This window comes from Streptomyces sp. NPDC057307, assembly GCF_042667665.1.
Classification (GTDB): Bacteria; Actinomycetota; Actinomycetes; order Streptomycetales; family Streptomycetaceae; genus Streptomyces.
Genome location: NZ_JBHUZM010000045.1, coordinates 1 through 50,793, shown reverse-complemented (window position 1 = coordinate 50,793; position 50,793 = coordinate 1). Strand labels below are relative to the sequence as shown.

The window sequence follows — 50,793 nt, the reverse complement described above, 5'->3', positions numbered from 1 at the left end:
GCCCGGCGTCGGCCGGTCAGCCTCGCGCGACCGCGATCGAACCCTGGAGGCGTTCACCCGCCTCGTAGACCATGTACGGCACTCCCTGGTCGGTCCCGAAGCTCGGCGCGGCGCTGCGGCCGTTGTCCGGCGCGCTGTTGGCCGAGTCGTAGAAGAGACCGAGGTGGTTGCGGCGGCTGAAGTCGTTGCCGACCTCGGTGATCAGCAGATTGCCGCCGTGCTCCTTGTCGGTGTTGTAGACGACGTACGTGCTGCCGTTCCGGCTCAGCAGGTGCGGACCGCCGACGTTGTTCGCGCCGACGTCGGAGTGGCGGACGAGCGGCGTCTGGTCGAAGGTCCAGTTGCGGCCGTCGCTCGACCAACCCCACGCGATGGCGCGGTGGTTGGACTGGTTGTTGAGCATGAAGAGCATCACGTAGTGCGCGCCGCGCGAGGGCAGTTCGTGCGGGAAGACACGGGCGTACGAGGTCTCGTTGCTGCCCGCGGGCATCATCGCGGTGGTGAGCACCACCTTGTCGTACGTGAAGGTGATGCCGTCCTTGGAGCGGGCGAGGCGGGTGGTGCCGTTCTCGCCGTGGAAGTAGAGCCACAGCTCCTTGAGGTCCGCGCGCCAGATGACGTGCGGCGAGGCGACGTGGCTGACCTTGTAGTGGGGCTGCCAGTTGTTGGAGACGATCGGGTTGGCGGTGTACTCGGTGAACGGCCCTTCCAGCGAGTCGCCGTAGGCCAGGCAGATACCGCCGGGCGCGTCGTGCGGGCCGTAGTAGAGGTAGTAGCGGCCCAGCGGATTGGCCAGCTTGTCGTAGACGCCCCGGATGCACGGGAAGATGATCTCGCCGGTGGGGTTGTACTTGAGCTGAGAGGGCGTCAGGAGCGTCTTGAGGTACCGGTAGTCGGGGAATCCTCCGGGCGCCGCGGCGACGGCGGGGGTCGCGGCGGTCGCGGCGGTGGGAGCTGCGGCGGCGCCGGTCGCCGCCGCGCCGGTGGTTATCACACCGGAGGTCACCGCGGCGGTCGCGGCCGCGGCGCGCAGGAATATCCGACGGCCGGGGTTCCGCGGCCCGTCGTGGGTGCCGTGCGTGTCTTGCTGTGTCATGTCGTTCTCCGTCCCGGGAGTTGAGAGATCACAGAAGTGCGGGATCACAGATAGGTGGCGGCGGTGACGCAGAAGCCGCCGAGGGCGACCGCCCAGACGTACGGCAGGGTCCGCAGCATCACCTGCTGCGGTGTGACCCCCGCGTACTGGGCGCTCCACACGGTCTGGGTGCTGGTCGGGTCCGACACACCGAAGACCTGGTTGTACGAGGTGGCGAGACCCAGCACCGCGACGGCCGGGTAGATGCCGGCGGCGATGAGGACACCGGCGATGCCCGCGCCGAGGCCGAAGACGTTCAGCGGTCCCCGGTAGAGGCAGAGCGGTACGAGCAGGGTGAAGACCACGACGAACAGCACCGGGTTCTGCGGGCTGACGGCCTTCACCAGCGGCTCCAGCGCCTCCACGGCGCCGGGCAGCTTCACCGCGGCGAGCAGGATGCCGATCGCGATGAACAGTACGATCGGCGCCGCCGCGACCTCGAAGCCGCCGTACAGGGTGCGCAGCAGCCGCTTGCTCATCTCGGCCGGCCGCGTGGTGGTGACCAGCGCGTACAGGACACCGGCCAGCATCGACGGCAGGATCGCGATGTCGAGGCCGAGGGCGAGGATCAGCGGTACGAGCGGGGTGAGCAGCGCGTACCACGGGGCGTCGCCGAGCTGCTTGCGACGCGAAGTGGGCTTCGCCGAGGCGGACTTGAGCGACCAGGCGTGCTCGACGCCGCGTCGTCGCGTCTCGATGAGGACGAAGAGGACGGCGGCGGCCAGCGCGAACGGGAACAGCTTGATCATGAAGCCGCGCACGGTGTCGACGGGCAGCTCCAGCGCGGTGGAGAAGAACTGCCAGATGGGCAGCTCGAACGGCATACCGGCCGCGATGCCCATCAGGATCGTGCCGGCGGCGGTGACCTTCGGGATACCGACGGCGATCATGGCGGGGATGCCAATGATGCCGGCGAGCATCGCGGCGGGCGCCGAGCCCGTGACCGTACCGACGACGGTCGAGACGGCGAGGACACCGAGCGCGACCACGACCGGGCGGTCGCCGCCGAATTCGACGATCTTGCGGACGAGGGTGCCCGCGATACCGGTCTCGTCGAGCAGCTTGCCGAGCCAGGAGCCGAACAGGATCGCGATCATCGTGGCGGCGAGGGCGGGTGCGCCCTCCTGGACGACCGTGTCCAGGACGCTGTTCTCGCCGGTCAGCGGGGCGCCCGCGAGGAAGGCGATGACGACGCCCAGGATGACGAGGGCGAAGGCGGTGGGGAGCTTGCGGGTGAGCATCGCGGCGACACCGGCCGCCATGACAAGAAGGATGACGACGCCCATGGCGTTACTTCTTTCTTCCGTGCGGGGACCCCTGCGGGGATCCGTGCTTCGGTTCCGCCGCGGTGGCCAGGGCGGCCGTCAGCAGGAGCGGGCTGCGGCCGAGACCGCGGACGGTGCGGGCGTAGGCGTGGGCGGCGATCTCGTCGGCGCCCGCGACATGGCCGTACAGACGGTGGCGTCCCGCGCGCAGCACGACATGGTTCAGGGACCGCTTCAGGGCCGTCTTCTCCGGTCCGTGGTGGAGCTGTTCGTGCACGGCCTCGTGGGCGATCGCCGCCGCCCGTACGGATCCGGCCGGATACCAGTGGCGCCAGCCGAGCCGGTCGATCAGTTCCTCGGCGAGGGCCAGGGTGTCGGTGAACAGCTCGACGGTCGGCACCGGCCGGGAGGTGTAGCGGGCCAGGAGACCCCTCTCCAGGCCGTCGCCGCTCTCCACGACACGGGCCGTGCACGCGACGGGCGCGAGCGCGGCGCCGAACTCGTCGGCGGCGGCCGCCCATTGACGCAGGAGGGCCGGGTCGCGGTTCTCGTGCGTGGGGGTGTTGGCGAGCAGCCGTACGCCGAACTCGATGTCGTCGGTCGCCTCAAGTGCTTCGATCGCCGCGAGCGCGGCACGGTCGAGCAGGGCGGCGGCGCTCATGAGCGCACCTCCAGGACGGCGACGACCGGTTCGTCGGCGGCGCGTGCGCGCAGTTCGCTGCGGGCGAGCGCCAGCAGCGGCCCCGGATCGAGTACGCCGGAGAGGTCGGCGATCCGGGAGCCGATGAGGAGCCGCAGGGCGGGGGCGCGGACGCCGCCGTCGCCGTACGACGTGGCCTCCTTCACCAGCCCGGCGAGGACCTCGGGCGCGCGGCCGACGGTGGTGGACTCGACGCGGGCGTCCGGCGCGTGGAGCCGTACGACGCCGTCGGCGTCCACGACGCGCACCGGGTGGCGGTCGGCCCGGAACCGGCGGCGGACGTCGGTGCCGTACACGGTGTGCGCGGGGGTGCCCGCGAGGACGCGCACCGCCGCCGGGTCGGTCTTGAGGCTGTCGGCGGCGGCGCGCAGCCGGTCGGCCTCGTCGGCCCGGTGGGCGCGGTCCTGGGTACGCAGCTCGGTGGCGCCGGTCGCGACGGCCCGCACGGTGCTGGTCTGCGGGTCGACGGTGACCTCCACCTCGACGCCGTCGGCGGCCGCCCCCTGGGCGACGACGGCGGCCTCGGCCTCGGCCCTTACGGCGAGGATCTGTTCCTGGCCGGCGCCGGGGATGATGCGTTCGACCTGCTCGCGGATGAGGGCGAGGGCGACGCCGATGGGGCTGATGACCTCGTTGTGGCGGGCGATCCGGCCCTCCTGGCCCGAGACGGCCGCGAGGTGCGGGGTGACGGAGGCCGCGCCTCCGCCGCCGCCGACGAGCACGGCGGTGTCCTTGTCGAGCCGGTAGTCGCGGATCATCGCGTCGACCACGGTCTTCACCTGGTCGGTGCCGGCGTCGAGCACGCGGGCCGCCGCGGTGGGAACGTCCGTGCCGAGCGTGGCGGCCAGGGGCGCGATGGCGGCCTTGGCCACGGCCGGGTCGCAGTGCGCGAAGTCCCCTTCGGGGACCCGGCCCAGCGCGTTGGCCGCGCAGGTCATGGTGATCGCGAAGCGTCCGCCGGCGGCGTCGAGCACCGCGTAGTCGGCGGGGTCGTCGTCCATCGGCCGTATCGTGGTGATCTTCGCGTCCCGCAGGTCGTCCAGGGTCGCGAAGCAGGCGTAGGGCAGACCCGCGATGTGCGCGCTGCGCGGTCCGGCGCCGGTGACCTTGCCGCCGCCGACGCGGACCATCGAGCCGCCGCCGACACCGACGGTCCTGACGTCGAGCGCCGACAGGTACGAGGTCTTGCCGAGGATGGTGGCGTGCCGGACGGCGACCTTGCCGCGCCGTACGACGCTGATGTCGGTCGACGTACCGCCGGTCTCCAGGAACAGGCCCTCGCTGACGCGCTCCTGCATGAGGGCGCCGGCGACGCCCGCCGCCGGTCCGGACAGCACGGTGAGCAGCGGTCTGCGGCGCATCTCGTCCAGGGACATCACGCCGCCGTCGCAGCGCATCACCATGAGGGGCGCGGTGACGCCGGCCTTGGTGATGGAGGCGTCGACGAGGTCGGCGGTGGCGAGCATGCGCGGCAGGATCGCGGCGTTCACGACGGCGGTCCGGGTGCGCTTGTGGAGCCCGTACAGCGAGGTGATCTCGTGCGCGGCGGTCGTCGGCAGACCGCGTTCCCCGGCCACCGCGACGACCGTGTCCTCGCCCTCGGGGCGGTCGACGCTGAACGGCTGGCTGGCGACGACGACTTGGGCGCCCTCCTGGACGACCGCGTCGACGGCGGCGCGGACGGCGGGCCCGTCGTCCGGGTCGGTGACATGGGCGTAGGCGAGCGGGAGCCGCTTGCCGGGGGTGAGTTCGAGCTTCCGGAAGGCGGCGAGCCTGCGGGTGAATCCGGCGCTCGGACCGGCGCCGACGCCGATCAGGCCGACGGTGGCGACGTCGCCCTCCAGCAGGGCATTGGTAGCCTGAGTGGTGCCGTGGGCCAGGAAGGCCACGTCCTTCGGGGCGTGTCCGGTCTGCTCCAGCAGACGGTCGAGAGCTTCGACGATGCCGTGGGCGACGCCGTCCTTGTGATGGTGGCTGGTGGGGACCTTCACCTGCCCCAGGAGTCGCAGGGTCGTGGCGTCTACGGCCACGGCGTCGGTGAAGGTTCCGCCCACGTCGATGCCGACGCGAATGCGGTGGGTGTTCATGGTAGGGGCACCTCCTTGTGCAGGGTTGGCAGTTACGTGGGCGGTGGGCCGGGCGGGGCAGGTGGAGCTGCTCCCGCCCGGCTGTTCACCGCCTCGGTGGTGCTGGGTGATCGCGGTGCTGGGTGATCGCGGTGCTGGGTGATCGCGGTGCTTGGTGTTCGCGGTGCTTGGTTTCCTGAGTGCCGGGTGTCCTCAGTAGCCGCGTACGTCGGGCCAGTGGCGCTGAACTCCTTCGCGGTCGAGCAGCCGGGCGAATTGGTCGAACCGCTTGTCCTCGGCCTGGACCTGGCGCGGTTCGACGCCCTCGGCGACGCAGTGCGCGGCCAGTGCGCCCGCGACCTCGCCGATGTTCCATTCCACCGGGTGGAGCCGGTAGCAGCCGTTGGTGATGTGGGTGGTGCCGATGTTCTTTCCGGCGGGCAGCAGATTGCGGACGCGGCGCGGTACGAGCGCGCCGAGCGGGATCTCGAAGGGCACCGAGCCGATGTCGATGTAGTTGTCGCCGCCGGTGGAGGGGTGCAGGTCGATGCGGTAGTTGCCGACGCCGACGGAGTCCCGGTAGCGGGTACCGCCGTGCGGGCCGACGATGTCGATCGCGACGTCGTGCTCGGTGACGGTGGTGACGGCCTTGATACGGCGCGACTCGCGTACGTACGGCGCCTTCGCGAGCCCGTCGGCCGTGCCGGTGACGTCCGGACGCAGCCGCAGGCCGGGGAATCCCTTGCCGCCGTCGGCGCGCGGCGCCTCGGTCTGGAGCCAGTACAGGACCGAGAGCGACAACTGCCGGGCCTCGGCGAGCGCGGCGGCCGACGTCTCCTCGCCGGCGCCGATCAAGGGCTTCAGCCAGTAGTCGTTGAGCGGCCAGTTGACGAGGGTGATGTCGGAGTCGAACGCGCCGGGCCGGTGCAGCTTGCGCGCCAGGATCCGGCGGAAGCCGAACAGCTCCTTGTCGCCCGCGTCGGCGGACTGGTCGGCGGTGACGTCGAGCGGGTCGAGTTCCGGGTTGGGGACGAAGGTGCGTGGTACGGCCTCCAGCGTGCGGGGGTCGGGCGCGAGGAAGCCGAGGAGCGGTCCGGGCCAGAAGTCCGGCCGGTAGGCGCGCCAGAAATCGTAGTCGGCCGGCCGGTCGATGGTGTGGTCCTCGCCCTCGTGGTGGGAGAGCGCGAAACAGACCGTGATGCCCTGCTGGTTGAGGGGCTGTGCCTCGTCGGGGGCGTGCGGCTCGTCGAACTCGCTCCGCGCCTCGGCGCCGATCGCGTGCTCGACCCCGGCGAGTTCGAGGAGTTCGCCGGTCTCGGTCGCGTCGATGACGTAACGGGCGCTGATCGTACGGCGGTTGCCGTCACGGTCGGTGAGCGTGACGGACCGCACGGTGTCGTCGTCGCCCGTCTCGGCGGCGACGGGGCGGTGTTCGGTCAGGAGCGTGAGCCGGCCCGAGGAGCGGTGCGGCGCGAGCATCGCCTCCAGGACGGCGAGGGCGACGCGCGGCTCGTGGCAGAGCTTGCTGACGCGGCCCGCGCCCGGGTTGAGATCGGTGAGGGCCAGGGCCTCGGAGCGCAGCGGGTACCACCGGCGGTAGTGGTCCCGGATGGACTCGCGCAGGGTGCGGTACGAGGCGGTGGTGCCGAACTGCTCGACCCACGGGTGCTCGTCCGGCGGGACGGCCTGGGAGGTGAGCTGGCCGCCGATCCAGTCCGTCTCCTCGGTGAGGACGACGGTGCGTCCGGCCCGGCAGGCGGCGAGGGCGGCGGCGACGCCGCCGAGCCCGGAGCCCACGATGAGGATGTCGGGTGCGGATGTCACGGGTCTCCTTGAAGTGCTGTGTGTGCGTCGGCGCTGAAGTGCTGTGTATGAGTCGGCGCCTGGTACGTCGGGGCTTGATGTGTGTGCGTCGGTGCTTGGTGCGACGGGGCTTGTTGTGTGCGTCGGCGCTTGGTGCGACGGTCGGTGCGGTCAGTGGTGGACGGGTGGTGCTCCCGCCGTGGTGCCGGGCCGGAAGGCGCAGGCCACCAGCGGTTCGGTGGCCCGCTCCCCCGCCACGAGCGCGGCGAGCATCCGCACGGCGGCGGCGCCCAACTGCGGCCGGGGGATGTCGAATCCGGTGGGCGTCGGTCCGTCGGACAGGTCCGGCGGCGGGCTGCCGAGCAACGCGAGGGAGGCGTCGCGCGGGCAGTCGATGCCGACGAAGTGCGCGGCGCCGTGCAGCGCGCGCCAGGCGTCGCCGGTGTCGGTCTCCTCGGCGACGAACGCGGTGACGCCGTCGTCGAGCCAGCCGCGCAGCCGCTCGGCGGTGAGGTCGTGCTCCGGGTCGGCGGAGCGGAAGACGGCCGCCGGACCGCCGGGCAGTCCGGCCTCTTCCAGGCCCTTTAGGAAGCCGTGCTCACGGTCGGTGGACGCGGGGGCCTCGTCGTCCTCCCGTACGAGCACGATCCGCCGGTGGCCGAGGCCGGCGAGGTGGCTGACGACCTCCTTGCTGGCGCTGACGTAGTCGGCGCCGACCCAGGCCAGCCCCTCCAGCTCGTCCCGGCGGCCGAGGTGGACCACGGGGAAGCCGTCGGCGACCAGGCGGAGCAGTTCGTCGGCGGGCGCGTGGCGGCCGAGGAAGAGGCAGCCGTCGGCGAGCCGTACCCGGTTCAGCGCGTGCGGTCCGGCGGCCCCCGCGCCGCCCGTGCTGGAGCCGGTGAACAGCACCAGGTCGTAGCCGCGCGCCGCCGCTTCCTGCTCGACGCCGACGAGGAACGGGTAGTACGAGTGCTGCACGTCGGTCGGGAAGGTGGAGGTGAAGCTGAAGACGCCGAGCAGATTGTTGCGCGCGGCGGCGAGCCGGCTGGCCGCCGGATCGGGGACATAGCCGAGGCTGCGTACCGCGTCGAGCACCTTGCGCCGGGTCTCCTCGGAGATCGTGGCGCCCTGCTTCCGCGCCCCGAGCACCAGCGAGACCGTGGCCTGTGAGACCCCGGCGAGCCTGGCGACCTCGGCCTGGCGTGGCCGCGACGTACGGCCCGTGGGTGCGGGGGTCCGGCCCGGCCGGGCCCGCTTCCTGGGTTCCTCCACCGTGTTCCTCCGGATCGTTAATGCGTATTAGTAATGCGCATTAACGAGTACTGTGGACCTCCGGAACGCAGGGGTCAAGACATCGGTCAAGAGTTCTTCCGGCCTCTTCTTCGTCGGCGGCCGGGACCGTACGGTGTGATCGTCTGCCCGCTGAACACGAGGTGATCCCGCACATGGCCCTGTTCGATCTCCCCCTCGACGAGCTTCGGAACTACCGCAGCCGGTCCGTGGAACCGGCCGATTTCGACGCCTTCTGGGCGACGACGCTCGCCGAGACCCGCACCCACGAGCTGGCCGCCCGCTTCGAGCCCGTCGCGACGGCGCTGTCGACCGTGGAGGTGTACGACGTGACCTTCGCGGGCTTCGGCGGCCACCCGGTCAAGGGCTGGTTCGTCCTGCCGGCGGGGACCCGTGAACCGCTGCCCGTGGTGGTGGAGTTCGTCGGTTACGGGGGCGGGCGCGGGCTGCCCCACTCCCGGCTGCTCTGGCCGTCGGCCGGCTTCGCGTACTTCGTGATGGACACCCGGGGGCAGGGCGCCGGGTGGGGCGGCAGTGACACTCCGGACCCGGTGGGCAGCGCGTCCTCGTTCCCCGGCTTTCTGACCCGGGGCATCGAGGACCCGCGGGAGTTCTACTACCGCCGGGTCTTCACCGACGCGGTCCGCGCGGTGGAGGCGGCCCGCTCCCATCCGCTGGCCGACGCGTCCCGTACGGCCGCGATCGGGCGCAGCCAGGGCGGCGGGATCACGCTGGCCGTGGCCGGACTGGTGCCGGACCTGGTGGCGATCGCACCCGACGTGCCGTTCCTCTGCGACTTCCCGCGGGCGACGACGCTCACCGACCGGCATCCGTACCGGGAGGTGGGCAGCTATCTCCACACCTACCGCCGCCGGGGCGAGCAGGTCCGGCGGACGCTCAGCTACTTCGACGGGGTTCACTTCGCGGCGCGCGGCCGGGCCCCCGCGATGTTCTCGGCGGCTCTGGAGGACCAGACCTGCCCGCCGTCGACGGTGTTCGCGGCGTTCAACGCCTATCCGCACGAGGACCGGACGATCGAGGTGTACGAGTTCAACGGCCATGAGGGCGGCGAGGCTTACCAGGAGGAGGCCCAACTGGGCTGGCTGCCGAGCCGCCTGACGGTCTGACGGTCTGACGGTCTGACGGTCTGACGGAGGATGGGTGATCAGCAGCCACCACGGCCCGACAGGCGACGGTTGATCACCCGCCGGGGATCAGCCTCTTGCTCTTGAGGTAGTTCTCGGCGACGTCCTCGGGCAGCCGCCGCCAGCTGTCCACCTGTTCGTTCATCGACGCCAGATCCTTGGTCGTCAGCACGGTGTTGAGCCGGTTGAGGGCATTCCGTACGCCCTTGGCGCCCGCCCTGGACCGGTTGACGACGGGCACGATGTAGTCGGCGTTCTGGAGGTGCTTGTCGTCGGCGAGGATGACGAGACCGAACTCGGCGAGCGTCCCGTCGGTGGTCGTGGTGACGACCATCTGGTCCTGCCCGTTCTGCACGGCCCGCTTGGACGGGGTGGTGCCCAGGCCCTTGGGGTCGATGCCGGTGATCCGGATGCCGTACGTCTTCTTCAACCCCGGTGCGCAGTAGGCGCGTTGTACGCACTCGTCGCCTGCCGCCAGCCGTACGGGCAGCTTGGCGCGTCCGAGGTCGGAGAGCGTCTTCAGCCGGTGCTTCCTCGCGTACGCGGCGCTGACGGCGTACGCGTTCTGGTCGACGGCGCGGCCCGGGTTCAGCACGTCGAGCCCGCGCTTCGCGGCCAGTTCGCGCAGCGCCTTCATGGTGGCGTCCAGGTCCGGTGAGCCGACAGTCCCGGCGTCGGCGCCGTTCGCCTTGGCGTTCAGCCAGTCGGCGAAGGTGGCGGCGTACTCCGGCACGACGTCGATCTGGCCGCTCTCCAGGGCGGGTTCGTACAGCTCGCGGTTGGTGACGGAGAGGATCTTGGTGCGGTAACCGGCCCGGCCGAGGAGGAGCGCGTACATCTGGGCCAGCAGGTCGCTCTCGGTGAAGCCGGCCGAGCCGATGGTCAGGTCCTTGCTGTCGCCGGGCGAGGCGGTGACCGTGCCCTGGTTCTCCAGGGAGGGCCCCGTGTCGCAGGCCACGGTGGTCAGCGTGAGGAGTACGGCGGCGGCGAGAGACGTGCGGACCGTACGGCGCGGGCTCATCCGGTGCCGCCTCTCACCCACCGCGGGGCGAGCCGCTGCGCCACCTCGAAGACCGCTTCGACCAGGAGCGCGAACACCGCCACGAGCACGGCGCCCGCGACGACCATCGGCGTGGACGCCAGGTTGAACCCCGCGGTGATGATCCTGCCGAGCCCGCCGCCTCCCACCAGCGCGGCGATCGTCGCCGTGGCCACGAGCTGGACGGCGGCGATCCGTACGCCGGTGAGGATCAGCGGTGCCGCCAGGGGCAGTTCGACCCGGACCAGCAGCTGACGGCCGGTCATACCCATGCCCCGGGCGGCCCGTACGACATCGGCGTCCACGCCCCGCATCCCGACGTAGGCGTTGGTGAGCAGCGGCGGGATCGCGAAGAGGACGAGCGCGATGATCGTCGGCCAGTCGCCGTACTGTCCGATCGGGGTGAGGAGCAGCAGGACCAGGACGGCGAACGTGGGGACGGCCCGGCCGACGTTGGAGATGTTGACGGCCAGCGCGCCGCCCTTGCCGAGGTGGCCGAGGACGAGTGCGACGGGCAGCGCGACGGCGCAGCTGATGAGCAGACAGACGACGGTGAGGAAGAGGTGTTCGCCGAGCCGGTTCCAGATGCCGTCGGAGCCGGACCAGTGGGAGCCGCTGGTGAGCCAGGACCAGGCGTCGGAGAGGGTGTTCACGCGCTCCGCCTCCTCGGCTTCCTCGCCCAGGGAGTGAGTGCCCGCTGGACCGCGAGGAGCAGCAGGTCGGCGAGGATCGCGATGATCACGCAGAGGACGGACGCGGTGAGGACCTGCGCCTTGAAGAAGGTGTTCATCCCGGCGTAGATGAGATTGCCGAGCCCGCCGTACCCGACGATCGCGCCGATGGTGACGAGGGAGACCGCCGAGACGGTGGCGATGCGCAGGCCCGCCATCGAGGCGGGCAGCGCCAGCGGCAGCTCGACGGTCAGGAGCAGTCTGACCGGCCCGTACCCCATGCCGCGCGCAGCTTGCCGGGTCTCCTCGGGGACGGCGCGCAGCCCGGCCAGGATGTTCCGTACGAGCAGGGTGAGCGAGTAGAGGACGAGGCCGGCGACGACGAGCGAGGCGGACAGCCCGTACACCGGCAGCAGCAGCGAGAACATCGCGAGCGACGGGATCGTGTAGAGCACGGTGGTGATGCCGAGCACCGGTCCCGATGCCCAGCGCCACCGCCGGGCCGCGAGGGCGAGCGGTACGGCGAGGGCGAGCCCGATGAGGACGGAGACCACGGTGAGCTGGAGATGCTGGAGGACCGCGTCCCAGAGGATGTGCCGGCGGCTGGTGAGGTAGGCGCCGCAGATCCAGTCGTTGTGCGCGAGGCAGTCGTCGGGAGGTGCGGTCACCCGCCCATTCCAGCCGTGTTCCGGGCGGGTCGCCCGTGGGGTTGGCCCGTACGGGATCGGTGCCGAGCCCGCGGTCATTCCGGCGCGGCGTCCTCCGGTGTGCCGCGCGCCAGGGTGGCGAGGAGGTCCAGGGCGTCGGAGAGCGTGCGGTGGGAGGGGGTGCCCAGGGCGAGGCGGACGGCGTTGGGCGCGCGGCCGGTGCCGACGGTGAACGCGGCGCCGGGCGCGATGGCGATGCCGAGGCGGGCGGCCGCGGCGACGAACGTCTCGGCCCGCCAGTGGTCGGGCAGCTCCCACCAGCAGTGGTAGCCGCGGGGGTCGGCGTGCACGGTGAAGCCGGCCAGGCTCTCGGCCCTGACGCGCTGGCGCTCCGCCGCGTCGGCGCGCTTGGCCCGGCCGATCGCGTCGGCGGTGCCGTCGGTCGTCCATCCGGTCGCGGCGTCGAGGGCGAACCGGGATGTCGCCCAGGCTCCCGAGCGCAGGGCCGAGGCCAGGCGCTGCTCGAAGCCGGGCGGCGCCACGGCGTACCCCAGGGTCAGGCCGGGCGCGAGCCGCTTGGACATGCTGTCCAGGACGATCGTGCGTTCGGGGGCGAGGGTCGCGAGCGGTGGCACGTCGTCGCGGAGGAATCCGTAGATGGCGTCCTCGATGAGGTACAGGTCCAACGCCCTTGCTGTTTCGACGAGTTGGGCCCGGCGGGCCGGCGGGATCGTCATGCCCAGCGGGTTGTGGAGCGTCGGCTGCAGATAGACGGCCCGCAGTGGCGGGGCGTCGGCCAGGGCTTCCGGCAGCAGTCCGTGCTCGTCCATGGCGAGCGGGACGAGGGTGATCCCGAGGTGGGCGGCGATGCCTTTGACGACGGGGTAGGTGAACTCCTCGACACCGAGCCGTTCCCCGGCCGGGACACAGGCCGCGAGAGCCGCCGCGATCGCCTGGCGGCCGTTGCCCGCGAAGAGGATCCGCTCCGGTTCCGGGGTCCAGCCGGCGCGGGCGAGGAGGGACGCGGCGGCCTCGCGGGCGGCGGGCGACCCGGATCCGCCGAGGGGTTGAAGGCTCTCCGCCAGTACATCGGGGCGTTGCAGCCGCGCCATACCGGCGGCGAGCAGCTCGGCCTGTTCCGGCAGGACGGGGAAGTTGACCTCCAGGTCGACCCTGGCCTCGCTGGGCTCGGTGAGTGTCGGCTGCGGTCCGGGCGGCGCGGCGCGTACGAAGGTCCCCCGGCCCACCTCGCCGACGGCCAGCCCGCGCCGGATCAGTTCGCCGTAGACCCTGGCGGCTGTGGAGTTGGCGATGTTACGGCTCCGGGCGAACGGCCGCTGCGGTGGCAGCCGCTCCCCCGGGCTCAGGCGCCCGGCCCGGATGTCGGCCGCGAGCTGGTCGGCGATCAGGCGGTAGTCCTCCATGGCACTCCCTCCCGCGCCGCTCCCGGCGGCGCATTGCTTACCATCAACACCATAATTGCACCGAGGGCAATTTCAGCATTGCATCGAGATATTGCACCACATAGCATCGAGAAGGCAAGCGGGACGGCATGGATTCAAGCACCGACGAGGGACGAGGGACGCGGGCATGAGCACCACGACGCTGTACGACATCACCCTGGCCTACGACGACGCGGGCGGGGGCGAGGCCGGGGGCGACGAGGCCAGGGGCGACGGTGACGTTCTGGTTCTCGTCCACGGCCACCCGTTCGACCGCTCCATGTGGGGGCCCCAGATCGAGACGTTCGCCGGCCCCGGGCGGCGGGTGATCGCCGCCGATCTGCGCGGCTACGGCGGGAGCACCGTCGTCCCCGGCAGGACGACACTCACCACCTTCGCCTGGGACCTCGCGGCGCTGCTCGACCGGCTGGGCGTCGACCGCGTCGTGCTGGCCGGGCTCTCCATGGGTGGTCAGATCGTCCTGGAGTTCTACCGGCTCTTCCCCGAACGGGTCCGGGCTCTGGTGCTGGCCGACACCTTCGCCGCCGCCGAGACGGAGCCCGGCAAGCTGGCACGCAACGCGATGGCCGACCGGCTGCTGCGGGAAGGCATGGGGCCGTACGCGGACGAGGTGCTGACGAAGATGGTGGCGCCGCACAACGTCGAGGCCCTGCCGGCGGTGGCCGGGCACGTACGGGACATGATGCGCGGCGCGCCGCCCGAGGGCGCGGCGGCGGCGCTGCGGGGCCGGGCCGAACGGCCCGACTACGTCGGCATGTTGGGGCGGGTGGCGGTGCCGGCGCTCGTCGTGGTCGGCAGCGAGGACGTCTACACGCCGGTCGCCGACGCGCGGGTGATGAGCGAGGGGATACCCGGCGCGACGCTCGCGGTGATCGAGGGTGCCGGGCATCTGCCCAACCTGGAGCGGCGGGCGGAGTTCGACGCGGTGCTCGGCGCGTTCCTCGACTCCCTGCCGGATCTTCTGCCGGGTCCTGCGCCGGACTCCCCGCCGCCCATTACCTGACGGGTAATCGACCAGGACGGCGTCTTCGAGAACCATCAGGGGAGTCAAGCCGCTTCCCCGAGGAGGAACCCATGAGTTCGTCGGATTCGTTCGGTGCCCGCGCCCCGTCGCTGACGGCCCCGTCCACCGATTCCACCGTCGTACGCGGCGATACCGGTCTGTTGCGCCTGGCGCTGCGGCTCGACGCCGTCGCCACCGGCGCCGTGGGGGCCGCCGCGCTGATCGGCTGCGCCGCGCTGGACTCGGTGCTGGGGCTGCCGGTCGCGTTCCTCGCCGGGATCGGTGCGTTCCTGGTCCTCTACGCGGTCTTCGTGGCCTGGATCGGCTCCGCGCGGGCGCCGCGCCGTACGGCGGTGTGGACGGTGATCGGCAGCAACCTGGCGTGGTTCGCGCTCAGCGTGGTGACGGCCGCCGCCGGGTGGCTCGACCCGACCGGGCTGGGCACGGCGCTGATCGTGGTCCAGGCGGTGGCGGTGCTGGGATTCGCCGATCTCCAGCTCTACGCGCTCCGCAAGGCGCGCAAGTCCCTGTCCTGAACGGTCCGTTCGTGAGTCTCCGCGTCCGCCCCGGTGAACCACCACCGTGAGCAGCCATGTCGCGGAGACGGGCCGTACCCCTCCTGTCGTGCCTCTCCTATGCTGTGGCCGCGTGCTACCAGGCCGCAGTCCGGGAATGGAGATGCACATGCTCAGCAAGCACGAAGCCGCCGAGGCCGTCCGCCGGGCCAAGGTGACGACCGGGATCACCTGGGCCCAACTCGCCGACGCGGTGGGCAAACCGCTCGCCTGGACCACGGCCGCGCTCCTCGGCCAGCACCCGATGGGGAAGGACGAGGCGGCCACCGCGGCGGCGCTCCTCGAACTCGGGGACGATGCCGCTCTCGCCTTCCAACTCCAGCCTTCGCGCGGGGCGTTGGACGCCGCCGTGCCGGTCGACCCGACGATCTACCGACTGTACGAGGTCGTCCAGGTCTACGGTCCGACCATCAAGGAACTGATCCACGAGCAGTGCGGCGACGGCATCATGAGCGCCATCAACTTCCGCCTCGACGTCCAGCGCGTACCGGACCCGGCCGGTGACCGCGTGGTCATCACGATGGACGGGAAGTACCTTCCGTACCAGTGGTGACGGGGCGTCCTAGGCGGGTGTCCGGGCGCGCAGGGCTCGGTCGAACCAGTCGAGGACCGGCGTCAGGCTCTCCGGAGCCTGCCATCCGTTGATGACGGCGAGGAGTCGGAGGTACCGCTCCCTGCGGGGGTCGCCCGCCGCCGTCAGCCGTGCGAGCAGCCGGTGCCGGAGGGCGGTGTCGTCCGGGCGGCCGAGGAGATCGGCGTAGTGGGCGGTGACGGACGCGACGACCGGATCGGCCCGTGGTGAGTCCGGGTCGATCCCGGCCGTCATGGCGGGGCCGGCCGTGTCACGTACCACCGCGACGGGGTCACGGCGCGGCACGGCTCCCGCCCCCGCCACGGCGCGGTCCGCAGCGTCGTCCTCCATCAGCCGCCGCACGGCGGCGCGGAAGTCCGGGTCCCGGGACAGCTCGGCCAACTCCAGCCACGCGTCGAGCTGTTCGTCGGCGGGATCGTCCGGCAGCTCGGGGGTCATCGACCGCATGACGCCCGCCAGCGGGCCCGCTGCGGGGGCCGCCGTGAGGCGCGTTGTGGGGCACGCGATCTCGCCCGCCGACGCGGGGCCCGCGTCCGTGCCGCCGAAGACGGCGTCGAGGAAGTCGCCGACGAGACGGCGCCGTTCGTCCTCGGAAAGTCCGGCCAGCTCATGCATGTGTTCCATCTCCTCAGGTGTGGACCCGCGCCTGGCCACCGCCGTCAGCACCGCGTGCCGCAGGCGCAGCGCGCGGATCCGCACGGCCAGCGCCGCCGCGTGCGCCGCCGCGACGTCGGGCAGCGGCAGTTCCCGGTCCACGACCTTGCGGATCGTGGGGAGGTCCAGGCCCAGTTCGCGCAGCGTCCGTACGAGGTCCAGGCGTGCGACGGCGTCGGAGCCGTAGAGGCGGTAGCCGGCCGGGGTGCGGCCGGCCGGCGGCACGATCCCGCGGTCGGAGTAGAACCTGATGGTCTTGACCGTCAGCCCGGTACGCCGGGCCAGCTCGCCGATCGGGTGGAGCGTGTCGCCGTCCATGACCCCCACTCTCGGGTCTCCCCCGGCGGGAGACTCAACTACGTGTGCCGTCGGACACGCCCCAGCACATACGCCTGGATGGCCGTCACCGCCGCGCCGCGCGCCCACAGGCCGAAGTCCACCGGCCGTACGTCGAGCGAGACGGCCGCCGCGCGCGGATCCCGGTCGTACGCCAGGCCCTCCCGCAGCGCCTCGTGGGCCACCTCCGCCAGCCGTGCGCCCTCGCCGGTCAGGACGATCTCCGTGGTGAGGGTGAGGTTCGCGACGGCCGCGATCAGCCGCCCCAGTGCCCGCCCCGAGGCCATGACCAGCGGCGCGGCCACCGGGTCGCCGGAGGCCGCCAGATCGAGGCACTCGTCGTACGGGACGTCTCGCCGCAGTCCCACCGACGCGGCGGCGCGCAGTGAGGCCGTCGACAGCATGGCGGTGGCGCAGCCGCGGTGTCCTCGCGGGCAGAGCGGTCCGAGGGGGTCCAGGGGGAAGTGTCCGAGCAGGCCGACGCCCGCGTCCGGGCTGTCCACGACGCGGTCGTGCACGACGAGGCCGTAGCCGATGCCCGCGCCGACGGTGAGGACCGCGAACCGGTCATGGCCTCGTGCGGCGCCGAACCAGTGCTCGGCGCGGGTGAGCGCGAGGAGGTCGTTGTCGACGGCGGTGGGCACCTTGAGCGCGGCGGAGAGCATGGCTCCCAGCGGGACGTCGTCGTCCCATCCCAGGAACGGCGCTCCGGTGACCGTCGCGCGGTCGGCCACGCTGCCGCCCAGACTGACGCCGGCGGCGGTGATGTGCCGTGATTCCGGGGCGAGTTCGGCGACGAGTTCGGCCGTGAGCGCGCGCAGGACGGCGACGACCGAGTCCGGGTCGCGTCCGGGCAGGTCCGCCCGCGCGGAGGCGACGACCTCGGCGCGGAGCGTGGTCAGTACGGCGTGCACGTCCTCGTGGGTGATCTTGGCGCCGATGAAGTGGTGCGCGTCGGCGACGATGTCGAGCGGACGGGTCGGGCGGCCGGCGCGCGCTTCGTGGCTGGTGGTGCCCGACTCGACGAGGAGCCCGCTGTCCAGAAGCGGCTTCGCCAGCCGGGTGAGGCTGCCCGCGGAGAGGTCGAGCCGGCGGGCGAGTTCGCTGCGGGACAGCGGTCCGCGCAGCAGCACTTCCAGGGCGACGGCGTGCGCGGCCCCGGAGAGCGGGGTCCACGGCGCCGGTGTCATCACGTGCAAGGGACGGCCTTCCGCGAGGAGCCCGGCGCGTTGTGGCGCCTGCGGCAACGGGGGTCCGCCCATCCTGTCAGCCCACCCCGTTTACTTCCACACCGGAAGCAAACATGCCGCGAGGGGCGTGTTCCAGCCATAGCGAGGGCAGGACATCCACCTATTGACGAGCGGAAACTTCCACCCCGAAACTAACCTGACACGGCGGACGACCCGAGGAGCCCGTATGCGCACCGGTCACTCCCGTGACTACCGCCACCTCCGCGCCGCGGGTACGAGCCTGGTCCTCGACTGCACCGGTGTCCGACTGCCCCGGGTCCTCCACTGGGGCGACGACCTCGGGGACATCGGCCCGGCCGGGCTCGCCGAGCTGGCCACCGCGAGCGCCGCCCGGCAGATGTCCAACACCCTCGACCTGCCGGTGCCGCTCTCCCTCCTGCCGGAGCACTCGGCCGGCTGGCTCGGTACACCGGGCCTCACCGGCCACCGCGACGGCGCCGACTTCTCCACCGCCTTCACCGTCCGCTCGATCCGTACCGTCCGCACGCCCGACCTCCCCGAGGCGCACCAGCTCACCGTCGACGCCGTTGACGAACACGCCCGGCTCGAACTCGTGCTGGAGATCGAGCTGACCGCCTCCGGGCTCGTACGGCAGCGCGCCACCGCCACCAACCGCGACACCGGCGAGCGCCCGTACGTCCTCGACGGTCTGCTACTCGCTCTCCCCGTCCCCGCCCACGCCACCGAGATCCTCGACCTCACCGGCCGGCATGTACGCGAACGGAGCCCGCAGCGGCACCAGTTCACGCTCGGTACGCACCTCCGGGAGAACCGCCGGGGCCGCACGGGCACCGACGCGACGCTGCTGCATCTCGCGGGCGAGCGCGGATTCGGTTTCCGTACGGGCGAGGTCTGGGGTCTGCACGTGGCGTGGAGCGGCAACCACCGCACCCTCGCCGAACGCACCCCCGCCGGGGTGGCCCTGCTCGGCGCCGGGGAGACCCTGCTCGCGGGCGAAGTCCGGCTGGCGGGCGGCGAGTCGTACACGAGCCCCTGGATCGTCGGGTCGTACGGCCACGGGCTCGACGAACTGGCCGGGCGCTTCCACCAGCAGCTACGCGCCAGGACCCGGCATCCGCGCCGGCCCCGCCCGGTCACCCTCAACACCTGGGAGGCCGTCTACTTCCAGCAGGACCTCGGCAGACTCACCGCCCTGGCGGACGCCGCCGCCGAGGTGGGCGCCGAGCGTTTCGTCCTGGACGACGGATGGTTCAGGGGACGCCGCCACGACCGCGCCGGGCTCGGCGACTGGTACGTGGACGAGACCGTCTGGCCCGAGGGGCTGCACCCGCTGGTCGACCATGTCCGGTCGCTGGGAATGGAGTTCGGGCTGTGGGTCGAGCCCGAGATGGTCAACCCCGACTCCGACCTCGCCCGTGCGCACCCCGAGTGGATCCTGGCGACGGGCGGGCGCCTCCCGCCGGAATCCCGGCAGCAGCAGGTGCTCGATCTCGGCCACGCCGGGGCGTACGACCATCTGCTGGAGCGCCTCGACGCGCTGGTCGGCGAGTACGACATCGACTATCTCAAGTGGGATCACAACCGGGATCTCGTGGAGGCCGGGCACAGTCCGACGGGCGCGGCCGGGGTCCACGTACAGACGGCGGCCGCGTACCGGCTCCTGGACGAACTGCGGTCCCGGCACCCCGGGTTGGAGATCGAGTCCTGCTCCTCCGGCGGCGGCAGGATCGACCTCGGCATCCTGGAGCGCACCGACCGCGTCTGGACGAGCGACTGCATCGACGCGCTCGAACGACAGCAGATCCAGCGCTGGACAGGGCTGTTGCTGCCACCCGAACTCCAGGGCGCCCACGTCGGCTCGCCCGTCGCGCATACCACCGGGCGTACCCACACCCTCGACTTCCGGGCCGGGACGGCCCTGTTCGGGCACTTCGGCATCGAGTGGGACCTCACCGCCGCCGACTCCGACGAGCGCGCCCGGCTGGCCGAGTGGGTCGCCGCGTACAAGGAGCTTCGGCCGCTGCTGCACTCCGGCACCGTCGTGCACGGCGACCATCCCGATCCGGCGCTGTGGGTGCACGGCGTGGTGGCGGCCGACCGTTCGCGTGCGCTGTACGCCCTCGTCCAGACGGCGACGAGCGTGACGTCGCCGGCGGACCCGGTACGGCTGCCCGGACTCGACCCGGACGCCCGCTACCGGGTACGGCCCCTCCGGCCCGGCCACCGGGCCGACGGATCCCCGCGGGCCGCCCCGCTCTGGTGGGAGCGCCCGGAAGGGGTGGAGCTGACCGGCCGGACGCTGGCCGTCGCCGGGGTGCGGGCCCCGACGCTCCACCCGGAACGTCTCGTGCTCGTGGAGGCGTACAGGCTCTGACCGGCCTCCTGCGACGGCGTCCCGCAACGGCGTCCTTCAACGGCGTCCTTCAACGGCTCCGACCGCGGTCCCCACGACCACCGACATCATGCGAGGTTCAGGCACGTGAGCAGCACCGACTCCCCCTCCCCGGAAGCCTGGTGGAAGTCTGCGGTCGTCTACCAGATCTATCCGCGCAGCTTCGCCGATTCCGACGGGGACGGCGTGGGCGACCTGCGCGGCATCATCGGCCGGCTGGACCATCTCGCCGATCTCGGGGTCGACGTCCTGTGGCTGTCGCCGGTGTACCCCTCCCCGCAGGACGACAACGGCTACGACATCAGCGACTACCAGGACATCGATCCGTCCTTCGGCACGCTCGCGGACTTCGACGACCTGCTCGCCGCCGTCCACGCGCGCTCCATGAAGCTGGTCATGGACCTCGTCGTCAATCACACCTCCGACGAACACCCGTGGTTCACCGAGTCCCGGCAGGGGCCGGACAGCCCCAAGCGCGACTGGTACTGGTGGCGGCCCGCGCGGGACGGGGCGGAGCCCGGCACCCCGGGCGCCGAGCCAAACAACTGGCGCTCCTTCTTCTCCGGCCCCGCCTGGGAGTACGACGAGCCGGCCGGCGCGTACTACCTGCATCTCTTCTCGCGCAAGCAGCCCGACCTCAACTGGGAGAATCCCGAGGTGCGCGGGGCGGTCCACCGGATGATGAACTGGTGGCTCGACCGGGGCGTGGACGGCTTCCGGATGGATGTCATCAACCTCATCTCGAAGGACCCCGCGCTGCACGACCGCACCCATCACGGCGCGGGCCCCCGGATCCACGAATTCCTCCAGGAGACGCACCGAGAGGTATTCGCCGGGCGCCCTGAACGGCTGCTCACCGTCGGCGAGATGCCGGGCGTCACCGTCGAGGAGGCCCGGCTCTACACCGACCCGGCCCGCGCCGAGGTGGACATGGTCTTCCAGTTCGAACACGTCGGACTCGACCACGGTGACGGCAAGTTCGACGTACGGCCGCTGAATCTGCTCGATCTCAAAGCGTCGCTCGGCCGCTGGCAGGACGGCCTCAGCGAGGTCGGCTGGAACAGCCTCTACTGGAACAACCACGACCAGCCGCGCGTCGTCTCCCGCTTCGGCGACGACGGACCCGGCCACCGGGTCAGGTCCGCGACGATGCTCGCCACCGTCCTGCATCTGCACCGCGGCACGCCGTACGTCTACCAGGGCGAGGAACTGGGCATGACCAACGCCCCGTTCACCTCCATCGACGACTTCCGCGACATCGAGTCGCTCAACCACCACGCGGAGGCGGTCGACGGGGGCACCGACCCGGCGCGTGTCCTGGCGGGGCTGCGGGCGATGGGGCGCGACAACGCCCGTACGCCGATGCAGTGGGACGCCTCACCGCACGCCGGATTCACCACCGGCACCCCGTGGATCCCGGTCAACCCGAACCACGTCGAGATCAACGCGCGGGCGGCGTACGGCGATCCGTCGTCCGTCTTCCACCACTACCGCCGGCTGATCGGGCTCCGGCACTCCGAACCGGCCGTGGCGCACGGCGACTTCACGATGCTGCTGCCGGACGACCCGCGTGTGTACGCCTTCACCCGACGGCTGGTGGCGACGGACGGGACGGCGACCGAACTGCTGGTCCTCGGCAACTTCACCGGCGCCGTGGCCGAGGTCGAGCTGCCGGACGACGGCTGGCGGGACACCGAGCTGCTGATCGGCAACGTCCCGGACCCCGGCCCGCCGACCGAGACGGTCACGCTCGCCCCGTGGGAGGCACGGGTCCACCGCCGTCAGGTACGTCCGAAGGGCTGACGGGCGCCGCCTCCTCGGGGAACGCGCGGCGCACGAACGAGGCGATGTGGTCGTGGAGGGCGTCCCCGGCGGCCGTGGCGTCGCCCGCGACCGCGAGCCGCAGGATCTCGCGGTGCTCGGCCGCCTCGCGCTCCCAGGTCGGCACGGCCGCCCACGCCACGGTGGACACGAGCGCGGCCTGGTCGCGGATCTCGTCCAGCAGCCGGGCGAGCAGCGGGTTGCCGCAGGGCAGATAGAGTGCCCGGTGGAAGTCGCGGTTGGCGAGCGACCTGTCCGCCCGGTCCGCCGCCGACTCGGCCCGGTCCAGGGCCTCCTGGGCCGCGTCGAGCCGGGCCGCACGGCTCACCGAGCGGCGCAGCGCCTCCGGTTCGAGCAGCAGGCGGACGTCGTACACCTCGCGGGCCATGGCCGCGTCGACATGCCGTACGACAACTCCCTTGTACTGGCTCATGACGACGAGTCCGGTACCGGCGAGGGTCTTGAGCGCTTCACGTACGGGCGTCTTGGACACGCCGAACTGGGCGGCGAGTTCGGCCTCGACCAGCGCCTGACCCGGTCGGAGCCGCGCCGTGAGGATGGCGTGCTTGATCGCCTCCAGGACGTACTGGGTGCGGGACGGTATCGGAGTCGGCGTGAAGGTCATGTGTCTTATTTTTGATTTTTTTTGTCCGAGGGTTAATGGGTTTGGCCCTTTCACATACTTAAACTTGCGCGGGCCGGGGGTTTCACGCCGGGGGGCCGACTCGGCCGTCCCGTAGGTCGCTTACGGCCTGTCAGTCACACGTCACGAGCCAAAAGCCGCGTGCCGCTATCTGCCGACGGTGAAGGTGTCGATGTCGAACAGGGAGCCGCCGCCACCGGTGAAGCTGAGGAACAGCGGCCCGGTCGGTGTGCCCGACAGCGTGGTGGACACATTCTGGAAGGTCTCCCAGCCACCGGTGTTCGGTACCGCGACCGTGCCGACGACCGTGCCGGTCGCCGAGCCCGAGCGGATCGTGACGGTGCCGCCCGCGCCGGCCGACGAGACCTTCGCGGCGAAGGTCTTCGCTCCGTTGAGCGACGCCTGGGAGTAGCCCGCCCAGTCGCCGTTCTCGATGTAGCCGAGGGTCCGGCCGCCGCTCGCCGGAGCGTGGTCGGCCGGCTGGACGCCCTGCCCCGAGGTGTAGGACTCCCCTTCGTAGGTGGTCGACTGGGGCGGTGTGGTGCCGCCCAGTTCCTTGATCCTGATGTTGCGGAAGGACACGTCGTCACCGGTGCCGTGGTTCTGGATCCCGATGTGCCCCTGCTGGAGCGAGCGCACCGGGTCGGTGTTGGTGAAGTCGTTGATCCTTACGCCGTTGAGGAAGACCTGGAGCCGCTCCCCCTCCACCCGGATCTCGTACGCGTTCCAACTCCCCGGCGGGTTGAGGGCGTTGTCCCGCGCCGCGATGTCCGCCGCCTTGAAGCCGTAGACGGACCCGGTGGTCCGGTCGGCCGCGTCGGTGGAGTCGATCTGGATCTCGTAGCCCTGGTTCACCGACGTGTTGACGTCGTCGGAGGCCGGGAAGCCCACGAACACACCGGAGTTGTCGTCCCCGGCCATGCGCCAGTCCAGCTTGAGGGAGTACGAGGCGTACTCCTTCGCGCGGTACCAGTACAGGCCCATGCCGCCCTGCGCGTTCAGCGTGGCGTCGGTGTTGGTGAAGCTGCCCGGTCCGGCCTGGGACCAGCCGGTGGTCGAGCCGTTGTAGAGCGTCGTGTAGCCGGTCTCCGCGCGGCAGTCGGCCTTGGCGAAGCCCGCCGCGTACCGGATGCCGCCGAGCAGCAGCGAACGGAACGCGGGGTCGGCGTACGACTCCTGGGTGTGGCCGAGTCCGGTGTAGAAGGACCGGCCGTTGCCCTGCGGGTGGCACCAGGTGATCGGGTGGTCGCCGCTCATCTCCCCGCCGCTGTAGCTGGACTCGTCCAGGCTCTGCAGGACGCGGACCTGCGCGCGGGGATTGGTGCGGTAGTTGTACCACTCGTCGGTGCGGGACCAGGTCTGGCCCAGGTGCGAGGTGGCCGCGTGCGACCGGTCCTCGTTCTTCACCGTGGCCCGCTGGATCGCCGGGTGGCTCTTGAACCAGGCGCCGACGAGCTGCTGGTACTGCGGCCACTCGTACTCGGTGTCGGCCGCCGCGTGGACGCCGAAGTAGCCGCCGCCACCGTCCACGTACCCCTGGAGCGCCGACTGCTGACTGGCGTTCAGGACGTCGCCGGTGGTGGAGAGGAAGACGACGGCCTTGAAAGTGGCCAGATTGGCGGTGGTGAAGGCGTTGCTGTCCTCGGTGGCGGTGACGGTGAAGTTGTTGGCCGCGCCGAGGTCGCGGATGGTCTGGGTACCGACGGGGATGGAGTCGTGGCGGAAGCCCGCCGTCTTGGAGAAGACGAGGACCTTGTAAGCGGGGTCGGCGGCCTGGGCCGCGGTGGCCGGTGCCAGGAGTGACGCGGCGAGGCCGAGGGTGAGGGCGAAGGCCGCCGCGGCGGTCTTCGGCAGGGTACGGAGCTGACGGAGCATCACTGTCTCCTTGACTCGCGTCACTTGGTGAGAGTGAGGGTGTCGACGTCGAAGAGCGAGCCGGCCCCACCGGTGAAGGTGAGGAACAGCGCCCCGGACGATCCGGTACCGGTCAGGGCGGTGGAGACGTTCTGGAAGGTCTCCCAGCCCCCGGTGTTGGGTACGGCGACGGTGCCGAGGACGGCTCCGGTCGCCGAGCCCGAGCGGATCGTGATGGTGCCGCCCGCGCCGGCCGAGGAGACCTTCGCGGAGAAGGTCTTGGTCCCGGCCGTCGGGACGGAGGCGTAACCCGCCCAGTCGCCGTTCTCGATGTAGCCGAGCGTGTTGCCGCCGCTCGCCGGGGCGTGAGCGGCCGCCTGGACGCCCTGGCCCGAGCTGAACGATTCGCCCTCGACGGTCTGGCTGGTGCCGCTGGTGCCGGTGGCGAAGGTGAAGGCGTCGACGTCGAAGAGGTTGCCCTGGCCGGTCACTCCCTTGAAGACGAGGAACAACTCCGTTGTCGCGGCGGGGGCGTTGGTGAGATTCGCCGACACGTCGACGAAGTTCTCCCAGCCGCCGGTGGGTGCCACGGCCACCGTGCCGAGCAGTGTGCCCGTCGCGGACCCGGCCCGTACCTCCAGGCTGCCGCCGACGCCGCCGGACGCGACGCGGGCGGTGATCCTGTTGGCGTTGGCCAGGTTGTAGGGCTTGAAGGAGATCCAGTCGTTGTTGTCGGTGAAGCCGACGGTGCTGCCGCCCTCGGCGTTGCCGTGCGCGGCGACCTGGATGCCGCCGGACTGGGCGGAGAAGTGCTCACCCTGGCGGTGCCGGGGCTGGAGGATACGGGCGCTGTGCGTGGTCAGCCCGGCGCCGTCGGTGTACTCGGCGTCGAAGACGCCGTAGATGTTGGCCGCGCTGTCGTGCTCGCCGTCGGCGGGCACGTTGAGATTGCCCGAGCAGCCGGTGGCCTGGGTGATCTGGTGCCGGTGCTCGTCGTGGCCGAGCAGATAGGTGACCTTGACCTTGGAGCAGTCGATGGTCCCGTCCTCCGGGTCGCTGACGGTGACCTGGAAGGGCACGGTGTCACCGAAGGAGAACAGCTGGCCGTCCTTGGGGGTCTGCAGCGTCACCGTCGGAGCGGTGTTGCCCGCCGTGACGACCAGGCTCGCCGTACCGGTCAGACCCTCCGGGTCCCGCACCGTGAGCGTCGGCCGGAAGGTGCCGTTGGTGGTGTACGTGTGGCTCGGGTTGGCGGCCGTGGAGGTGGTGCCGTCGCCGAAGTTCCACGAGTAGGTCAGGGCCTTGCCCTCGGGGTCGGAGCTGCCGGCCGAGGAGAACGCCACGGTCAGCGGGGTGGGGCCGGACACCTTGTCCGCGGCGGCCTTGGCGACCGGGTTGCGGTTGGCGGCGCCGACGTACTCGACGCGGTACAGGGCCTGGTTGTTGCCGCCGGTGCCGTAGTCCAGGACGTACAGCGCACCGTCGGGGCCGAACGCCTGGTCCATGACCTGGGTGCCGGTCCACGGGAAGGCTTCGATGACGCCGGGGGTGCCGTCGGACTTGACCTCGATGGCCTTGATCCACTTGCGGCCGTACTCACCGGCGAAGAAGCGGCCGTCGAGCGACTGCGGGAACTTCACGTTCGAGTTGAGGTTGGCGTCGTAGCGGTAGACCGGACCGCCCATGGGCGACTCCGAGCCGCCGCCGAACTCGGGCGGCGTGCCCGCGTCACCGCCGTACTTGATCCAGCTCGACTTGGCGGCGGGCAGGGTCGCCAGACCGGTGTTGCGGAACGAGTTGTTCGCGGGCGCGGCGCAGTTGTACTTCGCGGCGGACGGGCCGCTCGGGAAGGTGTACTCGCTGTACGTCTCGTTGGCCGTGTTCGTGCCGGTGCAGTACGGCCAGCCGTAGTTGCCGGGACCGGTGATGCGGTTGAACTCGACCTGGCCGCTGGGCCCGCGGCTCGCGTTGGTGACGCCGGCGTCGGGGCCGTAGTCACCGAGGTAGACGATGCCGGTCGCCTTGTCGACGGACATCCGGAACGGGTTGCGGAAGCCCATCGCGTAGATCTCGGGACGGGTCCGCGCGGTACCGGCCGCGAAGAGGTTGCCGGAGGGCACGGTGTAGCCGCCGGCCGCGGTCGGCTTGATGCGGAGCACCTTGCCGCGCAGGTCGTTGGTGTTGCCCGAGGAGCGCTGGGCGTCGAACTGCGGGTTGCGGTCGGTGCGTTCGTCGATCGGCGAGTAGCCCGACGACTCGAACGGGTTCGTGTCGTCGCCCGTCGTCAGATAGAGGTTGCCCTGCGCGTCGAAGTCGATGTCACCGCCGACGTGGCAGCACTGGCCACGGTCGTTGGGGACTTCGAGCACGACCTTCTCGCTGGCCAGGTCGAGCGTGTTGTCGGCCTTGAGCGTGAAGCGCGAGAGGTTGAGGTGGCCCTTCCACGGCTCGAACGCCGCGGCGTTGCCCGTGACGGGCGCGTCGCCGCCCGGCGTGCTGAGCTTGGGCGAGTAGTACAGGTACAGATACCGGTTGCTCTGGAAATTCGGGTCGGCGGCTATCCCCTGGAGACCTTCCTCGTCATGGGTGTAGACGTCCAGCTTGCCTGCCGATTTGGTGTTGCCCGCGGCGTCCGTGTAGCGGACCGTGCCGTCCCTCGCCGTGTGCACGACGGCGCGGTCGGGCAGTACGGCGAGTGACATCGCCTCGCCCAACTCGGCCGAACCGAGAGCGAGTTGTACCTGCTGGTAGTCGCCTGCCGGGATGGCGGCGGGTGCTGCGGGTGCTTCTTCGTGACCGGGGTGACCGGGGTGGGCGGCCGCGGTGGGGACGCTGATCGCGCCGCCACTCACCACCAGACCCAGTACCGCGAGCCACCTCAGCCACTTCTGTCTCGGGCGCGGCCGTCCTGAGAGTCCTGACATCGAGCTTCCTTCCATACCTGATCAAGGGAAGAGAGACAGGCGGAAGCGCGGGCGAGCGCGCCACCGTGTCTCACTCAGGGAGGAACCTGCTGCCCGGGCGATGTCCCGTCACCCGGGGAGCAGCCGTACTGGTCCGTGCAGGGGCATGCGATACGGCACCGAACATTCGCGAGAAACCCGCGAGAGTTTTGCATGCTGGCAACGGGCCACTAATTTGTCAAGGGTCTATCCAAATTGCCTTGACCTGCTGCTCGATCGGCAGGGCGGGATCGACTGTCCGGCAGCGGAGTCACGGCTGTTGACGGTCGCAGGGGGTTGCGTTCGCACACTGAACAAATGCCGCAGGACGGTACGGTGCCGACGAGCGCGGCTACGGTCGGTCCGCGTCGCGTTCCTGACGGAGTTTCGCGAGCCGGTTCCGCGTTCGCACGGTGGCCTCGTCGTCGGGGCCCAGGACGCGGGACCGCGCCTCCAGCACGGCCTCGAACTCCGCCTCCGCTTCGTCCGAGCGCCCGAGGCCCTGAAGTGAGTAGGCAAGGTTGTGGCGGGTCGAGAGCGTGGGGAGGGCCTCGTCGCCGAGGAGCTGCCTCCGAGATTCCCACGTGGCGCGGTTCTCCGCTTCCGCTTCGTCGAACCGGCGGAGCATGTTGAGGGTAAGTCCCAAGGAATGGCGGAAGCTCAGCGTCAAGGAGTCGTCGGGACCTTCACGGCGCGTGTTCAGCCGCACCAGCGCCCGGTATTCCTTCTCGGCCTCTTCGGACCGCCCTCGATCATTCAGGGATTGCGCCCGACGTGATCGTGTGATCAGGACTGCCTGGTCATCAGTGTCCAGAACACGGCTCTGCTCCGCCAGCACACGCTGAAACTCCGACTCGGCCTCGTCGTGGCGGCCCAGGGAATTCAGGCACTTCGCCCAGTTGCTGAACGAGGCGAGCGTCAGCGGATGGTCGGGGTCGAGAATGCGGGACCTGTCCAGGGCCACCGTTCGGTACTCCGACTCGGCTTCTTCATAACGCCCCAGGTAGTGCAGGGTATGGGCGAGTTGATACCTCGTCGAAAGGATGCCGAGCTCTGGTCTGTTCGAGCGCCGCTCCTCCGCCAGCACGCCTCGATATTCCGACTCCGCTTCCGCAAACCGATTCAAGTCGTTCAAATAGTCGGCGAGCGCTCTCCGGGCGCGGAGCGTCTGCACATGCCAGTCTCCGAATGTCCGCACGCTGTTGCTGATCACCTGACGGATCTCGATCTCCGCCTCCGCCGGCCGGTCGAGTTCACCGAGCAGTTGGGCCAGGTCCTCATGGTCGGAGATCGTGACGGGATTGTCCGGGCCCAGTTCGGAGGTAAGGGCAGCGACCACAGCGCGCATTTCGGGTTCCGCCTCGTCGTACCGGCCCAGGCGTCGCAGGACGCGTACGAGGGAGGATCGTGCCCACAGCGCTTCCTGACTCTCCGGACCGTGCGACCGGCAGCGGCTGTCGATGAGTCTCCGGTACTCGGCTTCGGCCTCCTCGGTTCGGCGGAAGCGTTCGAGCCCGAGGGCCACCCACTGGTGAGCGTCCTGTGTCTCCGGGTGTTCGGGCCCCAGTACCCGCAGGCGCACTTCATACGCGCCGCGGTATTCGGCCAGCGCTTCCTCGTGTCTTCCCTGATTGCCGAGAACCGCCCCCAAGGCCATCCTCTCCTGGACGGCCGATTCCGTATCGTCACTCTGCCGTCGGGCATACATCGCGATCAGATCCCGATGCTCCGCCTCGGCCTCCTCGTACCGGCGGGCTCTCCGTAACAGACCGGCGAGGTAACCACGGGCGAACAGTGTGTAGTCGTGTTCCACGCCGTGGACGCGCCCCGAGATCTCCACCACTTGGCGAAGGTGCTCCACCGCTTCCTCGTGGTCACCGAGCCGGCCCACGGCCAGGGCGAGGTAGCCTCGCAGACTGCGGGTCTCCAGATCCTCGTCGCGAAGGTCGGCGAGCAGTTCCCTTACGACGGTGCGCAGTTCGGCCACCGGACGGAACAGGTTGGCGTCCACGAGCACCTCGGCCAGGTCCTCCACCAAGGACACGCCGTCCCAGCCGGACAGCGGGTCTCTTTCCTCCGCCGACGCCAAGATCTCCGCGGCCCCCGCCCGCACCGCGCCGGGCAAGTTCTCGTCGGCCTGGAAGCGCCGGGCGATTCGGATCAACGGCGGGAGCACACGGTCCGAGGCGTACGACAGCGGGGGCGCGCCCTCCCCGTCTTCCGGTGCGCTCTCGTCCGTCGCCGGCAGACCCAGTCGCCGCAGCAGTTCTCGCGATGCCGCCGCGAACGGCCGGGCCTGGTCCGAGACGGTCGATCCGCCCACGCCCACGCCGGTGACACGGGCTCTGAAGTCGGGTCCGGCGCCCCGGCGTTGCTTCAGGAAGTCGGTCACCAGATCGACCGTGCCCACGGCGTCGTCCGTGCGGACCGTGTCGAGGAGGAGGTCCGCGACGCCCGGAAGGAACTCGTACTCCCCCGGTCTACGGCCCCGCCGGCTCAGCAGGCCGCCCAGGAAGACCTCGGCGAGCTGTGCGGGGTGAAAGCGCGTCGTGTGGTCGCTGCTCGCCCGGTGGACCAGGCGCATCACGGGGAGCGTCAGCGGGGTGACGGAGGCGAGGCAGCCGGCCAGGCGTTGGCCCTCCGGGGAGGCGCCTTCGTGGAAGCGCCGGACGCGTTCCTCAGCACCGGATGCGGGCCATGTCCCGGACACGGCCCCGGAATCCGCCACGGCCACGGCCACAGCCGCGGACGGAGCCGGCCGCGAAGGTGCCGGCAGGAGGATGACCGGGAGTTCCGCGCTGCCCTGCTCGTTCCCGACGAGCCGTGCCCACGCGCCCATCTGTCCCTCCGTCAGCTCCAGCAGAGGGATCGGTACTCCGCTGTACGGCGGCTGGAGGCCCGGCGGCAGCACCGGATGCGACACGGACAGCGTTCGGTTGGGCGCGGCACGGCGGACGGCGTCGAGCCGGAGCCGTTCGGCGGGCATGCCGGTCTCGGGCCACATGCGCGGCGGCAGGGGCTGCACCACCGCCACGGGTGCGCGCCGGGCCCAGTGCGCCAGCAGCCGGTGGACGGCTCCGGAGGCCCAGCCGGGGCCGACGCCGTCGGAGAGGACGAGCACCGCCGTACGCCCGGACGGGTCAGCCATGTTGCCGTACGAGCGTCGAGGGGCATCGGGCACGAAGGGCTGGGAGCGAAGGACGGGGTTCTCGGCTTCCGAACTGTCGAGACCGACCGTGTGGATCTCGCGGAACGTCCCCTGGTGTTCGAGCATGGAGCGCAGCTCCACCGCGAGTTGGCGCCACAGCACCATGGACGGGCCGTCGTCCACGACCAGCGCGATGCTGAGCCAGCGTTCCCGTTCCGGTCGCAGGACCGCGTCCGGCAGGCCGGTCTCGGCGATCCACTCGGCGCTGGCGGCCTCGTCCAGCCGGAACAGGCTCCGGGAGGAGACGCGTTGGCGCAGCGGGCGCAGTGCCCTGCCCAGGGCCCGTGTCGAGGGCAGGGCGCGTACGCCACGGATGTCGACGGCCCGCGCGGGCATCCAGGAGGTCCCGCCGGCGCGTGGAGCGGCGGCGACGTACAGCCCCGGTGCCGCCTTTTCCTTGCGTCCGGCTGTGTCCTCGCCCTTCGTGTCGTCCGTCGCACCGTCGTCGTCGGGCACCGGCAGGAGCGTGTCCTCGGCTCCGGTTTCCGGGGGCGGCTCGGATTCGTCCGCCGGCGCGGGGCCGTCCCCGGCGCCGCCGGTCACCTTGGCCGCGAGCCACAGGACATCGAGCAGTTCCTGGGTGGACAGCTCGATGCCGGAGTCCTCCAGAACCGTTCTCAGCCGGTGGATCATCTACGCGTCCACTTCGTCCAGAGAGCGCAGGACCGCCTGGTAGAGGGTGTCGTGACTCATCTGCACGCCGGTCGTCCGCAGATGGACGGCGTTGAGCAGTTGGTCGGTGGCGAGTTCGAGCGCCCGGTTGTCCCGGAGGTCGAGGAACTCGGCGATGAGGCGGTCCGCCTCGGGGGTGACCGCGCCCAGATGCATGGTGACGATCTTGCGCAGCTGTTCCTCATTGGGCTGCTTGATGTCGAGGCGTACACAGCGCCGGAGGAAGGCCGGTGGGAAGTCCCGTTCGCCGTTGCTGGTGATGACGACCACGGGGAAGGTCCGGCAGCCGACCGTGCCGTCGGTGACGGTGACCTTCTCGTCGGAGCCCGTGATCCGGACCGAGACCTCGGTGCCTTTCAGCCGGGACAGCTCGGGGATCTCGTACCGGCCTTCCTCGAAGACCGTGAGGAGGTCGTTCGGGAGGTCGACGTCGCCCTTGTCGAGTTCGTCGACGAGGAGAACGCGCGGCTTGTCGTGCGGCAGCAGCGCGGTGCCCAGCGCGCCGAGGCGCAGGTAGTCGCCGATGTCCGGCTCGGCGGCCTCACGTCCTTTCATGGAGGCGTCGCGGAGGCGGCCGACGGCGTCGTACTGGTAGAGGCCGTCGGCGAGGGTGGTGCGGCTGTTGACCGGCCAGTGCAGGACTTCGCCGAGACGCAGTTCGCGGGCGACGGCCCGGGCGAGCGTGGACTTGCCCGTGCCGGGCTTGCCGGTGACGAGAAGCGGCCGGTGCAGATGCAGCGCGGTGTTCACCACGTCACGGTCGCCGTCGGAGATGACGTACGGGACCGGTGCCTCCGGCGGCTGGGGCTCCGCGGGGTCGCCGAACCGCCGCCAGGGCGGGGGTTCGGGCCAGGTCACGTCATGGGGCGTCCCGTCACCGCGGAACACTCCCCAGCCTTCGGTCGTCATCGGTTGCTCCTCACATCGGGGCGGACAGGGCGAGTGGGCGCGGCAGCGGAAGGTCCGGGTCGTCCCAGAGGAGGGCGAGGTGCCTGCCCTGTCGTTCGGTTTCGGGGTCGCCGCCGCAGCGGAACTCGCGCAGGCGGTGCGGCAGCGAGGGCAGATGCCCGTCGCTGAGGACCGACTTCAGTTGGCTGTCGACGGTGCGTCGCTCCTCGCCGCGGTGCCAGACCAGCACCGGGATGCCGCTGTACACGCACACCGCGAACATCCGGGCCCGGGGGCGGGCGCGGGTCGGGGCGGTCATGACCACACCGGGGGCGCTCGCCCGCTCAGACAACGCCCGGTACAGGGCGAGTTCCTCGCCGAGGCCGTCGGGCAGCCAGTGCAGGTCGCCCGTGGTCGACGCCGCCACCCGGTCCCAGCGCAGCCGGTGGTTGGGCACGACGGGTTTGGGGCGTTCGTCGGCGGGGCGTACGACGACCGGATAGTCCACCCCCAGGGGACGCTCCAGCGAGGAGCCGTTCGTGATGCCCCAGCGGTGCACGTCGAGGTCGAGGTCGGAGGACGGCAGGAAGAACTCGACCAGCGTCTCGTGGACCCGCCCGTTCTCGACCAGCAGCTCGTCCAGCCCGAGCCGTATGTCCGCCGGGAGGCTCGGCGTGTCCACCTTGGCGAGGGACATGGCGCTCCGGCCCGCGCGGGCCGACCACACCTGGTACGTACGCCGCTGGTCGGTGCCCGTCCGCGCGGAGAGCTCGATCTGGATGCGGTGGTCGAAGGCCGTGCCGGCCGGGGCGATCGCGTCGGCGCGCTCCTCCGCGTACGCGCGAGAGGTCAGCAGGGCGTCCCGGGCGGTCCCGCTGCGCTCCGCGCACCCGTCCGACCAGGCCCGCAGTGCGCTCCGGGCGGGCTCCGGCACGGCGGCGGCGGTCCGCTCGACCACCCGCAGCAGTTGTCGTGGACTGGGCGGCCGGGGCTGGACGAGCTGTTCCAGGGCGTCCAGCACGGTCCGTACGGTGCCGGGGCGGATCCGGACCCCGGAGAGTTCGTTGTGGGCGGCGCGGACGAAGATCTCCAGGAGCGGGGAGTCGTCCGCTCCCAGCAGCGCCGCCAACGCGTCGTACTCGGTGTGCAGCAGCCACTCGCCGGGGCGTGTCTTGAGCGCGCCCCGGCGGGCGTCCTCCAGGGGCGCCCCGCCCCTGGTCGTCTCGGCGAGGACGTGGAGCAGCGTGGTGATTCCGTGGTGTGCGTCGAGGGCCCAGTGGACGAGGTCACGCGCCGTCGGCGCCTCCCCGGAGGTGGCGCCCAGCTCCTCGGAGAGCCGTGCCCCGCAGGCGGCGGCCGCCCCCGGGGTGCCGTCGACCAGCGCGGTGACGGCGAGGAGGAGCCGCTGTTCGTCGGGGTCGAGGAGCGGCCGGGCGGCGAAGGGGAACTCCTGGCTGTTGCCGTCCCAGTCGCGCACCGTCATCGTGGGGATCTGCTCCGTCGAACGGGAGTCGCGCCGCCGTTCGAACTCGGTCTTGACCCGGCCCCAGACCGCTTCGAGATCCGGCCCGGCCTCGTCGGCGTCCTCCGTGACCAGTTCGTCGAGCAGCACTCGGGTGAACACGCCTTCGCCGTCGCGGTCCTTGGCGAGTCCTCCCGGTTCGCAGGCGTGCATGGCGAAGACCTGCCGGGCTCTTTGGAACGTCGCGGTTCCCAGCAGCCGGTCGGGCTCGGACGCGTTCAGCTGGGCGCGTACGGACAAGGGTTGGCGGCATGCGTCCATGACCATGGCGACCCGGCGGAAGTGCTGCGGATCGAGCGTGTCCGACTGGAGCAGGTCGATCAGATTTCCCGCGTCGATCCCGATCAGGTCGTTGTCCCGGGCCTCCGGGTACAGCAGGCTCCATTGGCTGCCCCTGACCTGCACACCGTGACCGGCCCAGTAGACCCACAGCCAGTCACCGGTGAGAGCGGCGAGCCGGTGTCTGAAAAGGCCCCGGACGGTGGTCTGGTCGACCTGGTCGTAGCCGGCGAGCCCGATGGCGTCGAGCAGGTGCTTGTTCTTCGGCCGGGGGGAGGCCAGCAGATGGATGTTCTCCCGTGGCACGCCCCGGCCCAGCAGCCAGTTGATCATGTTCGCGGCGTCCTGCGCGGGTCCGTCCAGGCACCAGTCGCCGCCCTCCGCGTACTCCTCCACCGCGACGACCAGCGCGTGCGTACGGCTCCAGTCGGGCCCCGGCGCCGTCACGGCAGTTCCCCGCCGAGCCAGTCGTACAGCTTGCGGTGGGCGAAGTACGCGGAGTGGGACCAGGGGAACGGCTGGCGGGTGTCCACACGACGGTCCTCCGCCCGGCCGGGGAACACCTTGCCGGCCACGAATCCGAGCAGGTCCCGAGCGTCGTGGACGTTCAGCCAGCGGGGGAAGGAGGGCGGCAGCGGTTCGCCGAGACGTAAGGACGTCAGGGCGTCCATCTCGTAGAGGAACGGCGCCTGCGAGCCGACGGTGACCAGCAGATCCACCGCCGGCGCGGGCTCCGTGGCGAGCAGGTCCACGCACGCGATTCCGCCGAGGCTGTGCGCGATCAGCACCACGGGGCGGTCGGGGGCGGCGGCGCGGGTGGCGCGCACGGTGTCGGCGATACGGGAGCGCAGGTCGGCTCCGCGCGCCTGGTAGCGCAGGATGTCGCCGGTCGCCGGGACGGACTTGCCCGTCAGTCCGCGGCGGTGTCTCACGGCCAGCTCCGAGTGGTCCCAAAGAAGCATTTGAAGGGCCCGGCCGCCGAGCCATTTCGCCGAGTCGCCGACCCGGCCCAACCCTCGTTCGGTGCCACCGAGCAGTGCGACGAGTTGCTCGGCGAGGGCGTCGCGGTCGGCGCCGTCCACGGGCAGCGGGTCGTCGTCCCCTTCCGCGTCGTCCGCCAGGATCAGGACGACGGCCGTGACCGCCCTGGCCGTGACCGCGTTCACGCCGGGGTCCTGAGGTGTGCCGGCCGGGAGCAGCGCGAGTTCCGACGCGACCCGGTCCAGGGCCTGGCCGAGATACGGCATCAGGTCCGGGGACACGTCCAGTCCCTCGACTCCCTCGACGGACAGTGCGCGGACGGTGTCCGCGTAGACCTCCCAGGGGTCCCGCCGCCCTGGCACGAAGCCGGTCGCACCGGCCCCACCCGCTTCCGCCCGGTCCGCGTACGCGCGCAGTTCGGCGAACGGGTCCGCGAGCAGGACAGCCCACAGTGCGGCGGGGTCGTCCGTGGGCGGTTGGTCCGGCACGCCGCGGGTCTTGTCCCGTACGGGGATGGACGCGCCGTTCAGGCCCAGCGCGGCGCCGCAGGTGTCACCCCAGTAGCAGCGGACCATCTCGACGTCGGGCCGGACCCGCGCGATGCCCCGGGAGACCCGGGCGAATGATTTCTCGTACGACTCGATCCGGACGCCCGTGCCGTGCACGAAGACGACGTTTGTCACCTGTTCCCCCGCCTGCTCCACCTCTGTCCCCTGCGCAGAACTGTACGACGCGTCACCGGCCCGGGGCAGGTGAATCAGCCGCTGTCCTCCGCGAGTTCGGTGTCGTGTTCGGTACGGAGGGGCGGTCGTCCACCGGAATCAAGGCCGGCCCCCGGACCGGGAGCGTTCGCGGCGGCAGGCGCACCCGCCGGCGTGTCGTCGCCGTCCCCCTGCTGGGGCCCCCGCGCTGATCGCCACGGCCGCCCCCCTCGCCGCCGCGCGGGACGCCCGGCCCGCCGCCGTGCAACGCCAACTGGACCTGCTGGTCGAGCGGGACGGGGTGCCCGGCGCACTCGCGTACGTCAACGGCCTGACGTACACCGCCGGGACGGCGGAGGTCGGTACGGGCCGGCCCATGGTCGACGCCGACGCGCGCTTCCGACTGGCCGGCGACACCAAGGCGTTCACCGCCACCGCCGTGATGCGGCTGGTGGCGGACGGCAAGGTACGGCTCGACACGCCCGCCGGACGGTACGTCCCGCAGCCGGCGGAAAGCACCGTCACGGTACGGCAGTTGCTGAAGCGGCGGAGATCTGCCGGGCGACTCGGTGGGCGGCGGCCACGCCACCACGGGCCGGGGCGACGTGACCGTCTACACGACGACCTGGGCGGCAGAGGGCGACCGGCTGGCCCACCCGCAGGGAGCGGTGGACGCCGCGCTGTGCGCGAAGCGCTAGGTCGTGTCCGCAAAGTCCCGCCTGGCCTGCGGGCGGACGGCGCTACTTTGCGGACACGCCCTAGGGAATCTCCACGGGGCTACTGGTCGGGGCCGCCCGCCGTCTTCTCCAGTCGCACCAGGTCGTGCGGGGTGATGCCCGAGGCCGTCGAGACTGCCTCGACGGCCTCGCCGCGACGTACGGCGAGGACCGCCTCGATCTCCACATCGGCGCGTGCGGCGTCGACGGCCGCCTCCGCGTCACGCAGTCGCTGTACGGCCAGTTCGAGTTGAGCCAGATCCATGACCGGAATGCTCGCACACCCCCGTGGTCAGGGCGCCCACGGGCCGTCGACCGACCAGATCGTGTCCTCGGTGAACGAGGCGGGGTTGTCCCAGGCCCGCGGACCGCCCCGAGTCGCCATCCACACCTCCGAGTTGATGTGCCGCAGATAGCTGCCCGCCAGGTTGTACGCCGCGAGCCGGACTCCCCCGGCGGCGGGCAGCGCGCAGAACGTGGCGTCGGCCCGGAAGAGCGCGGAGCCGTCACCCGCCTCCTTGTACACGCGGAAGTCGCGGTGCCGGAGGTACTGGCCGGGATAGTTGCGGGACTCGAAGGAGTAGCAGCCGCTGCCCGCGAGTCCGGGGACGATCTTCCAGGTGGCGTCGTTCTTCAGCAGGCTGTCGCTGTTCGCGTCGACGGGCGCGGTGAACGCGAGCCCCTCCTGGTGGCGCAGGTACTTGCCGGTGTGACCGGGCGTCGTCACCCGCAGCGACTTGTTCCCTCCGGTCGGCAGCGTGACCGGTGGCGGCGGGTTGCGTGAGGCGTCGACGAGGGCGAGGTTGGCGGCCCTGACCCTGGCCGCGTCGACCTTGACCACCTGCCGGTCGTACGTCAGAAGGCCGTTGGCCTCGTTCTCGACGTCGGTGATCTCGGTGTAGACGGACGCGGACAGACCGCTGGGCATCTGGTTCTCGCGGAGGGTGTCGATGAGCCCGACGAAGCGGTTGTTCAGCGCGGCGACGCTCGCCTGGTCCTCGTAGCTGAAGCCGCCGCCGGGATACCACTCGTGCCCCGGCACCTTCCAGCCCAGCCCGCCGAACTCGCCGAGGACGGCCGCGCGGGTGGCCGTCGGTGTCGTGGTGCCGGGCCCGACGTAGACGTGGTTGTCGATGACGTCACCGTTGCCGCCGTCGACGGAGCCGCAGCAGTTGACGCCACTCATGTTGTTGACGAGACGGGAGGGGTCGTACGCCTTGACCTCGTCGGCGATCCGGGCCTGGTCGTACTGGCCCCAGCCCTCGTTCTGGTTGACCCACATGACCAGGGACGGTGAGCTGCGGTGCTGGTCGATGATCCGGTCGTACTCCGCCTCCCACTGCACGCGCGCGGCGCTGTCCGGGGTCCGGGTGTCCATCGCCGGCATGTCCTGCCACACCAGCAGACCGAGCCGGTCGGCCCAGTAGAACCAGCGCTGCGGCTCCACCTTGATGTGCTTGCGGACCATGTTGAAGCCCAGGTCCTTGTGCTTCTGGAGGTCGAAACGCAGTGCCTCGTCGCTGGGCGCGGTGTAGATGCCGTCCGGCCAGTAGCCCTGGTCGAGCGTGCCGGTCTGGAAGACGAACTTGCCGTTGAGGAGCGGGCGTTGGACGCCGCCGACCTTGCCGACGGAGATGGAGCGCATCCCGGCGTAGCTGCCGACCGAGTCGACGGTCGCGCCGCCCGTGCCCGACAGCAGGTCGGCCTTGATGTCGTACAGGAACGGATCCTCGGGGGTCCACAGGCGCGGGTTCGGGATCGCCACCGAGAACTGGCTGTTCACCGGTCCCGTGCCGGTGGCCACGGTCGTACCCCCGGCGGAGACCGTCACTCGCGCGGTCTGACCGGCGACGCCGGCGCCGCGGACGGTGACCTTCAGCGTGTTGTCGGAGAGGCTGGGCACCAGGTCGAGCCGGGTGATGTGCGCGGCCGCGGTGGGCTCCAGCCAGACGGTCTGCCAGATGCCGGACGCGGCCGTGTAGAAGATGCCTCCGCCGGGGTGCGGCGTGACGTCGCTGATCCGCTGTTTGCCGACGGCCTGGCCGCCGGTCTGGGACGGGTCGAAGACGGAGACGACGACGGTGTTGGTGCCCGCGGTCAGCAGCGGCGTGATGTCGTAGGTGAACGCGTCGAAGCCGCCGCTGTGGGCCGCGCCCGCCTGCCGGCCGTTGACCCAGACCGTGGTCTGCCAGTCACTGGCCCCGAAGTTCAGCTGGACGCTGCGGCCGCTCCAACCCGCCGGGACGGTGAAGGTCCGCTTGTACCAGAGCTTGTCGCTCTGGGTGATCATGCGCTGGATGCCGGAGAGGGCCGACTCGGCGACGAACGGGACCCTGATCTGCTCGGGGAACGTGGCGGGCTGCCCGGCGTTCGCGCCGGTGACCGCGAAGTCCCAGATGCCGTTGAGGTTGAGCCAGTCGGGGCGCGTGAGCTGGGGGCGCGGATACTCCGGAAGCGGATTGTCAACCGGGACCTGATTCGTCCACGGGGTGGTCATCGGCGACGGCTTGGGCTGCCAGGCGGCGGCCTTCGCCTCGGCGGGACCGCCGGCCACCACCAGGCTCGCGCACAGGAGCAGCAGGGCGCCGAGCCAGGCGGTGACGCGGTTGCGGGTGAGCGCGGAGCTGTCGGCGGAGGTGCGGGTGGGGCTCCGTGTGGGGGTGGGGCGCAGCAGCGAGGTGTACGGGGTGTACGAGGCGTGCATGGTCGATTGCCCTCCTCGGTCATCGGGCGAGGACGGTGCTGGTTCGGCCCGTAGCCATCTTTTACATCGTTGGAGGAAGGCTGTACACCCTCCTCGCACGGGCCTGTTCCGCCGGGCTGCGGGGCGGCGCGGCAGGCGTGATGATGGCACTGCCCGTCGCACCGAAAGCCAGTCACAAGGAGGACCACCCATGAGCGTCATCCCCGCGGACCCGGCGGTCGCCGCGTTCGTCTCGGCGATCAACGGCGGCAACAGGGATGCCTTCTTCGCCGTCCTGACCCCGGACGCCACGATGTCCGACGACGGAAGCGACCGTGACCTCGCGGGCTGGGTGGACAAGGAGATCTTCTCCGCCGACGGCCGGATGGAGATCGAGACCGCCTCCGACGAGGGCCGCGCACTGACGGCGACGTTCACCAACGCCACGTACGGCACGATGCGGACGCGCTGGGCGTTCACCGTCACGGACGGCCGTATCAGCCGCTTCGAGACGGGCCAGGCGTAGCGGCGCGGGGCCCTTCCCCACCCTCGTCCCCGACGTCAATCGCGGTCGCGGTCGCAGTCGCGGTCAGGCGGATCGATGAGTTCGGGGCGACTTCCGGGTCACTACTGACAGCGGGGTCGCACCGTCCCCGATCCGTGCGGAGGAGACATCGATGCGCCGTCCGACACCCCACACCGCGCTGAGCCGGCTGGACGCCCTCGTGGGCGAGTGGGACATGTGGGCCGCCGGACGCCGTGCGGGGCCGGTACGGACCGAGTTCGCCTGGCTGGAGGGCGGCGCCTTCCTGGTCCAACGCACGGACGCGGGGCCCACGACGGTCTTCCCGCCGGAGTGGGAAGGGCATGTGCCGTTCCCCACCACCACGATCATCGGCTACGACGACACGTCCGACGAGTTCACGACGTTGTACGCCGACGGCCGGGGCGTCGCACGTGTCTACCGTACGAGCCTGACCGCCGGCGTATGGAAGCAGTGGCGCGCGGCACCCGGCTTCCATCAGCGGTTCGCCGCGACCTTCGACGAGGCCGGCGACACGATCCAGGGCGGTTGGGAGCGATCGGAGGACGGCGAACACTGGGCGTCCGACTTCGACGTCACCTACATCCGGGCCGCCGACTGAGGGCGCACGCCGTCAGAAGCCGAGGGCGTGGCCCGTCGTCGCGTCGACATGGTCGGGGACCTCGTCGTGCCGGTCGCCGACCGTCGATGTCCCGGAGGGCTCGAACAACAGGATCGCCGCCCGGGACGGGGCGTACGGCTTGTGCTCCGTACCGCGCGGGACCGTGAACACCGCACCGCGCGGCAGCACGACCGTGCGCTCGCCGGCGGGCTCGCGCAGCGAGATCCGCAGCTCTCCTTCGAGTACCAGGAAGAACTCGTCGGTGTCGTCGTGAACGTGCCAGACGTGCTCACCCTCGACCTTGGCCACGCGTACGTCGTAGTCGTTGACGCGGGTCACGATACGAGGGCTCCACAGGGCGTCGAAGGAGGTCAGCGCCTTGTCGAGGGAGATGGGTTCGTTGGGTTCATCGCTCATGCGTCCATGCTCGTCCGTTCCGCGCGGCCGGTGTGAGTGCTAGGAATTGCATATGACGCAAGAATCCTCGCAGCGCCCACTCCGGGGCGGCCCTGGTACTCCTCGGCGGACCCACCGCGTCGTCGTGATCGTGGACGAGAACTCGAACCCCTTCGAACTCGGCTGCGCGACCGAGATCTTCGGCCTGCGCAGGCCCGAGATCGGCCGTGATCTCTACGACTTCCGCCTCTGCTCCCCCGAGCCGAGCACCCTGATGCGGGACGGATTCTTCACGCTCACGGGCGTCGCCGAGCTGGCGGTGGCCGACACCGCGGACACCTTGATCGTCCCCAACCGGCCCGATGTCGAGGTGCCCCGCCGCACGGCCGTACTCGACGCCGTCCGGCGGGCCCACGCGCGCGGCGCGCGCCTCGTCGGCTTCTGCAGCGGTGCCTTCACCCTGGCCGAGGCGGGGGTGCTCGACGGGCGCCGGGCCACCGCGCACTGGCAGTGGGCGGACTCCTTCCGGGCCCGTTTCCCCTCCGTACGGCTGGAGTCGGACGTGCTGTTCGTCGACGACGGCGACATCCTCACGGCGGCGGGGAGCGCCGCCGCGCTCGACCTCGGGCTGCATGTGGTCCGCCGTGACCACGGCGCGGAGGTCGCCAACTCCGTGAGCCGGCGGCTGGTCTTCGCCGCCCACCGGGACGGCGGACAGCGGCAGTTCGTGGAACGTCCGGTGCCCGACCTGCCGGACGAGTCACTGGCGCCCGTCCTGGCCTGGGCGCAGGAGCGACTCGACTCCCCGCTCACGGTGGCCGACCTCGCGGCGCGCGCGTCGGTCAGTCCCGCGACACTGCACCGGCGCTTCCAGGCGCAACTGGGCACCACTCCTCTGGCGTGGCTCACCGGCGAACGGGTCGCCCTGGCCTGCCGGTTGATCGAACGGGGCGAGTCACGCCTCGAGTCGGTGGCGCGGCGCAGCGGCCTCGGCACCGCCACGAATCTGCGGACGCTCGTCCGTCGCGAGACCGGACTGACGCCTTCGGTCTACCGGCGCCGGTTCGGCCCCGGCCCGAGCGGATGAGCGGCGGCGGACCGGAAGGGAACGGACCGGCGCTGACCGGAGCGCCGCCGGTCAGCCCTGACGGACGCGGGCGTGCAGGTGCATGTCGTGCCAGCCGTCCGCGTGCAGCGCGGCCCCCCGTCGTACGCCCTCACCCTCGAACCCGGCCTTGAGGGCGACGCGACACGACGCCTCGTTGGCGGTGGAGTGCTGCAGTTCGAGCCGGTGGAACCCGGCCTCGTCCAGCGCCCAGTTCGCCAGCGCTTCGGCCGCGCGGGGGCAGATGCCGCCGCCACGCGCGGCGGGCATCATCCAGTAGGCGAGGTCGGCCGTACCGTCCGTCAGATTCCACGCTTTCAGTGACATACGGCCGAGCGGCGCGCCGGTGTCCGCGTCGGCCACCGCCCAGTGTCCGGCGCTCTCCTCGCCCCAACTGCCCTGCCACTCCTGGATCCACCCCCGCGCCTCGTCCACGGAGTCGGCTCTGCGCACGTGCCACCGCTGAATCGCCGGATCCCGGAACGCCTCCGTCACGGCCCCGGCATCACTGATCAGCCAGGGCCGCAGCAACGCCCCGCCCGGGACGGTCAGGGTCGGCTGACCGGAACCGGCGAACGAGCCGACGGGTATCGCGCGGTCGATCAGGTACGGCATGGCGTCTCCCTCACCGGTCGGCCCCGCCGGCGCCGTCGTTGCCCGCGCTGTCGTTGCCCGCGCTGTCGTTGCCCGCGCTGTCGTTGCCCGCGCCGCCATCGCCGTCGCCGGCCTCACCGTCGCCGAGAAGCTCCGCGATCATCTCCGCGAACTCGTCCGGTGAGGCGATCCGCGTACCGAGCTTCTCCGCCTTCTCCCGCTTGGACCCGGCGTTCTCACCCGCCACCAGGAGAGACGTGCGCTTGGAAACGCCGGACGAGGACTTGCCGCCCGCCCGCTCGATCAATTCGTTCATCTCGTTGCGCGACAGCTTCTCCAGCGGTCCGGTCATCCCACCCGTGACCACCACGGTCATACCGTCCAACGGGCCACTCCCCGCCGCGACTTCGCCGTCCTCGACAGCCGCCGGGTCGTCCGACGGAGGCGTCGCGCCGGGCTCGATCATGTTGACCCCGGCCGCGCGCAGCTTCTCGATCAGGGCGGCCAACTCGGCCAGCTCCGCGACGATCGTCGGTGCCTTCTCCACACCGATCCCGTCGACGCGCTGCATCGCCTCCTCGTCGGCGGCGCACAGCACGTCCATGGCCGCGAAGTGCCGTGCGATCCGGCGGGACATGGAGCGTCCGGTGCCGCGCACACCGAGCGCGGCCAGCACCCGGGAGAGCGGTTGCCCCTTGGCGCGCTCGATCGCGGCCAGGAGATTGTCCGTGCTGGTCTCTCCCATCCGGTCGAGACCGAGGATCTGCTCGCGGGTGAGGGTGAACAGGTCGCCGATGTCCGCGACCAGACCGGAGTCCACGAGCTGGACGACGCGGGTCGCCCCCAGGCCCTCGATGTCGAACTGGTCGCGTCCGGCGGCGTACGAGATGGACGCGACGACATGGCAGTTACGCCCCCGCACACAGCGCCAGCGCTGCTCGGAGGTGTCGATGTCCGAGCCGCACTGCGGGCACACCTCGGGGAAGACGACGGCCTTCTCCTCCCCCGTACGCAGATGCGCGACGGGCGCCTCCACGCGGGGGATGATGTCGCCCGCCTTGTACACCATGACGTGGTCGCCGATCCGCAGGTCTCGGCGGGTGATGTCGTTCGGATTGTGCAGGGTGGCGTACGTGACGGTCGAGCCGTCTATCTCGACCGGTTCCAGGACGGCGCGGGGCGCGATGGTGCCCGTACGGCCGACGTTCCACTCCACGTCCAGCAGCCGGGTCACCTTCTCGACCGCCGGAAGCTTCCACGCGATCGCCCAGCGCGGCGCGCGGGAGCCCGATCCGGCGGCCAGCTGGTCCGCCGCGGCGTCGGCCTTGATGACGATGCCGTCGATGCCGAAGGGCAGCTCCGCGCGGAGCGCGCCGATCTCCTCCACCCGGACGCGCACGGCCTCGGCGTCGGTCACCGTCCTGGGCGGAACCGTGGTGCCGGCCGTCGTGTGCACGCCCAGACCCCCGACGAACGTGAGCACCTCGCTGTGCGGCAGTTCGGTGAGCGAGGCGTTCAGGTCGCCGCCGGAATCGGCGAGGGGCAGGGCCGCGTAGGCGAAGAAGGTCATCGCCACCTGGTAGGGGCGGTCCTTGGCCCGTACGCTCCCGGCCGCGGCGCTGCGCGGATTCGCGAACGGCGTCCCGCCGTGGCTCGTACGCAGCGTGTTGGCCTGTTCGAACTGCTCGGTGGTCATCAGGACCTCGCCGCGCACTTCGAGCGTGACGGGCTCCGCGAGCCGGTCGGGCAGGCCCGCGATCATGCCGATCGCGTGCGAGACGTCCTCTCCCGCGAGCCCGTCCCCGCGTGTGATCAGCCGGGCCAGCCGGCCGTGCTCGTACCGGGCGGCGACGGCCAGTCCGTCCAGCTTCGGCTCGACGCTCCAGTGCTCCACCGGCCGGCCGATCCGCCGCTCCAGCGACGCCGCCCAGACGGTGAACTCGTCGCCGCCGAACACGTTGTCCAGGGAGAGCATCGGCACCGTGTGCGGTACGTCCCCGACCACCGTGCCGCCCGCGACCTTCCCGCTGGGCGAGTCCGCGGAGATCTCGTCCGGGTGAGCCTCCTCGTAGGCGGCTATGCCCCGTGCCAGGCGGTCGTAGGCGTCGTCGTCCAGGGCGCTCTCGCCCGTCGCGTAGTAGGCGGCGGCGGCCTTCGTCGCGGTGTCCACCGCGACGGCGTAGGCGGCTGCGTCGACAAGAGCGGCTGCGGGTGTCGTCATGTCCCACATCTTGCCGCCCACCACTGACAACGCCCTGCCCAAGCTGTGGACAGCTTCTTGACCAGGGCGTTTGCCGGTGGCGGGGGCCGAGTGGGCGGTCAGCCGGCGAGTTCCCCCAGGAGGTCCCAGGTACGGCGCCGGTCGGCGGCACCGGCGATCTCCGTGCCCGCGAACACGACTTCCGTCGCCCCGGCGTCCCGGTAGCGACGTACCTCCGCGGCGACCGTCCGCTCGTCGCCGACCACGGCCACGTCGACGCCTCGTTTGCCGCCGGAGAGCTCGATGACCCGCGCGTAGGACGGGATCTGTTCGTAGAACGCGAGTGAGTCGGTCAGCGTCTCGCGTACCGCGTCGACGTCGTCGGTCACCACGCCGTGCACCATGGCCACGATCCGGGGCGCGGGGCGGCCCGCGGCCTCCGCCGCCGCGTTGACGGCCGGGACGATGTGGTCTGCCAGGGCGCGGGGCCCGGCGAGGTAGGGCAGGATCCCGTCCGCCAGCTCCCCGCTGGCCCGCAGCGCCTGCGGTCCCATGGCGGCGACGAGCAGCGGCAGGCCGGCGTCGGCTCCCGGCACGCGCACGGGGATGGGGGTGTGCGTGGTGAGCAGTTCGCCCTCGAAGTCGGCGGCTCCGGTCTCGGTCAACTGCCGCAGTACGGTGAGGAATTCACGTAGCCGGGCGACCGGGCGTTCGAACGGGATCCCGAAGCCGCCCTCGACGAGGAGCTTGGCGCCGAGCGCGACGCCGAGGTGGTAGCGGCCGTGTGTGGCCGCCTGCGCGGTCAGTGCCTGGCTCGCCACGGTCAGCGGGTGCCGTCCGAAGACGGGGATCGCGGACGTGCCCACCTGGAGGGCGGGTACCGCGCGTCCGACGATCGCCGCGAGTTGCGGCGAGTCGGCGCCGAGGGTCTGACCGAACCAGGCGGACCGCAGTCCCGCCGCGGCGGCCTCCTCGGCGAGCTGTACGGTGGCGTCGATCTGGTTGTCGGGATCCGTCGCGTTGAGTGCTACTCCCACAGTCATGACAGGGAAACCAGCGCTCGCCGGTCACGCATTCCGTTCTTGTGTGACGGCTGTGTGTCGGCTCGTCGGGGCGGCCCCACGGGTCAACTCGTCGCCGAATCAATGCCCTTGGCGCGCGCGGTGGATCCCGGTGGGCGACGGAACTCAGTGCGCGATGGAATCGATCAGCTCGCGTGCACCCTGGCGGAGCAGGGCGACGGCGACCGAGGTGCCCAGAGTGGCCGGATCGAGCGGGCCGGCCCATTCGTGGGCGTTGAGGACCGTCTTGCCGTCCGGGGTGAAGACCCGGGCCCGCAGGGAGAGGCCGCCGCTGCGCTCCGCGTGCGCGAACCCGGCGATCGGGCTGTTGCAGTGCCCCTGGAGGACATGGAGGAACATCCGCTCGGCGGAGGCTTCCTTGTAGGTGTCCCGGTCGCCGAGCGCGGAGACGATGTCGATGGTGTCGGTGTCTTCCTCCCGGCACTGCAGGGCGAGGATCCCGGCGCCGATGGGCGGACACATGAGGTCCACCGGCAGTACTTCGGTGACGGCGTCGCCGCGCCCGATGCGCTCCAGGCCCGCGACGGCCAGCAGCAGCGCGTCGGCCTCACCGGCCGCGAGCTTCTCCAGCCGGCGGTTGGCGTTTCCCCGCATCGGTACGCAGATGAGGTGCGGGTGCGAGGCGGCGAGCTGGGCGACGCGCCGGACCGAGGACGTACCGACGCGGGTGCCGGCGGGCAGTTCGTCGAGGGTGCGGCCGCCGGGGTGGACCAGGGCGTCACGGATGTCGTCCCGCTTGAGGAAGGCGGCGAAGACCGTCCCGGCGGGCAGCGGCCGGTCGGCGGGCACGTCCTTGACGCAGTGCACCGCGAGGTCGGCCTGTCCGGCGAGGAGGGCGGCGTCGACCTCCTTGGTGAAGGCGCCCTTCCCTTCCACCAGGGAGAGGTCGCCCATCCACTTGTCGCCGGTCGTCTTGACCGGGACGACCTCGGTCACGACGCCGGGGTGGAGCGCGGTCAGTTCGGCACGCACACGCTCCACCTGGGCGAGCGCCATCGGCGAGTCGCGGGAGACGATGCGGATCAGTTCTGGGGTGGACATGGCGTTCACGATAGAGCGTCGGGCAGGTGCTCCCCCCATCCGACCCGGGGTGCTCATCTCACCCGTGCGAGGCGCACGTTGGGCGCCTCGGGCAGGTGTACGAGCGCAGCCGCCGCGGGGCCCGCAACCTTTACCGCTTTCGGCTGTCATACCTGATATGACCAGACACGCCGTTGTCGTCCTGACCGTCGCCGCAGCGGTCGGCGGGCTCACCGCTCCGACCGCACTCGCGAACAGCGCCCCCGCCGCCCCCGTGCGCACCACCGTCCCCGCCGATCCGGTGGTCACCGGCGTCGTCGTCAACGGCGGCAAGGACGTGGTCGTCGGTACGACCGAGCGCAAGACCTTCACCGTCACCGTCCACGGGAGCGACGACTCCGGTCTCCATCTCGCCGATGTCGACCTGTTGGGGCCGGCTGTCGGCTTCTACACCACGGACGCCCTCTGCGAGACCGCGACCGCCTGCACCACCACCTTCACCGTCGATCCCCACCTCGATCCGTACAACGACGACGCCGACCTCAGCAACGCCAACGCGGGCAGCTGGTACGTGAACACGCTGGTGGACACCAACGACGGCGCCTCCTTCCTCACGCAGCACGCGGGCGGCTTCCTGCTCAAGCGCGCGGCCGTCCTCACGGTCAACGCCGCGCCCGAGCCGGTCACGAAGGGCGGCACCCTCACGGTCACCGGCAAACTGACCCGGGCGAACTGGGACACCTACCGCTACGCCGGATACACCGGCCAAACGGTGGCGCTCCAGTTCCGCCCGAAGGCAAGCGACACCTACACCACCGTCAAGAGCGTCAAGAGCGACGGGACGGGCAGTCTCCGTACGACCGTGAAGGCCGCGTCCGACGGCTACTGGCGGTGGAACTTCGCCGGTACGACCACGACGGCCGCGAAGAACGCGACGGGCGACTTCGTGGATGTCCGCTGACGCTTCGTGGACGTCCGCCGACGGACGCCGGCCCGCGCCGCCGCGCGGACCGGCACAGCGACGCGTACCGGCGCGTACCAGCCCGTACCACTCAGTGATCGGTCGGTGGTGGTCGATCAGTGGCCGATCAGTGGTCGGTCACCGATCGGTCACTGGTGGAAGACGTTCACCGGCCACTCGGCCTTCCAGCGGCCGTCGCCGAACTGAAGGTCCGCGGTGCACTTGTACGTGTCCCCGTCGCAGTTGAGCCCCTTCACCGGCACCGGGGCCGCGGCGACCGACGCCGCGCGTGAGTTCGCGTGGAACACCTTCACACTCCAGTCCGCCTTCCAACGCCCGTCACCGAACTGCAGATCCGCGGTACACCTCCCGGTGTCCCCGTCGCAGTTCAACCCCTTCACCGGCACCGGAGCCGCGGCGACCGCCGCGGCGCGCGAGTTCGCGTGGAACACCGTCACGCCCCAGTCCGCCTTCCAGCGGCCGTCACCGAACTGAAGGTCCGCGGTACATCTGCCGGTGTCCCCGTCGCAGTTGAGGGCCTTCACCGGCACCGGAGCCGCGACCGCCGCGACGCCGAGGCCGAGGGTGAGGGCCGCCGCCGCGGCGGTGGCGTGGAGGAGAGTACGCATCATCGTCGAATCCTGACCTGGGGGCGCCTTGTACGCCCGACCACTGGGGTTCTGGCGTCCGCGGACCCTCCCGAACCTTGATCGTCCATCGCTCCACCGGAACGGGCGAGCGCGTGGGCGGCCCCGCCCCCCGACGCCGCGCTCCGGCGCGTTCGACGGCTCCCCGCCCCGCCGGGCGCGACCTCCCGCGCCATAAACGCGCCGTAAGCAGATGGCCGAACGTATGGCCGTGTCTCTTCGACGTCCGCGTATGGGTCGGTTGTGAACACCTGATCGCACCGGTTACCCGTACAGGTGAGCTTGGCATCTCCGCGCATGGCGGCACCCCCCGCAAGGAAGTAACCCTAGGTTGCCAACGTCACCATGAGTGACCACCTTGCCCATGGGAGTGCTGTGATGACCGGCGTGGACTCAGTACAGACCTGCCCCTTCCGCCATGACGAGGCCCTCGAACCCGATCCCTTCATGACCCGGATGCGGATCGAGGCACCCGTCGCCCGTGTGCGTATGCCCTACGGCGAGGGCGAGTGCTGGTTGGTGACCCGGTACGAGGACGTCAAGACCGTCACCTCGGACCGCCGCTTCAGCAGGGCCGCCCTGATCGGCCAGGACTTCCCCCGGATCACTCCGGCGCCCATCGCGCAGTCCGAGTCGATCAACCTGATGGACCCGCCCGCGCTCAACAGGGTGCGCAAGCTGATCAACAAGGCATTCACCACCCCACAGGTGGAGGCGCTGCGCCCGTGGACCCAGCGGACCGTGGACGGCCTGCTGGACACCATGGCCCAGGGCGGCGCGCCGGCCGACATCGCCGACCATCTCGCCGACCGGCTGCCGCTGATGACGATCTGTGAGCTGCTGGACGTACCGGAGGCGGACCGCCCCCAACTGCGGCAGCGGGCCATGGACATGATGTCCATGAACGCCGCCGACCGGAATTCGGCGGTCGAGGCGAAGGCATGGCTGCGGGCCTACTTCTCCGAGCTGACGGCGGAGCGGCGGCGCGCTCCCGGCGAGGACCTGATCAGCGGCCTCGCCACCGCGCGTATCGGCGACGAGATGCTCGACGCGGACGAACTCGCCGTGCTGGCCATGCTCCTGGTGATCACCGGTCACGACACCACCACGTACAACATCAGCAACATCATCTACACGCTGCTGACACAGCCCGAGCGGGCGGCCGAGCTGCGCGCCCGGCCCGAACTCCTCCCGAGGGCGTTGGAGGAGCTGCTGCGCTACATCCCGTTCCGTCAGGGCGTCGGTATCCCTCGCGTGGCCCTGGAGGACGTCGACTTCGACGGTGTCGTCATCAAAGCGGGCGACACGGTGCACGTGTCCTATCTGACGGCCAACCGTGACGAGCTGGCCTACGACCGGCCGGACGAACTCGACTTCCACCGTGAAGACCCCGCCCTGCACATGACCTTCGGGTACGGCAGCCACCACTGTCTGGGCGCCCACCTGGCCCGCATGGTGCTCCAGGTCTCCATCGGCACACTGCTCACCCGTTTCCCCGACCTTCGTCTGGCCGTACCGGCGGAGGAGGTGCGGTGGAACACCGTCTCGATCTGGCGATACCCGCTCGCCCTGCCGGTGACCTGGTAAGGAGCTGATCATGGCAACTCTGTGCAGGCCCGCCATCGCCGTCCCCGAGCACGTCATCACGCTGGAACAGACCGTGGAGCTGGCGCGTTCGCTCCATCCCGATCATCCGCAACTGGAACTCGCCGTGCGGCTGATCGGCAACACCGGTGTCCGCACCAGACGTCTGGTGCGGCCCATCGAGGAGACCCTTCGCCACCCGGGCTTCACCGCCCGTAACGACGCCTACGAGGTGGAGGCGAAGGCCAGGGTGCCCGAGGTCGTGGAGCGGGCCCTCGCCCACGCCGAACTGACGCCGCAGGACATCGACATGATCGTCTACGTGTCGTGCACCGGCTTCATGATGCCCTCGATGACCGCGTGGCTCATCAACACCATGGGCTTCGGTTCGGGGACCCGGCAGTTGCCGATCGCTCAGCTGGGCTGCGCGGCGGGCGGTGCGGCCATCAACCGGGCGCATGACTTCTGCTCGGCGTATCCGCAGGCGAACGTGTTGATCGTGGCCTGCGAGTTCTGCTCGCTGTGCTATCAGCCGACGGACCTCGCGGTGGGCAATCTGCTCTCCAACGGCCTCTTCGGGGACGCCGTCGCCGCCGCGGTGGTACGCGGCCAGGGAGGCACCGGCGTACAGCTGGAGCGTAACGGTTCACATCTGGTGCCCGGCACGGAGGACTGGATCTCCTACGCGGTCCGTGACACCGGGTTCCACTTCATGCTGGACAAGCGGGTGCCCGGCACCATGTCCGTACTGGCCCCCGCCATGCGGGAGATGGCCGAGCCGCACGACTGGGACGTCTCCGGGCTGGACTTCTACATCGTGCACGCCGGCGGACCCAGGATCCTGGACGACCTCTGCCACTATCTCGACGTACCGGCGGAGATGGTCCGCTACAGCCGGGCGACCCTCACCGAGCGCGGCAACATCGCGAGCGCCGTCATCTTCGACGCGCTGGACCGCTTCTTCGAGGACGGCGGCGCCGAGCACGGCGCGCGCGGGGTGATCGCAGGCTTCGGTCCCGGCATCACGGCCGAACTCTCCCTCGGCACCTGGTCGGTGGGCGGTCAGGAGAGCGGACAGATCGAACGGGAAGTGATCCTCCCGCCGCCGGTCCTGATGTCGCGGTCCGACGCGGTCGGCTGACCGGGACGCGCACCCGAGCGC

General features: G+C 71.0%; 40 protein-coding genes and 1 pseudogene. 14 read left to right on the top strand and 27 right to left on the bottom strand.

Annotated features, from left to right (window positions below):
• Nucleotides 1-16: 16 nt before the first annotated feature.
• From ACFUN8_RS18095 to ACFUN8_RS18070, 6 genes are all read right to left on the bottom strand, one after another.
• Nucleotides 17-1,096, bottom strand: coding sequence for a hypothetical protein (locus ACFUN8_RS18095; protein WP_383638029.1), 1,080 nt, complete (start codon nt 1,094-1,096; stop codon nt 17-19).
• Between the two features lie 44 nt (nt 1,097-1,140).
• Nucleotides 1,141-2,421 carry a transporter gene (locus tag ACFUN8_RS18090; RefSeq protein ID WP_383638026.1) on the bottom strand — a complete coding sequence of 427 codons (1,281 nt, stop codon included), beginning with the start codon at nt 2,419-2,421 and terminating at the stop codon, nt 1,141-1,143.
• Between the two features lie 4 nt (nt 2,422-2,425).
• A complete protein-coding gene (locus tag ACFUN8_RS18085) occupies nt 2,426-3,061 on the bottom strand; it encodes a hypothetical protein (RefSeq protein WP_383638023.1) in 636 nt (211 codons plus the stop codon).
• Nucleotides 3,058-5,187, bottom strand: coding sequence for a hydantoinase/oxoprolinase family protein (locus tag ACFUN8_RS18080; protein ID WP_383638020.1), 2,130 nt, complete (start codon nt 5,185-5,187; stop codon nt 3,058-3,060). The genes ACFUN8_RS18085 and ACFUN8_RS18080 overlap by 4 nt, the downstream gene beginning before the upstream one ends.
• A 192-nt stretch (nt 5,188-5,379) precedes the next feature.
• Nucleotides 5,380-6,990, bottom strand: a complete 1,611-nt coding sequence (locus ACFUN8_RS18075; protein WP_382559074.1) for an FAD-dependent oxidoreductase — start codon at nt 6,988-6,990, stop codon at nt 5,380-5,382.
• Nucleotides 6,991-7,140: 150 nt separating this feature from the next.
• Complete coding sequence (locus tag ACFUN8_RS18070; protein ID WP_383638017.1) at nt 7,141-8,241, bottom strand: LacI family DNA-binding transcriptional regulator; 1,101 nt, start codon at nt 8,239-8,241, stop codon at nt 7,141-7,143.
• Between the two features lie 173 nt (nt 8,242-8,414).
• Between ACFUN8_RS18070 and ACFUN8_RS18065 the strand changes: the two genes are divergently transcribed.
• Nucleotides 8,415-9,386 (top strand): acetylxylan esterase, encoded by a 972-nt coding sequence (locus tag ACFUN8_RS18065; protein ID WP_383638014.1) that lies wholly within the window; start codon nt 8,415-8,417, stop codon nt 9,384-9,386.
• 73 nt (nt 9,387-9,459) lie between these two features.
• Here ACFUN8_RS18065 and ACFUN8_RS18060 read toward each other — a convergent pair whose 3' ends face one another.
• The 4 genes from ACFUN8_RS18060 to ACFUN8_RS18045 form a co-directional block, all read right to left on the bottom strand.
• Nucleotides 9,460-10,425: an ABC transporter substrate-binding protein gene (locus tag ACFUN8_RS18060; RefSeq protein WP_383638011.1), complete on the bottom strand. Its 966-nt coding sequence runs from the start codon at nt 10,423-10,425 to the stop codon at nt 9,460-9,462.
• Nucleotides 10,422-11,096, bottom strand: a complete 675-nt coding sequence (locus ACFUN8_RS18055) for an ABC transporter permease (RefSeq protein WP_383638008.1) — start codon at nt 11,094-11,096, stop codon at nt 10,422-10,424. Before ACFUN8_RS18055 ends, ACFUN8_RS18060 begins: the two co-directional genes overlap by 4 nt.
• Nucleotides 11,093-11,782 carry an ABC transporter permease gene (locus ACFUN8_RS18050; protein WP_383638004.1) on the bottom strand — a complete coding sequence of 230 codons (690 nt, stop codon included), beginning with the start codon at nt 11,780-11,782 and terminating at the stop codon, nt 11,093-11,095. Before ACFUN8_RS18050 ends, ACFUN8_RS18055 begins: the two co-directional genes overlap by 4 nt.
• Before the next feature lie 74 nt (nt 11,783-11,856).
• Nucleotides 11,857-13,185 (bottom strand): PLP-dependent aminotransferase family protein, encoded by a 1,329-nt coding sequence (locus ACFUN8_RS18045; RefSeq protein ID WP_383638001.1) that lies wholly within the window; start codon nt 13,183-13,185, stop codon nt 11,857-11,859.
• Nucleotides 13,186-13,351: 166 nt separating this feature from the next.
• On the opposite strand from ACFUN8_RS18045, the gene ACFUN8_RS18040 reads away from it, so the two are divergent.
• From ACFUN8_RS18040 to cynS, 3 genes are all read left to right on the top strand, one after another.
• Nucleotides 13,352-14,227, top strand: a complete 876-nt coding sequence (locus tag ACFUN8_RS18040; protein WP_383637998.1) for an alpha/beta fold hydrolase — start codon at nt 13,352-13,354, stop codon at nt 14,225-14,227.
• Nucleotides 14,228-14,298: 71 nt separating this feature from the next.
• Nucleotides 14,299-14,763 carry a hypothetical protein gene (locus ACFUN8_RS18035; RefSeq protein WP_383637995.1) on the top strand — a complete coding sequence of 155 codons (465 nt, stop codon included), beginning with the start codon at nt 14,299-14,301 and terminating at the stop codon, nt 14,761-14,763.
• A gap of 148 nt (nt 14,764-14,911) precedes the next feature.
• Nucleotides 14,912-15,355, top strand: coding sequence for a cyanase (cynS, locus tag ACFUN8_RS18030; protein ID WP_383637992.1), 444 nt, complete (start codon nt 14,912-14,914; stop codon nt 15,353-15,355).
• Between the two features lie 9 nt (nt 15,356-15,364).
• Here cynS and ACFUN8_RS18025 read toward each other — a convergent pair whose 3' ends face one another.
• Both ACFUN8_RS18025 and ACFUN8_RS18020 read right to left on the bottom strand, forming a co-directional pair.
• Complete coding sequence (locus ACFUN8_RS18025; protein WP_383637989.1) at nt 15,365-16,366, bottom strand: MerR family transcriptional regulator; 1,002 nt, start codon at nt 16,364-16,366, stop codon at nt 15,365-15,367.
• A gap of 38 nt (nt 16,367-16,404) precedes the next feature.
• A complete protein-coding gene (locus tag ACFUN8_RS18020) occupies nt 16,405-17,574 on the bottom strand; it encodes an ROK family protein (protein ID WP_383637986.1) in 1,170 nt (389 codons plus the stop codon).
• A 226-nt stretch (nt 17,575-17,800) separates the two neighbouring features.
• Here ACFUN8_RS18020 and ACFUN8_RS18015 point away from each other — a divergent pair, with 226 nt between their 5' ends.
• Both ACFUN8_RS18015 and ACFUN8_RS18010 read left to right on the top strand, forming a co-directional pair.
• Nucleotides 17,801-19,969 carry an alpha-galactosidase gene (locus ACFUN8_RS18015; protein WP_383637983.1) on the top strand — a complete coding sequence of 723 codons (2,169 nt, stop codon included), beginning with the start codon at nt 17,801-17,803 and terminating at the stop codon, nt 19,967-19,969.
• 105 nt (nt 19,970-20,074) lie between these two features.
• The gene (locus ACFUN8_RS18010) at nt 20,075-21,790 is read left to right on the top strand and encodes an alpha-glucosidase (RefSeq protein ID WP_383637980.1); all 1,716 of its coding nucleotides are present in this window, start codon (nt 20,075-20,077) and stop codon (nt 21,788-21,790) included.
• Here the strand turns inward: ACFUN8_RS18010 and ACFUN8_RS18005 are convergent.
• The 7 genes from ACFUN8_RS18005 to ACFUN8_RS17975 all read right to left on the bottom strand — a co-directional run bounded on the left by ACFUN8_RS18005 (nt 21,732) and on the right by ACFUN8_RS17975 (nt 35,501).
• Nucleotides 21,732-22,433: a GntR family transcriptional regulator gene (locus tag ACFUN8_RS18005; RefSeq protein WP_383637977.1), complete on the bottom strand. Its 702-nt coding sequence runs from the start codon at nt 22,431-22,433 to the stop codon at nt 21,732-21,734. The two genes, ACFUN8_RS18010 and ACFUN8_RS18005, sit on opposite strands and share 59 nt — an antisense overlap.
• A gap of 165 nt (nt 22,434-22,598) precedes the next feature.
• Nucleotides 22,599-24,326, bottom strand: coding sequence for a ThuA domain-containing protein (locus ACFUN8_RS18000; RefSeq protein ID WP_383637974.1), 1,728 nt, complete (start codon nt 24,324-24,326; stop codon nt 22,599-22,601).
• Between the two features lie 20 nt (nt 24,327-24,346).
• Nucleotides 24,347-27,229, bottom strand: a complete 2,883-nt coding sequence (locus ACFUN8_RS17995; RefSeq protein WP_383637971.1) for a carbohydrate-binding protein — start codon at nt 27,227-27,229, stop codon at nt 24,347-24,349.
• Between the two features lie 370 nt (nt 27,230-27,599).
• Nucleotides 27,600-31,088 carry an SAV_2336 N-terminal domain-related protein gene (locus tag ACFUN8_RS17990; RefSeq protein WP_383637968.1) on the bottom strand — a complete coding sequence of 1,163 codons (3,489 nt, stop codon included), beginning with the start codon at nt 31,086-31,088 and terminating at the stop codon, nt 27,600-27,602.
• Complete coding sequence (locus ACFUN8_RS17985; RefSeq protein ID WP_383637965.1) at nt 31,089-32,036, bottom strand: AAA family ATPase; 948 nt, start codon at nt 32,034-32,036, stop codon at nt 31,089-31,091. It abuts the gene before it with no gap.
• A 10-nt stretch (nt 32,037-32,046) separates the two neighbouring features.
• Nucleotides 32,047-34,263, bottom strand: coding sequence for a caspase family protein (locus ACFUN8_RS17980; protein WP_383637962.1), 2,217 nt, complete (start codon nt 34,261-34,263; stop codon nt 32,047-32,049).
• Complete coding sequence (locus ACFUN8_RS17975) at nt 34,260-35,501, bottom strand: hypothetical protein (RefSeq protein ID WP_383637959.1); 1,242 nt, start codon at nt 35,499-35,501, stop codon at nt 34,260-34,262. Before ACFUN8_RS17975 ends, ACFUN8_RS17980 begins: the two co-directional genes overlap by 4 nt.
• A gap of 259 nt (nt 35,502-35,760) precedes the next feature.
• On the opposite strand from ACFUN8_RS17975, the pseudogene ACFUN8_RS17970 reads away from it, so the two are divergent.
• Nucleotides 35,761-35,979, top strand: a pseudogene (locus ACFUN8_RS17970) (serine hydrolase); the annotation flags it as partial.
• A gap of 88 nt (nt 35,980-36,067) precedes the next feature.
• On the top strand, nt 36,068-36,196 hold the full coding sequence (locus ACFUN8_RS17965; RefSeq protein WP_383637956.1) for a hypothetical protein: 129 nt from the start codon (nt 36,068-36,070) through the stop codon (nt 36,194-36,196).
• Between the two features lie 79 nt (nt 36,197-36,275).
• Here the strand turns inward: ACFUN8_RS17965 and ACFUN8_RS17960 are convergent, their stop codons facing one another.
• Together ACFUN8_RS17960 and ACFUN8_RS17955 are read right to left on the bottom strand one after the other, a co-directional pair.
• A complete protein-coding gene (locus tag ACFUN8_RS17960) occupies nt 36,276-36,479 on the bottom strand; it encodes a hypothetical protein (protein ID WP_383637954.1) in 204 nt (67 codons plus the stop codon).
• A 27-nt stretch (nt 36,480-36,506) separates the two neighbouring features.
• Nucleotides 36,507-38,885, bottom strand: coding sequence for an AbfB domain-containing protein (locus ACFUN8_RS17955; protein ID WP_383638035.1), 2,379 nt, complete (start codon nt 38,883-38,885; stop codon nt 36,507-36,509).
• Between the two features lie 223 nt (nt 38,886-39,108).
• On the opposite strand from ACFUN8_RS17955, the gene ACFUN8_RS17950 reads away from it, so the two are divergent.
• Together ACFUN8_RS17950 and ACFUN8_RS17945 are read left to right on the top strand one after the other, a co-directional pair.
• A complete protein-coding gene (locus ACFUN8_RS17950; RefSeq protein ID WP_383637951.1) occupies nt 39,109-39,423 on the top strand; it encodes a nuclear transport factor 2 family protein in 315 nt (104 codons plus the stop codon).
• 151 nt (nt 39,424-39,574) lie between these two features.
• A complete protein-coding gene (locus tag ACFUN8_RS17945) occupies nt 39,575-40,042 on the top strand; it encodes a hypothetical protein (protein ID WP_383637948.1) in 468 nt (155 codons plus the stop codon).
• Nucleotides 40,043-40,054: 12 nt separating this feature from the next.
• Here ACFUN8_RS17945 and ACFUN8_RS17940 read toward each other — a convergent pair whose 3' ends face one another.
• On the bottom strand, nt 40,055-40,459 hold the full coding sequence (locus tag ACFUN8_RS17940) for a cupin domain-containing protein (protein ID WP_383637945.1): 405 nt from the start codon (nt 40,457-40,459) through the stop codon (nt 40,055-40,057).
• 52 nt (nt 40,460-40,511) lie between these two features.
• On the opposite strand from ACFUN8_RS17940, the gene ACFUN8_RS17935 reads away from it, so the two are divergent.
• Nucleotides 40,512-41,525, top strand: a complete 1,014-nt coding sequence (locus ACFUN8_RS17935) for a GlxA family transcriptional regulator (protein ID WP_383637942.1) — start codon at nt 40,512-40,514, stop codon at nt 41,523-41,525.
• A 51-nt stretch (nt 41,526-41,576) separates the two neighbouring features.
• Here ACFUN8_RS17935 and ACFUN8_RS17930 read toward each other — a convergent pair whose 3' ends face one another.
• From ACFUN8_RS17930 to hemC, 4 genes are all read right to left on the bottom strand, one after another.
• Nucleotides 41,577-42,158, bottom strand: coding sequence for a GNAT family N-acetyltransferase (locus ACFUN8_RS17930; protein ID WP_383637939.1), 582 nt, complete (start codon nt 42,156-42,158; stop codon nt 41,577-41,579).
• A 10-nt stretch (nt 42,159-42,168) separates the two neighbouring features.
• On the bottom strand, nt 42,169-44,367 hold the full coding sequence (gene ligA, locus ACFUN8_RS17925; protein WP_383638032.1) for an NAD-dependent DNA ligase LigA: 2,199 nt from the start codon (nt 44,365-44,367) through the stop codon (nt 42,169-42,171).
• An 89-nt stretch (nt 44,368-44,456) separates the two neighbouring features.
• Nucleotides 44,457-45,380, bottom strand: coding sequence for a TIGR03564 family F420-dependent LLM class oxidoreductase (locus ACFUN8_RS17920; protein WP_383637936.1), 924 nt, complete (start codon nt 45,378-45,380; stop codon nt 44,457-44,459).
• Between the two features lie 144 nt (nt 45,381-45,524).
• Complete coding sequence (gene hemC, locus ACFUN8_RS17915) at nt 45,525-46,460, bottom strand: hydroxymethylbilane synthase (protein WP_383637933.1); 936 nt, start codon at nt 46,458-46,460, stop codon at nt 45,525-45,527.
• 157 nt (nt 46,461-46,617) lie between these two features.
• Between hemC and ACFUN8_RS17910 the strand changes: the two genes are divergently transcribed.
• On the top strand, nt 46,618-47,400 hold the full coding sequence (locus ACFUN8_RS17910) for a calcium-binding protein (protein ID WP_383637930.1): 783 nt from the start codon (nt 46,618-46,620) through the stop codon (nt 47,398-47,400).
• Nucleotides 47,401-47,549: 149 nt separating this feature from the next.
• On the opposite strand, the gene ACFUN8_RS17905 is transcribed toward ACFUN8_RS17910, so the two are convergent.
• A complete protein-coding gene (locus tag ACFUN8_RS17905; protein ID WP_383637927.1) occupies nt 47,550-48,032 on the bottom strand; it encodes a hypothetical protein in 483 nt (160 codons plus the stop codon).
• A 393-nt stretch (nt 48,033-48,425) separates the two neighbouring features.
• Here ACFUN8_RS17905 and ACFUN8_RS17900 point away from each other — a divergent pair, with 393 nt between their 5' ends.
• Both ACFUN8_RS17900 and ACFUN8_RS17895 read left to right on the top strand, forming a co-directional pair.
• The gene (locus tag ACFUN8_RS17900; protein ID WP_383637924.1) at nt 48,426-49,634 is read left to right on the top strand and encodes a cytochrome P450; all 1,209 of its coding nucleotides are present in this window, start codon (nt 48,426-48,428) and stop codon (nt 49,632-49,634) included.
• Nucleotides 49,635-49,644: 10 nt separating this feature from the next.
• A complete protein-coding gene (locus ACFUN8_RS17895; protein ID WP_383637921.1) occupies nt 49,645-50,772 on the top strand; it encodes a type III polyketide synthase in 1,128 nt (375 codons plus the stop codon).
• Nucleotides 50,773-50,793 lie beyond the last annotated feature (21 nt).

What these genes read in the sequence shown, in the direction of transcription:
- ACFUN8_RS18095 (WP_383638029.1), bottom strand. Translation starts at nt 1,096, where the DNA reads ATGACACAGCAAGACACGCACGGCACCCACGACGGGCCGCGGAACCCC.
- ACFUN8_RS18090 (WP_383638026.1), bottom strand. Translation starts at nt 2,421, where the DNA reads ATGGGCGTCGTCATCCTTCTTGTCATGGCGGCCGGTGTCGCCGCGATG.
- ACFUN8_RS18085 (WP_383638023.1), bottom strand. Translation starts at nt 3,061, where the DNA reads ATGAGCGCCGCCGCCCTGCTCGACCGTGCCGCGCTCGCGGCGATCGAA.
- ACFUN8_RS18080 (WP_383638020.1), bottom strand. Translation starts at nt 5,187, where the DNA reads ATGAACACCCACCGCATTCGCGTCGGCATCGACGTGGGCGGAACCTTC.
- ACFUN8_RS18065 (WP_383638014.1), top strand. Translation starts at nt 8,415, where the DNA reads ATGGCCCTGTTCGATCTCCCCCTCGACGAGCTTCGGAACTACCGCAGC.
- ACFUN8_RS18060 (WP_383638011.1), bottom strand. Translation starts at nt 10,425, where the DNA reads ATGAGCCCGCGCCGTACGGTCCGCACGTCTCTCGCCGCCGCCGTACTC.
- ACFUN8_RS18045 (WP_383638001.1), bottom strand. Translation starts at nt 13,185, where the DNA reads ATGGAGGACTACCGCCTGATCGCCGACCAGCTCGCGGCCGACATCCGG.
- ACFUN8_RS18040 (WP_383637998.1), top strand. Translation starts at nt 13,352, where the DNA reads ATGAGCACCACGACGCTGTACGACATCACCCTGGCCTACGACGACGCG.
- ACFUN8_RS18035 (WP_383637995.1), top strand. Translation starts at nt 14,299, where the DNA reads ATGAGTTCGTCGGATTCGTTCGGTGCCCGCGCCCCGTCGCTGACGGCC.
- cynS (WP_383637992.1), top strand. Translation starts at nt 14,912, where the DNA reads ATGCTCAGCAAGCACGAAGCCGCCGAGGCCGTCCGCCGGGCCAAGGTG.
- ACFUN8_RS18025 (WP_383637989.1), bottom strand. Translation starts at nt 16,366, where the DNA reads ATGGACGGCGACACGCTCCACCCGATCGGCGAGCTGGCCCGGCGTACC.
- ACFUN8_RS18020 (WP_383637986.1), bottom strand. Translation starts at nt 17,574, where the DNA reads ATGACACCGGCGCCGTGGACCCCGCTCTCCGGGGCCGCGCACGCCGTC.
- ACFUN8_RS18015 (WP_383637983.1), top strand. Translation starts at nt 17,801, where the DNA reads ATGCGCACCGGTCACTCCCGTGACTACCGCCACCTCCGCGCCGCGGGT.
- ACFUN8_RS18005 (WP_383637977.1), bottom strand. Translation starts at nt 22,433, where the DNA reads ATGACCTTCACGCCGACTCCGATACCGTCCCGCACCCAGTACGTCCTG.
- ACFUN8_RS18000 (WP_383637974.1), bottom strand. Translation starts at nt 24,326, where the DNA reads ATGCTCCGTCAGCTCCGTACCCTGCCGAAGACCGCCGCGGCGGCCTTC.
- ACFUN8_RS17995 (WP_383637971.1), bottom strand. Translation starts at nt 27,229, where the DNA reads ATGTCAGGACTCTCAGGACGGCCGCGCCCGAGACAGAAGTGGCTGAGG.
- ACFUN8_RS17990 (WP_383637968.1), bottom strand. Translation starts at nt 31,088, where the DNA reads ATGATCCACCGGCTGAGAACGGTTCTGGAGGACTCCGGCATCGAGCTG.
- ACFUN8_RS17985 (WP_383637965.1), bottom strand. Translation starts at nt 32,036, where the DNA reads ATGACGACCGAAGGCTGGGGAGTGTTCCGCGGTGACGGGACGCCCCAT.
- ACFUN8_RS17960 (WP_383637954.1), bottom strand. Translation starts at nt 36,479, where the DNA reads ATGGATCTGGCTCAACTCGAACTGGCCGTACAGCGACTGCGTGACGCG.
- ACFUN8_RS17950 (WP_383637951.1), top strand. Translation starts at nt 39,109, where the DNA reads ATGAGCGTCATCCCCGCGGACCCGGCGGTCGCCGCGTTCGTCTCGGCG.
- ACFUN8_RS17945 (WP_383637948.1), top strand. Translation starts at nt 39,575, where the DNA reads ATGCGCCGTCCGACACCCCACACCGCGCTGAGCCGGCTGGACGCCCTC.
- ACFUN8_RS17940 (WP_383637945.1), bottom strand. Translation starts at nt 40,459, where the DNA reads ATGAGCGATGAACCCAACGAACCCATCTCCCTCGACAAGGCGCTGACC.
- ACFUN8_RS17935 (WP_383637942.1), top strand. Translation starts at nt 40,512, where the DNA reads ATGACGCAAGAATCCTCGCAGCGCCCACTCCGGGGCGGCCCTGGTACT.
- ACFUN8_RS17930 (WP_383637939.1), bottom strand. Translation starts at nt 42,158, where the DNA reads ATGCCGTACCTGATCGACCGCGCGATACCCGTCGGCTCGTTCGCCGGT.
- ligA (WP_383638032.1), bottom strand. Translation starts at nt 44,367, where the DNA reads ATGTGGGACATGACGACACCCGCAGCCGCTCTTGTCGACGCAGCCGCC.
- ACFUN8_RS17920 (WP_383637936.1), bottom strand. Translation starts at nt 45,380, where the DNA reads ATGACTGTGGGAGTAGCACTCAACGCGACGGATCCCGACAACCAGATC.
- hemC (WP_383637933.1), bottom strand. Translation starts at nt 46,460, where the DNA reads ATGTCCACCCCAGAACTGATCCGCATCGTCTCCCGCGACTCGCCGATG.
- ACFUN8_RS17910 (WP_383637930.1), top strand. Translation starts at nt 46,618, where the DNA reads ATGACCAGACACGCCGTTGTCGTCCTGACCGTCGCCGCAGCGGTCGGC.
- ACFUN8_RS17905 (WP_383637927.1), bottom strand. Translation starts at nt 48,032, where the DNA reads ATGATGCGTACTCTCCTCCACGCCACCGCCGCGGCGGCGGCCCTCACC.
- ACFUN8_RS17900 (WP_383637924.1), top strand. Translation starts at nt 48,426, where the DNA reads ATGACCGGCGTGGACTCAGTACAGACCTGCCCCTTCCGCCATGACGAG.
- ACFUN8_RS17895 (WP_383637921.1), top strand. Translation starts at nt 49,645, where the DNA reads ATGGCAACTCTGTGCAGGCCCGCCATCGCCGTCCCCGAGCACGTCATC.